This is a genomic window from Pseudonocardia charpentierae (genome assembly GCF_031845345.1).
In the GTDB taxonomy this organism is placed as follows: Bacteria; Actinomycetota; Actinomycetes; order Mycobacteriales; family Pseudonocardiaceae; genus Pseudonocardia; species Pseudonocardia charpentierae.
This window is the reverse complement of record NZ_JAVREJ010000017.1, coordinates 110,560-151,421: the sequence shown is the minus strand read 5'-3', so window position 1 is coordinate 151,421 and position 40,862 is coordinate 110,560. Positions and strand designations below refer to the sequence as shown.

Annotated in this window: 38 protein-coding genes and 1 pseudogene (1 of these 39 running past the window's edge); 15 read left to right on the top strand and 24 right to left on the bottom strand. The window is 71.5% G+C overall.

From position 1 onward, the window contains the following. The 5 genes from RM445_RS22565 to RM445_RS22545 form a co-directional block, all read right to left on the bottom strand. Positions 1 to 1,095 (bottom strand): sugar phosphate isomerase/epimerase family protein (locus RM445_RS22565; RefSeq protein WP_311558818.1); only part of this gene is annotated, 1,095 nt, incomplete at its 3' end. Next, positions 1,095 to 2,309: a Gfo/Idh/MocA family protein gene (locus RM445_RS22560; protein ID WP_311558817.1), complete on the bottom strand. Its 1,215-nt coding sequence runs from the start codon at positions 2,307 to 2,309 to the stop codon at positions 1,095 to 1,097. The genes RM445_RS22560 and RM445_RS22565, both read right to left, overlap by 1 nt. Further along, positions 2,309 to 3,385, bottom strand: a complete 1,077-nt coding sequence (locus RM445_RS22555) for a substrate-binding domain-containing protein (protein ID WP_311558816.1) — start codon at positions 3,383 to 3,385, stop codon at positions 2,309 to 2,311. The genes RM445_RS22560 and RM445_RS22555 overlap by 1 nt, the downstream gene beginning before the upstream one ends. 45 nt (positions 3,386 to 3,430) lie before the next feature. Beyond that, on the bottom strand, positions 3,431 to 4,363 hold the full coding sequence (locus tag RM445_RS22550; protein WP_311558824.1) for an ABC transporter permease: 933 nt from the start codon (positions 4,361 to 4,363) through the stop codon (positions 3,431 to 3,433). Positions 4,364 to 4,482: 119 nt separating this feature from the next. Further along, positions 4,483 to 6,045, bottom strand: a complete 1,563-nt coding sequence (locus RM445_RS22545; RefSeq protein ID WP_311558815.1) for a sugar ABC transporter ATP-binding protein — start codon at positions 6,043 to 6,045, stop codon at positions 4,483 to 4,485. 172 nt (positions 6,046 to 6,217) lie between these two features. Between RM445_RS22545 and RM445_RS22540 the strand changes: the two genes are divergently transcribed. The 4 genes from RM445_RS22540 to RM445_RS22525 all read left to right on the top strand — a co-directional run bounded on the left by RM445_RS22540 (position 6,218) and on the right by RM445_RS22525 (position 10,674). Then, positions 6,218 to 7,378, top strand: coding sequence for an ROK family protein (locus tag RM445_RS22540; RefSeq protein ID WP_311558814.1), 1,161 nt, complete (start codon positions 6,218 to 6,220; stop codon positions 7,376 to 7,378). A 96-nt stretch (positions 7,379 to 7,474) separates the two neighbouring features. Further along, complete coding sequence (locus RM445_RS22535) at positions 7,475 to 8,365, top strand: sugar phosphate isomerase/epimerase family protein (RefSeq protein WP_311558813.1); 891 nt, start codon at positions 7,475 to 7,477, stop codon at positions 8,363 to 8,365. Continuing rightward, positions 8,362 to 9,366, top strand: coding sequence for a Gfo/Idh/MocA family protein (locus RM445_RS22530; protein WP_311558812.1), 1,005 nt, complete (start codon positions 8,362 to 8,364; stop codon positions 9,364 to 9,366). Before RM445_RS22535 ends, RM445_RS22530 begins: the two co-directional genes overlap by 4 nt. A 102-nt stretch (positions 9,367 to 9,468) precedes the next feature. Beyond that, the gene (locus RM445_RS22525; RefSeq protein WP_311558811.1) at positions 9,469 to 10,674 is read left to right on the top strand and encodes a CynX/NimT family MFS transporter; all 1,206 of its coding nucleotides are present in this window, start codon (positions 9,469 to 9,471) and stop codon (positions 10,672 to 10,674) included. An 83-nt stretch (positions 10,675 to 10,757) separates the two neighbouring features. On the opposite strand, the gene idi is transcribed toward RM445_RS22525, so the two are convergent. The 7 genes from idi to RM445_RS22490 form a co-directional block, all read right to left on the bottom strand. Beyond that, positions 10,758 to 11,342, bottom strand: a complete 585-nt coding sequence (idi, locus tag RM445_RS22520) for an isopentenyl-diphosphate Delta-isomerase (RefSeq protein WP_311558810.1) — start codon at positions 11,340 to 11,342, stop codon at positions 10,758 to 10,760. A gap of 89 nt (positions 11,343 to 11,431) precedes the next feature. Continuing rightward, a complete protein-coding gene (locus RM445_RS22515; RefSeq protein WP_311558809.1) occupies positions 11,432 to 12,517 on the bottom strand; it encodes a hypothetical protein in 1,086 nt (361 codons plus the stop codon). Between the two features lie 149 nt (positions 12,518 to 12,666). After that, positions 12,667 to 12,990, bottom strand: coding sequence for a hypothetical protein (locus tag RM445_RS22510; protein ID WP_311558808.1), 324 nt, complete (start codon positions 12,988 to 12,990; stop codon positions 12,667 to 12,669). A gap of 232 nt (positions 12,991 to 13,222) precedes the next feature. Then, complete coding sequence (locus RM445_RS22505) at positions 13,223 to 13,399, bottom strand: hypothetical protein (RefSeq protein ID WP_311558807.1); 177 nt, start codon at positions 13,397 to 13,399, stop codon at positions 13,223 to 13,225. Between the two features lie 75 nt (positions 13,400 to 13,474). Further along, positions 13,475 to 14,668, bottom strand: a complete 1,194-nt coding sequence (locus tag RM445_RS22500) for a zinc-dependent alcohol dehydrogenase (RefSeq protein ID WP_311558806.1) — start codon at positions 14,666 to 14,668, stop codon at positions 13,475 to 13,477. Positions 14,669 to 14,695: 27 nt separating this feature from the next. Continuing rightward, the gene (locus tag RM445_RS22495; RefSeq protein WP_311558805.1) at positions 14,696 to 15,484 is read right to left on the bottom strand and encodes an SDR family NAD(P)-dependent oxidoreductase; all 789 of its coding nucleotides are present in this window, start codon (positions 15,482 to 15,484) and stop codon (positions 14,696 to 14,698) included. Positions 15,485 to 15,512: 28 nt separating this feature from the next. After that, a complete protein-coding gene (locus tag RM445_RS22490; RefSeq protein WP_311558804.1) occupies positions 15,513 to 15,857 on the bottom strand; it encodes a hypothetical protein in 345 nt (114 codons plus the stop codon). A gap of 59 nt (positions 15,858 to 15,916) precedes the next feature. On the opposite strand from RM445_RS22490, the gene RM445_RS22485 reads away from it, so the two are divergent. The 3 genes from RM445_RS22485 to RM445_RS22475 all read left to right on the top strand — a co-directional run bounded on the left by RM445_RS22485 (position 15,917) and on the right by RM445_RS22475 (position 18,324). After that, a complete protein-coding gene (locus RM445_RS22485; RefSeq protein WP_311558823.1) occupies positions 15,917 to 16,252 on the top strand; it encodes a LysR family transcriptional regulator substrate-binding protein in 336 nt (111 codons plus the stop codon). Between the two features lie 157 nt (positions 16,253 to 16,409). After that, positions 16,410 to 17,462 (top strand): alpha/beta fold hydrolase, encoded by a 1,053-nt coding sequence (locus RM445_RS22480; protein WP_311558803.1) that lies wholly within the window; start codon positions 16,410 to 16,412, stop codon positions 17,460 to 17,462. Positions 17,463 to 17,484: 22 nt separating this feature from the next. After that, the gene (locus RM445_RS22475) at positions 17,485 to 18,324 is read left to right on the top strand and encodes an inositol monophosphatase family protein (protein WP_311558802.1); all 840 of its coding nucleotides are present in this window, start codon (positions 17,485 to 17,487) and stop codon (positions 18,322 to 18,324) included. 56 nt (positions 18,325 to 18,380) lie between these two features. Here RM445_RS22475 and RM445_RS22470 read toward each other — a convergent pair. From RM445_RS22470 to RM445_RS22460, 3 genes and pseudogenes are all read right to left on the bottom strand, one after another. Continuing rightward, a pseudogene (locus RM445_RS22470) lies at positions 18,381 to 18,995 on the bottom strand (cytochrome c oxidase assembly protein); the annotation flags it as partial. A 74-nt stretch (positions 18,996 to 19,069) separates the two neighbouring features. Next, positions 19,070 to 19,540, bottom strand: coding sequence for a DUF2243 domain-containing protein (locus tag RM445_RS22465; protein WP_311558801.1), 471 nt, complete (start codon positions 19,538 to 19,540; stop codon positions 19,070 to 19,072). A gap of 42 nt (positions 19,541 to 19,582) precedes the next feature. Then, complete coding sequence (locus tag RM445_RS22460; RefSeq protein WP_311558800.1) at positions 19,583 to 21,181, bottom strand: glycoside hydrolase family 13 protein; 1,599 nt, start codon at positions 21,179 to 21,181, stop codon at positions 19,583 to 19,585. A 343-nt stretch (positions 21,182 to 21,524) separates the two neighbouring features. Between RM445_RS22460 and aceE the strand changes: the two genes are divergently transcribed. From aceE to glpX, 7 genes are all read left to right on the top strand, one after another. Beyond that, positions 21,525 to 24,209, top strand: coding sequence for a pyruvate dehydrogenase (acetyl-transferring), homodimeric type (gene aceE / locus RM445_RS22455; protein ID WP_397469383.1), 2,685 nt, complete (start codon positions 21,525 to 21,527; stop codon positions 24,207 to 24,209). A 52-nt stretch (positions 24,210 to 24,261) separates the two neighbouring features. Further along, positions 24,262 to 25,578 carry a dihydrolipoyllysine-residue acetyltransferase gene (gene aceF, locus RM445_RS22450; RefSeq protein WP_311558798.1) on the top strand — a complete coding sequence of 439 codons (1,317 nt, stop codon included), beginning with the start codon at positions 24,262 to 24,264 and terminating at the stop codon, positions 25,576 to 25,578. Between the two features lie 62 nt (positions 25,579 to 25,640). Further along, positions 25,641 to 27,515: a dihydrolipoyl dehydrogenase gene (gene lpdA, locus RM445_RS22440; RefSeq protein WP_397469382.1), complete on the top strand. Its 1,875-nt coding sequence runs from the start codon at positions 25,641 to 25,643 to the stop codon at positions 27,513 to 27,515. A gap of 49 nt (positions 27,516 to 27,564) precedes the next feature. Continuing rightward, positions 27,565 to 28,749 carry an acetyl-CoA C-acetyltransferase gene (locus RM445_RS22435; protein WP_311558797.1) on the top strand — a complete coding sequence of 395 codons (1,185 nt, stop codon included), beginning with the start codon at positions 27,565 to 27,567 and terminating at the stop codon, positions 28,747 to 28,749. 61 nt (positions 28,750 to 28,810) lie between these two features. Further along, complete coding sequence (locus RM445_RS22430) at positions 28,811 to 29,536, top strand: beta-ketoacyl-ACP reductase (protein WP_311555503.1); 726 nt, start codon at positions 28,811 to 28,813, stop codon at positions 29,534 to 29,536. A gap of 69 nt (positions 29,537 to 29,605) precedes the next feature. Beyond that, positions 29,606 to 30,541 (top strand): IclR family transcriptional regulator, encoded by a 936-nt coding sequence (locus tag RM445_RS22425; protein WP_311558796.1) that lies wholly within the window; start codon positions 29,606 to 29,608, stop codon positions 30,539 to 30,541. After that, entirely contained in the window at positions 30,538 to 31,557 is a 1,020-nt protein-coding gene (gene glpX / locus RM445_RS22420; protein WP_311558795.1) for a class II fructose-bisphosphatase, read from the top strand. Before RM445_RS22425 ends, glpX begins: the two co-directional genes overlap by 4 nt. Before the next feature lie 61 nt (positions 31,558 to 31,618). Here glpX and RM445_RS22415 read toward each other — a convergent pair whose 3' ends face one another. The 7 genes from RM445_RS22415 to RM445_RS22385 all read right to left on the bottom strand — a co-directional run bounded on the left by RM445_RS22415 (position 31,619) and on the right by RM445_RS22385 (position 37,955). Further along, complete coding sequence (locus RM445_RS22415; RefSeq protein ID WP_311558794.1) at positions 31,619 to 31,891, bottom strand: HPr family phosphocarrier protein; 273 nt, start codon at positions 31,889 to 31,891, stop codon at positions 31,619 to 31,621. Between the two features lie 76 nt (positions 31,892 to 31,967). Then, positions 31,968 to 33,449, bottom strand: a complete 1,482-nt coding sequence (locus RM445_RS22410; RefSeq protein WP_311558793.1) for a PTS fructose transporter subunit IIC — start codon at positions 33,447 to 33,449, stop codon at positions 31,968 to 31,970. 2 nt (positions 33,450 to 33,451) lie between these two features. Beyond that, positions 33,452 to 33,898, bottom strand: a complete 447-nt coding sequence (locus tag RM445_RS22405) for a PTS sugar transporter subunit IIA (RefSeq protein ID WP_311558792.1) — start codon at positions 33,896 to 33,898, stop codon at positions 33,452 to 33,454. A gap of 65 nt (positions 33,899 to 33,963) precedes the next feature. Next, a complete protein-coding gene (gene pfkB, locus RM445_RS22400) occupies positions 33,964 to 34,899 on the bottom strand; it encodes a 1-phosphofructokinase (protein ID WP_311558791.1) in 936 nt (311 codons plus the stop codon). Positions 34,900 to 34,908: 9 nt separating this feature from the next. Beyond that, positions 34,909 to 36,591: a phosphoenolpyruvate--protein phosphotransferase gene (ptsP, locus tag RM445_RS22395; RefSeq protein ID WP_311558790.1), complete on the bottom strand. Its 1,683-nt coding sequence runs from the start codon at positions 36,589 to 36,591 to the stop codon at positions 34,909 to 34,911. A gap of 97 nt (positions 36,592 to 36,688) precedes the next feature. After that, positions 36,689 to 37,210 carry an RpiB/LacA/LacB family sugar-phosphate isomerase gene (locus RM445_RS22390; protein ID WP_311558789.1) on the bottom strand — a complete coding sequence of 174 codons (522 nt, stop codon included), beginning with the start codon at positions 37,208 to 37,210 and terminating at the stop codon, positions 36,689 to 36,691. Positions 37,211 to 37,214: 4 nt separating this feature from the next. Next, positions 37,215 to 37,955 carry a phosphoglyceromutase gene (locus tag RM445_RS22385; RefSeq protein ID WP_311558788.1) on the bottom strand — a complete coding sequence of 247 codons (741 nt, stop codon included), beginning with the start codon at positions 37,953 to 37,955 and terminating at the stop codon, positions 37,215 to 37,217. A gap of 327 nt (positions 37,956 to 38,282) precedes the next feature. Between RM445_RS22385 and eno the strand changes: the two genes are divergently transcribed. Further along, positions 38,283 to 39,569 (top strand): phosphopyruvate hydratase, encoded by a 1,287-nt coding sequence (gene eno / locus RM445_RS22380; RefSeq protein WP_311558787.1) that lies wholly within the window; start codon positions 38,283 to 38,285, stop codon positions 39,567 to 39,569. A 79-nt stretch (positions 39,570 to 39,648) separates the two neighbouring features. Here eno and tpiA read toward each other — a convergent pair whose 3' ends face one another. Together tpiA and RM445_RS22370 are read right to left on the bottom strand one after the other, a co-directional pair. After that, entirely contained in the window at positions 39,649 to 40,419 is a 771-nt protein-coding gene (tpiA, locus tag RM445_RS22375; protein ID WP_311558786.1) for a triose-phosphate isomerase, read from the bottom strand. Further along, positions 40,416 to 40,862: the end of a phosphoglycerate kinase gene (locus RM445_RS22370; protein ID WP_311558785.1), read on the bottom strand. 783 nt of this gene lie beyond the right edge of the window; 447 of the gene's 1,230 nt are visible here — the last part of the coding sequence; the start codon falls outside the window, past its right edge; its stop codon occupies positions 40,416 to 40,418. The genes tpiA and RM445_RS22370 overlap by 4 nt, the downstream gene beginning before the upstream one ends.

Below are 40,862 nucleotides of genomic sequence, written 5' to 3'. Positions count from 1 at the left end.
GCGGAAGGCGTGGACGACGGCCGCCATGTCCTCGTCGCCGTGGCCTGCGGCCTCCGTCGTCCGGAACGCCTCCTCCACCGCGTCGACGACGTCGCTGCGAACCCCCGCACTGCGGACCGCCGCGGCGGGCGGGTCGAACGCCGTCCGCCGGACGAACGCCAGCGCATCGGGGGCGCCGACCAGCCGGTCCATCCCGGCGTCCTCCCACTCGACGGAGATCGGGCCGTCGTACCCGATCGTGTTGAGCATCCGGAAGCACGCCTCCCACGGCACGTCGCCGTGCCCCGTCGAGACGAAGTCCCAGCCCCGGCGCGGATCGGCCCACGGCAGGTGCGAGCCCATGCGGCCGTTGCGGCCGTTGCCGACCTGACGCTTCGCGTCCTTGCAGTCGACGTGGTAGATCCGGTCGCGGAAGTCCCACAGGAATCCGACGGGGTCGAGGTCCTGCCACACGAAGTGGCTCGGGTCCCAGTTCAGCCCGAACGCCTCCCGCCGGCCGACGGCCTCCAGCGCCCGCACGGCCGTCCAGTAGTCGTAGGCGATCTCGCTCGGGTGCACCTCGTGCGCGAACCGGACGCCGACCTCGTCGAACACGTCGAGGATCGGGTTCCACCGGTCGGCGAAGTCGCGGTAGCCGTCGTCGATCATCGACTCGGGCACCGGCGGGAACATCGCCACCGTCTTCCAGATCTTCGACCCGGTGAAGCCGACGACCGTGTCCACGCCCAGCGCCGCAGCGGCGCGGGCCGTCACCTGCATGGCCTCGGCCGCGCGCTGCCGCACACCCTCGGGCTCGCCGTCGCCCCACACGCGCGCGGGCAGGATTCCCTGGTGACGCTCGTCGATCGGGTCGTCGCAGACCGCCTGGCCGGTGAGGTGGTTGGAGATCGCGAAGACCTGCAGACCGTGCTTCTCCAGGATGTCGCGGCGGCCGCGGACGTAGGCGTCGTCCTCCACCGCAGCCCACGGGTCGAAGTGGTCGCCCCAGCAGGCGATCTCCAGCCCGTCGTAGCCCCACTCCCCCGCGAGCCGTGCGACCTCCTCGAACGGCAGGTCGGCCCACTGGCCGGTGAACAAGGTGATCGGTCGCGCCATTACTCCTCCGCCACTTTCTGCCAGCTTCCGGACGACGCCGACTTCTCCACGGCGTCGAGCACGAGCTGCACCCGCAACCCGTCCGCGAACGACGGCACCGGGTCGCGGCCCTCCCCGATGTCCCGGACCAGGTCGACGACCTGGTGGGTGAACGCGTGCTCGTAACCGAGCAGGTGCCCCGGTGGCCACCACGCCCCGACGTACGGGTGGGTCGGCTCCGTGACGAGGATGCGGCGGAACCCGGCGGTGTCGGGGTCCCCTCCGTCATCGGCACTGCGGCCGTCGTAGAACTCCAGCTCGTTCATCCGCTCCTGGTCGAACGCGAGCGACCCGCGGCTGCCGTTGAGCTCGATCCGCAGCGCGTTCTTGCGCCCCGTCGCGAAGCGGGTGGCCTCGAACGACGCCACCGCGCCCTCGGCGAAGCGGCCCAGGAACAGGGCCGCGTCGTCGACGTCCACGGTCCCCTTCTCGGCGGTCCCCGAGGCGGCGAGCCCGCTCGACGCTGCGGGCCCCTCGATCTTGGCAGGCAGGGGCCGTTCCCGGATGAAGGTCTCGGTCAGCGCCGAGACCCCGGTGAGCACGTCACCGGTGAGGTACTGCGCCATGTCGACGATGTGCGCGCCGATGTCGCCGAGGGCCCCCGACCCCGCCGCGCTCCGCTGCAGCCGCCACACCAGCGGGAACTCGGGATCGACGATCCAGTCCTGCATGTACTGCGCGCGGACGTGCCGGATCTCGCCGATCCGGCCCTGCTCGACGAGCCGCCGGGCCAGCGCCACCGCCGGAACGCGCCGGTAGCTGTAGCCGACCATGCTGCGCACGCCCTGGGTCGCCGCCTTCTCCGCAGCGGCGACCATCGCGCGCGCCTCGTCGACGGTGTTCGCCAGCGGCTTCTCGCACAGCACGTGCTTGCCGGCCTCCAACGCCGCGATCGCGATCTCGGCATGCGTGTCGCCGGGCGAGCAGACGTCGACCAGCGCCACGTCGTCGCGGGTGAGCAGAGCACGCCAGTCGGTCTCGACCGACCGCCACCCCAGCTTCTCCGCCGCGGCGCCGGCCTTCGCCGCGTCGCGGCCGCAGAGCACGGTCAGGTCCGGCTGGAGCGGGAGGTCGAAGAACCGCCCGGCCGTCCGCCACGCCTGGGAGTGCGCCGCGCCCATGAAGGCGTAGCCGACCATGCCGACGCCCAGCTGGATCCCCCGGGGAGTGCTCATCAGGACTCGAAGCCCAGCGGCAGGTACTGCGCCACGTTCTCCTTGGTCACCGTGGCCGACGCCAGCGTGATCGACGCGGGCACCTCCTGCTCCACCAGATCGCTCATCCCGCGGCCCTGTGCGATGAGACGGGCCAGGGCCACCGCGGAGCCCGCCATCGTCGGCGGGTAGGTCACGGTCGCCTTGAGCACGGTGTTGTCGGCCTGGATGGCGCGCATCGCGTTGGCCGACCCGGCGCCGCCGACCATGAAGAACTCGCTCCGGCCGGCCTGCTGGATCGCGGCGAGCACGCCGATGCCCTGGTCGTCGTCGTGGTTCCACACGGCGTCGAGGCGGGGCGCGGCCTGCAGCAGGTTCGCGGTCACGCGCTGCCCGCCCTGCGCCGTGAAGTCGGCGGCCTGGCGCGGTCCGACCGAGAACCCGTACGTCGCCAGCGCGTCCTTGAACCCGCGGCTGCGCTCCTGGGTGAGCGGCAGACTGTCGATGCCGGCGATCTCCCCGATGATCGGGTTCGCGACGTTGCGCTGCTTGAGCTGGGTGCCGATGTAGTTGCCGGCACTGACGCCCATGCCGTAGTTGTCGCCGCCGATCCACGTCCGGTAGGCCAGGGGCGAGTCGAAGACCCGGTCCAGGTTGACCACCGGGATCCCGGCCTGCATCGCCTTGGTGCCCTGCGACGTCAGCTGGCTGCCGTCGTTGGGCAGGATCACCAACGCGTTGACCTTCTGGTTGATCAGGGTGTCGATCGCGGCGATCTGCTGGGTGATGTCGTTGGTGGGGTTCACCGGCGCGAACGTCACGTCAGGGAACTTGCCGGCCTGGGCCTGGGCGTCCGCCGCGATCGCGGCGATCCAGCCGTGGTCGGCCGCGGGCGCGGAGAAGCCGATCGTGACCGGCCGGCCCGGCGCAGCCGGGGCCGCACCGCCGGCGGTGGGACCTCCGGCCGCCGGTGCCGCAGCGGGTGGCGGCGTGTTGCTCGTGCACGCCGCCAGCGCGGCACCGGCGCCGACCGCGACCGCTCCGGCGAGGAAGCCGCGGCGGCCGAGGGAGCGGACGGGTTCGGGGAGATCGGGCATCGTCGCCCTCCTTGTACTCGGGGGTCAGGTGGAGTCGGGGGGTGTTTACGTGTCCGCGCGGCGGGCGCGGCTCTGGAACAGCACGGCAGCCACGATGATCAGGCCCTTGGCGATGTTCTGGACCTCGGTCGCCAGGTTGTTGAGGATGAACAGGTTGGTGATCGTGGTGAACACGAGCACGCCGAGGATGGAGCCGATCAGCGTGCCGCGGCCGCCGGTCAGCAGGGTCCCGCCGATGATCACCGCGGCGATCGCGTCGAGCTCGTAGAGCGTGCCGTGCGTGCTGGACCCCGTCGTCGTCAGCGACGCGATCATGATCGCCGCGATCCCGCAGCAGAGTCCGGAGATCACGTAGAGCAGCAGGGTGTGCCGTCGCACGTGCAGGCCGGCGAGCCGGGCCGCCTCCGGGTTGCCGCCGATCGCGAAGGTCCGCCGCCCGAACGTCGTGCGGTTGAGCAGGACCCAGCCGACCGCGACCACGGCCGCGAAGATGTAGACCAGCAGCGGGATGCCGAGCACCCGGGTGGTCGCGATCGCCGCGATGGTCGGGTCGGTGACGATCTGGCTGCGCTTGCCCGAGATCCGCTCGGCGAGCCCCTGCGCGGAGATGAGCATCGCCAGCGTCGCGATGAACGGGACGATGCGGCCGTAGGCGATGAGGGTCCCGCTGACGAGCCCGCACCCGGCGCCGACCGCGAGCGCGCAGAACACCATGACCACAGGTCCGTAGGCCTGGGTCGCCAGTGTCGTCGCCCAGACCGACGCCAGCGCCATGACCTTGCCGACCGACAGGTCGATGCCCCCGCCGATGATCACGACCGTGACCCCGACGGTGATCACACCAATGATCGAGGCCGAGGTCAGGATCGTGAGCAGGTTGCTCGTCGTCGCGAACGTATCGGCGGTCGAGACCCCGATGACAACGAGCACGACGAGCACGGCGACGAGGCCGAGGTTGCGCCCCGCGCCGGTGTCCAGGGCGCGGGCGAGGGCGGACGGGCGGTCCGCCCGCGCCGCCGCCGTCTCCACGCGGCCCTGCTCGGCGGCGGGTGGCACCGGCGGGGTCACCACCGTCTCCGCCCCCCTGTCGTTGCCGGTCACAGGTGACTCCCTTCCCGGTCTCGGCCCTCCATGACGAGGTCGAGCACCCGCCCCTCGTCCAGCTCGGTCGCCGGCGCCTCGCGCACGACCTGCCCCTCCCGCACGACCAGCACGCGGTCGGCCAGGCCGAGCACCTCCGGCACCTCGCTCGACACCATGAGTACGGCCACCCCGCGTGCCGCGAGCCTGCGGATCAGTGCGTAGATCTCGCTGCGCGCCCCGACGTCGACGCCCCGGGTGGGTTCGTCGAGCAGCAGCACGGAGCACTCCTCCAGCAGCCAGCGCGCGAGCACCACCTTCTGCTGGTTGCCGCCCGACAGCGTGCGTACCGGGCGCGTCGGGTCGGGCGGGCGCACGTCGAGCTGCGCCGTGACCTCGGCGGCGGCCGCGAGCTCCGCCCCACCCTGCAGGAAACCGGCCCGGGCGAAGCGGCCCAAGGCCGGGAGCGAGACGTTGCGGTACACCGGCTCGTTCATGAGGAGGCCCTGGCTCTTGCGCTCCTCGGGCGCCAGCCCCATCCCGGCCCGCACCGCCGCAGGCACCGACCCACCCGGCAGCTTCTTCCCCCGGACCCGGACGGTGCCCGTGGTCGGGCGACGCGCCCCGTAGACCGTCTCGAGGATCTCCGACCGCCCCGAACCCACCAGCCCGGCCAGTCCGACGACCTCGCCGGCGCGCACGGTGAACGACACGTCGGCGAACTCGCCGCGCCGGCCGAGGCCGTCGACCTCGAGGACCACGTCTCCGGTGGGCGTCGGCCCGCGGTCGGGGAAGACGTACTCGATGGCCCGGCCGGTCATCAGGCGGATGACCTCGGCCGTCGGGGTCTGCGGTGCGGGGAGGTTGCGGGCGACGGTCCGGCCGTCCTTGAGGACCGTGACCCGGTCGCCGATGCGGCGGATCTCCTCGAGGCGGTGCGAGATGTAGACGACCGCGACGCCGTCCGCCGTCAGCTCGCGGACCACGCGGAACAGGTTGTCGACCTCGTCGGCGTCGAGCACCGCCGACGGCTCGTCCATGACGATCAGCCGCGCGTCGCGGGACAGCGCCCGCGCCATGCTGACGATCTGCTGGCCCGCCGCCGACAACCGGCCCAGCTCGCGCCGGGGCGGGATCTCGGGGTGGCCCAGCCGCCGCAGGAGCGCCCGCGCCGCGTTCTCCGCGGACCGCGGGCTGCTGAACCCGAACCTGCCCGGCTCGTGGCCCAGGACGATGTTCTCCGCCACCGACAGCCCGGGCACGAGGTCGAGCTCCTGGTGGATCGTGGCGATGCCGGCCGCGTCGGCGTCGTGCGGCGAGCCGAACACGATCGGGCTGCCTGCCCAGCGGATCTCACCCGAGTCCGGGCGGTGCGCGCCGGCGAGGACCTTGATCAAAGTCGACTTGCCCGCTCCGTTCTGGCCGAGCAGGCAGTGCACCTCGCCCGCCGCGACGTCGAGGTCGACCTCGTCGAGGGCGCGGACACCGGGGAACTCCTTGACGATGCCGCGCATCTGCAGCAGCGGCGTCGGGAGATCGGACACCGTCGGGTCCAGCTCGGAGCGCTCGGGCTCGGCCATGCCTCCACCTCGTCGTGCGGGAACGTGCACGAAACCTAGGAGTGTTGACCAGTGCCGTACAACAACCGAATAATGACTTTTCGTGTCATTTGACAGTCGAAATACGGAGCCGTCGCCGCTGCCCCAGTTGCGGTTGAGCGCACCCGTCCTCTCGGCTCGCCTCGACGGTCCGGTGACCCTCAGCACGCTGGCCCGACTCGTCGCGTCCGGTGCCGCGGTCAGCAAGGCGGACCTCGTGCAGGCGGCCGGCCTCGCCCGCACGACGGTGAGCAGCGGCGTCGACGAACTGCTCGACCGCGGCGTGCTCCGGGTCGTCGGCACGCGTCCGACCCCGGGACGCGGCCGCCCCGCGGACCGGCTCGCGCTGTCCCCGCGCGGCGGGCACGTGCTGGTGGCCGACCTCGGTGCGCACGGTGCGCACCTGGCCGTCGTCGACCTCAGCCAGACGCTGCGCGCCCACGTGCACATCGACATCGACGTCGCCGAAGGACCCGACGCGGTGCTCGCCGCCGTCGAGTCGCAGCTGCGTGCACTGCAGGCGCGAGCATCGGGCGGCGCTCCGGCGCGGGCGGTGGTGATCGGAGTGCCGGGACCCGTCGACGGCCAGCACGGCGTACCGGTACGCCCGCCGATCATGCCCGGCTGGCACGCCTACCCCGTCGCCGCGCGCCTGCGCCGCACGTTCGGCTGCCCGGTCCTGCTGGAGAACGACGTCAACCTGCGCGCTCTCGGCGAGGCGCGTGCGCTGCCCGCGGACCAGGTACCGCTGCTGTTCGTGAAGGTCGGCACCGGGATCGGCGGCGGGCTGATCACGAGCGCCGGGGAGCTGCACCACGGCGTCGACGGTGCGGCGGGCGACATCGGGCACATCCGGGTGCGCGGCGGCTCGGACGTGCGGTGCGTGTGCGGCAACGTCGGGTGCATCGAGGCTCTGGCGTCGGCCGGCGCGATCGCCCGTCGACTCGGCGCCGAGGGCGCCGCGGAAGCGAGCGTCGCCGAGGTCCGTGCTCTCGTGGCCCGCGGCGACCCGACGGTGCTCCGGCTGGTCCGGGAGGCGGCCGAGCTGATCGGCGAGGTCGTGGCCACGCTCGTGCACTTCTACAACCCCGCGCGGGTGACCATCGGCGGATCGGTCGCGGCGGCGAGCGACGACCTCCTCGCAGGGATCCGCAGCGTCGTCTACCAGCGGGCGCTACCGCTCGCGACGCGCAACCTCGTGCTGGCCAACAGCGTGCTGGGCGAGTTCGCGGGGGTCGCGGGAGCCGCCGTGCTGGGGATCGAGCGCGTGCTCTCGGCGGGTGGGATCGGCACTCTGATGGAGGCCGGCGGTTGAGGCCCCGCTCCGCTTGACGTCGCCTGCGACGGCCAGCAGGCTCGGCCCGCGACGCTCGGCCGACGGAGGGCCGGCGCAGGTGCGGGAGGAGACCCGGTGGCACGTCAACCGGAACAGCGGATCGCCGGAGCGCCGATCTCGTGGGGTGTCTGCGAGGTCCCCGGCTGGGGGCACCAGCTCTCCCCCCAGCGGGTGCTGACGGAGATGCGCGAGGTCGGTCTCTCGGCCACGGAGGTCGGCCCCGACGGTTTCCTGCCCGCCGATCCGGCGAAGCTCGCCGGCACGCTCGCCGAGCACGACCTGCAGGCCGTCGGCGGGTTCGTCCCGGTGGTGCTGCACGTGCCCGGACACGACCCGGCACCGGCGGTCGACCGGGTGCTCGACGGGTTCGTCGGCGCGGGGGCGAAGACGCTCGTGCTCTCCGCCGACAGCGGGCTGACCGGCTACGACTCGCGTCCCGTCCTGGACGACGAGGGCTGGGCGACGCTGCTGGGAAACCTGGACCGGCTGGCTTCGCTCGCCGCGGACCGCGGGATCCAGGCCGTGCTGCACCCGCACGTCGGGACCATGGTCGAGAACCCCGACGACGTGCGACGAGTGCTCGACGGCTCCGGCATCGCCCTGTGCCTGGACACGGGACACCTGCTGATCGGCGGCACGGACCCGGCGGAGCTGACCCGCCAGGTGCCCGATCGGATCGCGCACACGCACATGAAGGACGTCGACAACCGCTTCGCGCGGCGCGTGCAGGACGGCGAGCTGACCTACACCGAGGCTGTCCGCGAGGGCATGTACCGGCCGCTGGGGTCGGGCGACGTCGACGTCGCGGCGATCGTGGGCTACCTGGAGGGCCACGGTTACGACGGCTGGTACGTCCTGGAGCAGGACACGATCCTGCCCGGCGACCCGTCGGGCGAGGGTCCGGTGGGCGACGTCCGCACGAGCGTCGAGTACCTGCGCGGGTTGTTCGCGAAGGGCGGGGCGTGACGGAGCCGCTCCGGGTCGGCATCCTCGGCGCGGCCCGGATCACCGAGCTCTCGCTGATCGGACCGGCGCGGACCACCGGCGACCGGCTCGTGGCCGTCGCCGCCCGCGACCGGTCGCGCGCCGCGGCGTTCGCGGCACGGCACGGCGTCGAGCGGGTCGCCGACTCCTACGCGGCGCTGCTGGACGACCCCGAGATCGAGGTCGTCTACAACCCGCTCGCGAACGCGCTGCACGGGCCGTGGAACCAGGCGGCCGTGCAGGCGGGGAAACACGTGCTGACCGAGAAGCCGTCGGCGAGCAACGCCGAGGAGGCCCGCGAGGTCCGCGACGTGGCCGAGAAAGCCGGCAAGACGGTCATGGAAGGCTTCCACTACCCGTACCACCCCCTGCACGCCCGGCTGCTGGAGCTGGCCACGTCCGGGGAGCTGGGCGAGGTGCGCGCCGTCGAGGTCCACATGGTCATGCCGCCGCCGGGTGACGACGACCCCCGCTGGCAGCTCGACCTCGCGGGCGGCGGGCTGATGGACGTCGGCTGCTACGCGGTCCACGCGCTGCGGATGCTGAGCGGCGCGCTCGGTGGCGCGCCCCGGTTGCTCGGTGCCCGGGCCGGGGAGCGCGACCCCGGCGTCGACGCCTGGCTCGACGCCGACCTCGAACTCCCCGGCGGGATCCCGGCGACGCTGCGGAGCGGGATGAACGGGGCGGAGTACGACTTCAGCTACCGGCTGACGGGGTCGCGCGGGGAGGCGTACGCGCCGGAGTTCGTCCGTCCGCACCTAGGCGACACGCTCGAGGTGACCGGCCCGGACGGGACCCGGGTCGAGGAGCTGGGGCGCCGCTCGTCGTACACCTACCAGCTCGAGGCGCTGGCCGCGCACTTGCGCGACGGCTCCCCCGTGCTGACGGACGCGGACGACGCGGTCGCCAACATGGAGCTGGTGGACGAGGTGTACCGCGCGGCCGGCCTCGCCCCCCGCCCGCGCACCGCCCCGGTCACCTGACCCCCGCGAGTCCTGCGTTCCGGCACGCGAGTCTTGCGATCCGGCACACCCAGCCGGCGTCTCGATACGGACGGACCGACGGCGTTCGGGTATGACTGAGCGGTGACAGGACAGCATCTCGGTTCCGACGGGCAGGGCACGGCGACCGTGGGGCTGCCCTCGGTGTTGCTGGCGCTGTCCGTGGTCCTCGTCGCGATCAACCTGCGGCCCGCCGTCGCCGGGGTCGGGCCGGTGCTGCCCGAGCTGCGTGCCGGCCTGCCGCTCTCGGGCGCCGGTGCAGCCGTGCTGACCACCCTGCCGGTGGTGTGCTTTGGCCTGCTCGCGACTGTCGCTCCGCGGCTGGCGCGCCGGTTCGGCATCGAGCCCGTGCTGGCCGGGGTGATGGCGGCGCTGGCGGCGGCAGCTCTCGTCCGGGTGCTGGACGGACCACCGGTGCTGTTCCTCGGCACGGTCGTGGCCGGCGGCGCGATCGCGATCGGCAACGTCCTGCTGCCCCCGCTGATCAAGCGCGACTTCCCCGACCGTAGCGGTCTGATGATGGGCGTCTACACCATGGCCGTCAGCGGGGCCGCCGCTGTGGCGGCCGGGCTCGCGGTGCCGCTGGCCGATGCGACGGACCTGGGGTGGCGGGGCGCGCTGGGGGCATGGGCAGTGCCCGCAGCCGTCGCTGCGCTCGTGTGGGTGCCGCGGATGCGCGGCCACACACGTCCACCCGCGTCGCCTGCAGCGGGGCGTTCGCTGGTGCGCGACCCGCTGGCGTGGCAGCTGACCGTCTTCTTCGGCCTCCAGTCGCTGTCGTTCTACGCGATGTTGGGCTGGCTGCCGTCGATGTACCGCGACTTCGGCGCCACACCCGCCGTCGCAGGTTTCCTGTTGTCGTTCTCCGGACTCGTGCAGATCCCCGTGTCGCTCGTCCTGCCGGCACTGGCCAACCGGGCCACCCGTCAGGTCGGGTACGCCATCGGCGCCACCGCAGTGATCGGCATCGGGCTGCTGGGGGTGCTGCTGGCACCGATGGCGGCGCCGTACCTGTGGGTCGGGCTGATCGGCGCCGGTCAAGGCGCCTGCTTCGCGCTGGGCCTCAACCTGTTCGTGCTACGGACCGAGCGGGTGGCCGACACGGCGCGGGTGTCAGCGATGGCCCAGAGCATCGGCTACACGCTGTGCGCCTTCGGGCCGCTGCTCGTCGGGCTCCTGCACGACGCCACCGGCTCGTGGACGGGCCCACTGGTGCTGCTGCTGGCGCTGATCGTGCCGCAGGCGGTGTCCGGGGCGCTCGCGGGGCGGAACCGCACGGTACGGGGCTGAACGACGTACTCGAACGCAAGACTCGTGTACACCAGCGCAAGACTCGCGTGCACGAACGCGCAACTCGCGCGTGGTGGGCCGAGCTACGCGGTGCGGCGCCGCGGCAGGCCGGGGAGGGCGGTGTCGAGCAGGGGGTCGAGCAGGGGGGCCTGCAGGCGCGCCCAGGGTGACAGCACGCTGTCCGGAGCCTCGGCGGCGGCGAGGAACGCGTCCCAGTCCCACCACACCCACTCGGCCACCTCATCGGGCGCCGGCTCCGGATCGCCCTCGAGCCGACAGACGTAGACGGGGCACAACTCGTTCTCCTCGACGGCGCCGTCGGAGGCGCGGTAGGAGAAGTCCGGCAGCAGCAACGTCAGGTCGCGGGCTTCGACGCCCAACTCGTCGCACAGGCGGCGGTGCACCGCGGCGGCGATGTCCTCGCCGGGTGCCGGGTGGCCGCAGCACGTGCCGGTCCACACCAGCGGGAAAGCGCGCTTGTCCGGCGCGCGGCGGGTGACCAGCAGGCGACCGGCGGCGTCGAAGCCGTAGCAGGAGAACGCGAGGTGGCGCGGCGTGGTGGGGCCGTGGACGGTCGCCTTGTCGGCGACACCGACGGGCCGACCCTCGTCGTCGACGAGCACCACCTCTTCGCGGACGGATTCCTCGCGGAGGTTGCTGGTGGTCACCGGCGGTCCTTTCAGGAGTGCGGGGGATCAAGACCAGCGTCCCAGACGGACCCCGGCCCGGCGCGCCGAAGGCGTACCCCGGTCGCCTGTCACTCGAAGTCGGCCACGCCCTCCGCGTCCTCGGTGGCGTCGTCCTCGCTCGCGTCGTCGCGTTCCTCGGCGTCGTCCCGGTCGGCGACGGTGTCCTCGTCGACCTCGTCGACCTCGTCGACCTCGTCGACCTCGTCGACCTCGTCGACCTCGTCGTTCCGCTCGTCCCCGTGCGCACCGGTCCTGGGACCGTCGTCCTCGTCCGAATCCCGGTCCGTCTCGAACCACGACCATTCGGGCCGGTCGTCGTCGTCAGCCGTCTCGAACCACGACCACCCCGACCGGTGGTCGTCGTGGTCATGCGCGCCGTGCCCGTCCTCGCGGTCGTGGTCGTGCTCGTGGTCGGCACGGTCACGCTCGCGGTGGTCCCGGTCGTCATGGTCCCGATGGGAGTGATGGTCCCGATGGGAGTGATCGTGCCGGGCGACGTGGTGCTCGACCTCGCTGTCCGGAGCACGGTGCCGTCCGCCGGACCGGCGCCCCTCACCCCGGTCCTCGTCCGCGCAGGCCAGGTCCAGCAACGCGGCCGCGTCGGCCGGTCGCGGGGTCGGTACCCGGAGCCGCCCGACATCCGCACGGTGCCGTGCGGGCCGATCCTCTCGGTGTTCGATGGCGCTGGCGACCTGTTCCGCGAGCGTCTGCTCCTTCGAACGGGACGCCCACCCCGTCGACCCCGTCGATCCCTGGCGCATCCGCGGCGGCGCCGCAGGGTGCGGACGCGCCGACCGCGGTGGCGTGATCCGCGGGACGGTGACGGCCGGCGCCGGGACGAGCTGCGGTAGGGCGATCGCCGGTGGCGGAACCTGCACTGCGGGAACCTGCGGCACCGGAACGGAGGGTGCCGGAACGACGGTTTCGGGCAGCGGGCCCGCCTGCGGTCCGGGGCCGAGCGCTTCGGCAGGTTGGTCCGACACCGCCTGGTCGCCCGAGGTGAGCACGACGGTCACCGCCGCGCCGCACGCCAGCAGCCCCGCCAGTGCGGCGCCGATCCGCGCGTCCCACAGCCGGCCCGGTGCCACGTCCGGACCGAGCAGGTCCCGGACCGGCCACTGGGACGGCCGCAGTCCGCGACGATGGCTCGCCATTTCACCACTCCGCGCGTCCACCGTCGGCGACCCTCTGTCCTCCGACTCTCACGCGGCGTAACGACAGGCACGACATCGCGTTGCGAAACTCCTGATATCACCCGACAGAGGGGCGACAGGGGGCGACGAGCGGGCTGTCCTCGGATATGTCAGAAGCTGGATCCGAGGCGGACGGTCGCCTGCAGGTGCGCCCCGGCGACGGACGCTCCCGTCACGGGTCCCGCGTGCGACCGGAACCGTGCAGCCTCTTCTTCGCGGGGAGCCGGGATCACCGGCTCGAGCGCCGACGCCGCGCGTTCCGGTGCGTCGGGATGCGGGCGGGGCGCAGGCACCGACGAGTTCGACTGGGCGCCGAGCGCCAGAACGGCTCCGACGGTCGCGGCGACGACGCCGGCCGACCGCGGTAGGAGCGAGGGCCGGCGCACCGGCTCGACGAGACGGTGGCGGCCACGGGGGACGTCGGCGCTGCTCACGAATCCGAGATACCCGCTCTGTCGGCAGTGATCCATCCGGGCACCCATCCGATCGGGTGATGTCGCGCAACCTGACGAACCCTGCTGCGTCTTGTCACTTCCGGTGGTTCGCACCTCCCGACGGAGGGACTCGCGCAGGCACTCGGGGCACCTGAGACGGGTGAGCGGGTCACGGGTGGGGTCGCGTACCCACCCGTGACCCGCTCGAGGTCACCTCAGCCGAGCGAGGGCGCTACTCGACGCCGTCGTCCTGCGGGCCACCCGTCCCGGCCAGGTCGGCCGGATCCGTGGTGCCCTGCGGGTCGTCCTCGACCGTCAGGTTGCCCGCGGGCTCGTCGGTCGATCCCGCAGCAGCGGCGTCGCTCGCCGCGTCGTCGGGGTCGGTCCGGTCGGATATCTGCTCTGACATCCTGCCCTCCTCCTGCGGCCCCACGTCGGACCGCTTCGATGCGGGATTCCCGGCACTCGCCTTCCTAACCCGGAGCTATCCCAACTTCGGCTGGATCAGCGTCTTGATCATGCCGTCCTGCTTCTTCTGGAACGTCGCGTAGGCCTCCGGTGCGGCGGCCAGCGGCAGCCGGTGGGTGGCGAAGTCATCGACGCCCAGAGGGTCGGCGTCGGTGAGCAGCGGCAGGATGTCGGGCGCCCACCGGTGCACGTTCGCCTGCCCCATCCGCAACTGCACCTGCTTGTCGAACAACTGGAACAGCGGCAGGGGGTCCGCCGAGCCGCCGTAGACGCCCGACAAGGAGATCGTGCCGCCTCGCCGCACCATGTCGATCGCCGAGTAGAGCGCGTTCAGCCGGTCGACGCCCGCGTGGCGCATGAGCGGGTTGGCCACGACGTCGGGCAGCAGGCCCACGAGCTGGTGGGCCGCCTTCCCCACCGGCGAGCCGTGCGCCTCCATGCCGACCGCGTCGATCACGGCGTCGGGGCCACGACCACCGGTCAGCCCGCGGACGACGTCGCCGAGGTCCTTGCCGTGCTGGCGCAGGTCGATCGTCTGGACGTCGTTCTTCCGCGCACGCTCCAGGCGCTCGGGCACGAGGTCGATGCCGATCACCGTCTCGACGCCGAGGTGCTTCGCGATGCGCGTGGCCATGTCGCCGATCGGCCCGAGGCCCAGCACGGCCAGGGAGCCGCCGGGCCGGACACCCGCGTACTGCACGGCCTGCCAAGCGGTGGGCAGCACGTCCGACAGGTAGACGAACCGGTCGTCCGGCGGCCCGTCCGGCACCTTGATCGGCAGTGTGTTGCCGAACGGCACCCGCAGGTACTCGGCCTGTCCACCCGGGACCTGCCCGTAGAGCTTGGTGTAGCCGAACAGCGAGGCGCCGGTGCCGTACTCGTGCACCTGCGTCGTCTCGCACTGGCTGTGCAGCCCCTGGCCGCACATGAAACAGGTGCCGCACGAGACGTTGAACGGCACGACCACGCGGTCGCCGACCTTGAGCTCGGTGACACCGGACCCGACCTCGGCGACGACGCCCATCGGCTCGTGGCCGAGGATGTCGCCCTCGCCGAGGAAAGGCCCGAACAACTCGTAGAGGTGCAGGTCCGACCCGCAGATGCCGGTCGAGGTGACCTCGACGATCACATCCGTCGGGTCCTGGATCGTCGGGTCGGGCACGGTGTCGACGCGGACGTCCCGCTTGCCGTGCCAGGTGAGTGCTCTCATCGAAGTTCCCCTTACTCGTGCCCAGGACTATTCGGCGGAGCCGGGCTCGGCCATCTGCCGGTGCATGGCACCCTTGACCGAGTCCGGCAGCACCTTGGCCGCCATCCCCTGCGCCTTGGTGCCGAGCCCGCCGGCGACGATCTTCTTGTCGCCCTTCATGAGCGCCTCGAAGCCCTGCTTCGCGACCTGCTCGGGGCTGTCCTTGCTCGACGCCCCCACCTTGGTGTCGTCCATGTCGGCGCGGTGGAAGAAGTTGGTCTCGGTCGGGCCGGGCATCAACGAGGTGATCGTGACCCCGCTGTCCTTGAGTTCCTCCTGCAAGGCCTCCGCGAACGACTGCAGGAACGACTTGGACGCGTTGTAGACGGACTGGAAGCTGCCCGGCATCGTCGAGGCGATCGACGAGGTGATCAGCACCCGGCCCTCGCCGCGGCCGTTCATGTCGCGCAGCACGAGCTTCGCGAGGCGCACGGTGGAGCTGATGTTGGTGTCGATGATCTCCTGCTCGTCGGCGATGTCGGTGTCGAGGAACGCCCCGCCCTGCCCGACACCGGCGTTGAGCGCGGCGGCGGCCAGCGGGCGGCCGGTCGCGGACACCGCGGACCACACCGCGTTCACACCGTGCTCGTCGCGCAGGTCCGCCTGCACCTCGTGCACCGTCGCGCCGGCACTGCGCAATTGCTGCGCGGCGGCGGCGAGGCCGGCGTCCTCCGCGTTGACGATCAGATCGAAGCCGTTGTCGGCGAACTGGCGCGCCAGCTCCAAACCGATGCCGCTGGAGGCACCGGTGACGAGGGCGAGTGAGCGGTCGGTCATGCAGGCGGCATACCCACCGATCGGGCGACTACGCCTTGGCCGCCGGCCGGGCCAGGAGCACGGTCGCCAGCAGCGCGGCCACCGCACCGCCCGCGACGACTGCGGCCATCGGCAGCGCCGTACCCTCCCCGCCCGCCGCGAGCAGCGGGGTGACCAGCACACCGCCCGCGAACATCAACGCACCCAGGACGGCCGAAGCCGATCCGGCCGCGGACGACCGCTCGATGCCGAGCACGGTCGCGTTGGCGGACACCAGGCCGCGGCTGGCGACCACGACGAACAGCGGCACGAGCACGGCGACCAGCCCGGCACCGGCGGCGACGGTCACCAGCAGCAGCACCGCCGCGACGGTCGAGCCGAGCAGCCCGACCACGAGGATCCGGTGGACCGGGTACCGCCTGACGAGCCGGGCGTTCAGCAGCCGAGGTCGGTCTGGCCGAGCTGGTCGACGGCGCCGACTTCGTCGAGATGCGGGCCGAGTCGGGCCTGCGCACCCAGGTCGACGCGGCCTTCACCCGAGCCGGCGTGCACCGCGGCGTCGCCTTCGCCCTCGACACGTCGGATGCGGTGGTGCGCTACGTCGGGCTGGGTCTGGGCGTGGCTGTCGTGCCGGCGTCCACCGCCGCGGGACAGGTCGGAAACGGGGACGTCGCCGCGGTGCCCCTCGACGACCCCGGGGCCCGCCACCCGGTGAGCCTGGTCCACCGCCGTCCCGAGCCCTCCGCTCCCGCCGCCCGCGCCTTCCTCGCCCTCCTCCCCCACCTGTGACGCACCCGAGCGATCCGCGAGTCCGTCACTTCGACAGCGCGAGTCCGTCACTTCCACAGCGCGAGTCCGTCACTTCGGCCGGGCGTGATGCCACATTCGCGCTGAAGAACACACGGACTCGCGCTGATGAACACACGGACTCGCGCACACTGGAGGCGTGACCACGTTCGATCCCGCGAAGGCGACGCTGGAGGCCCTCGACGCTGCGCGGCGGCGCAGGGGGCGGGCGCTGGCGGCGGCCGGGCTGGGCCCACGCACCACGGCGTCGACGGTCGTCGACGTGGCACCCGGGGTGCGCCTGCACACCTACGCCGGCGACGGGAACCCCGTCCTGCTGGTGCCGGCGCCGATCAAGCGGTCGTACCTCTGGGATCTCGAGCCACAGGTCAGCGTCGTGGAGCACGCGCGGCGTCGCGGCCTGCGTCCGTTCCTCGTGGAATGGGCCGACCAGCCCGCCGACGCCGACGCCGGCCTCGCTCACTACGCCGACACGCTGCTGGTGGCCTGCCTGGACACCGTGACCGAGCAGACCGGTTCAGCGACGGCCGCCGTGGCGGGCCACTCACTGGGCGGCACCCTCGCGGCGGTCCTCGCCGCCCGCCGGCCGGAGCGGGTGTCCGCGCTCGCCGTGCTCGAGGCACCGCTGCAGTTCGGCGCCCTCGCCGGGCGGTTCGCGCCGTTCATCGCCGCCACATCCCCTGCGGTGGTGGACCATCTCGCCCGGGGCGGGGTACCCGGCGCCTTCCTCGACGTGGTGAGCGCGGCGGCGTCGCCCCGAGAGTTCGCCGCCGAGCCGCGCATCGACCTGCTGCGCAGCCTGAGGGACCCCGCGGCGCTGCGCACGCACCTGCGCGTGTTGCGCTGGGCGTCCGACGAGTTCCGCATGCCCGGCGCCCTGTTCCGCGACGTCGTCGAGCAGCTGTACCGCGACGACGCCTTCGCCCGCGGCACGCTGGAGATCGCCGGCGAACGGGTCGGTCCCGCCACGCTGACCGCACCGTTGACCACGGTCTTCGCCCCGCGCAGCGCGGTCATCCCGCCGTCGTCGGTCGTGCCCGTGCACGAGGCGGCCGCGTCGGCGGACAAGCTGCTGCTGCACTACACCGGCGAGGTGGGTGTGGCGCTGCAACACGTCGGCGTGCTGGTGGGGCGCGCGGCGCACCGTGACCTGTGGCCGCGCATCCTGGACCGGCTGGGTGCCACGGGCTGACGCCGTGTGCCAGGGTGGGCGCGTGGCTGCTCCCGGCTCGCCGAACCACCTCCACACGGCGCACGACCTGGCCGTCCGCCTCGCCCGGCAGGCAGGCGAGCTGCAGGTACGCGAGCGGGCGGGCATCACCGCGCACACGGTCAAGGCCCACGCCAACGACCTCGTGTCGCACGTCGACCTCGCCAGCGAGGCCCTGATCGTCGAGGGTCTGCGCGCCGCCTTCCCGGACGACGGCGTGCTCGGTGAGGAGGGTGGCGGCGTGACCGGTAGGAGCGGGCGGCGCTGGATCGTCGACCCGCTCGACGGCACCCGCAACTACCTGGCGGCAGCAGGCCCCTGGTCGGTGTGCATCGCGCTCCAGGACGGCCCCACCGACGACGACCTCGCCCTGGCCGTCGTGCACGACCCCGTCGTCGGCGAGACCTTCAGTGCGATCTCGGGCGAGGGCGCGTTCCTGGACGGCGTGGCGGTCACCGCCTCGGACCGCACCCGGCTCGGCGAGGCGATCGCCGGCCTCAGCTTCGACCCGTCCGCCGCGACGAAGCAGCTCATGGTGGGCGTCATCGGTGCACTGCTGCCGGAGGTCGGCGACATCCGCCGCATCCCCTCCGCGCTGGATCTCGCCTACCTCGCCTGCGGCCGCTTCGACTGCGCGGTGCTGGCCGGGACCAAGATCTGGGACGTCGCCGCCGGGATGTTGCTGGCCCGCGAAGCGGGCGTCGTCCTCGGCGGCATCGACGGCCACCCCTCCCCGGCCCTGATCCTCGCCGCGGCGCCCGGACTGTGGGAGGCGTTCTCGACCAGCAATGCGGCTGAGCACGCGCTCGGCGCCGCTGCTGCGCTGCGCGGTACCGGTTCCTGAGACAGCAGCCGCCGCGCCCGTGCCCGGGCTCGGCGCTGCCCGGCCAACCACTCGCGGCCGAGCAGGACGAACAAGGCGACGTGCACCGGCGCCGCGCCGTAGTACATGAGCAGTCCCGCCGCCTCGGCTTGTGCCACCGGTACGCCCGGCGGCGGTGCGGCGTAGAGCAGCTTCGCGAGCACGTCGTGCGCGGCCACGGCCGCCACGAGTACGCCGACCCGCACGACGAGCCCGGGCCGGTGCGGGGCCGGGTCCGGGCCGATCAGCGCGAAGGCGAACAGGTATCCGGCCAGCAGCATGTGCACCTGCAGCAGCAGCGGTGACACCTCGGAGAGCAGCGCGGTCCGGTACATCAACCACAGGCCCCCGACATCGAGCAGTGCGGCGACGGCCGGGTGGGTGAGCACGGCCAACGGCCGGCGGCGGAGCAGCCGGCCCAGAGTGCGGGCGTGTTCGCGTGGCAGGGCGCGCAGCGCGAGCGTGATCGGCGCGGCCGTCACCAGCAGCAGCGGGGCGACCATCCCCAGCAGCAGGTGCCCCACCACGTGCAGCCGCAGGTCGTGCGCGCCGCCGAGGGACCACACGGCGACGCCGGCCACCGCGGTCCCGATCCCCAGCAGCCACCGCACCGTGCGCCCCGCAGGCCACCCGACCCCACGGGAGGCCGCCACGTAGACGACAGCGGCCGCCACCAGCAGGGCCGCCAACAGCTCCGCCTCGACCAGCGCGACCGGGCCGTGGTGGGTCACGCCGGCTGCCGTGCCGCCCGGCCGGTCGTGGCGATCAGCCCCAATCCGGCGAGCAGGAGCCCGGACGCGATCACGATCCACGCGACGTCGTACGGCACGAGGTCGACGCCGTAGCGGATCTGGTGCAGCCCGAACAGCTTGTGCTGCACCAGGCCGTCGTAGAGCTGGAAGAACCCGGCTCCGGCCAGCCAGCCTGCGAGGAACCGCCGTCCCCAGAAGGCGTGATCCCGCCTCAGGTCGGCGACGAGGAACAGGGCCGCGACGGTCGCGAACCAGCTGAACGCGTGGAACAGCCCGTCGGAGACGAGCCCGACGTCCGAGGTCGAGCGGTCGTAGAAGTGGTGCCAGTGCAGCAGCTGGTGGAACACGGTCTCGTCGATGAAGGCCACGGTGCCCAGGCCCAGCAGGACGCCGGCCGCGAGGGTGCGGCCGGCTCGCGAAGCCTGGTCGGTGGTCGGTGCGGTCACGGCGGCGACGTACCCGAAACCTCCCGGATCAGGCCTTCCGCATCAGACCGCGTACCAGGCCGACGTCGCACCCGGCAGCCGGCCGTCCGGCTCCAGCGGGTCGCTCGAGAGCAGCAACGCCCCGTCGCGCACCGCGTCCGGAGGCGGCGCGGGCTCGCCGCCCACATTCACCACGCAGACGAAGCCCGGGTCGCGGCGGAACGCGAGCAGCTCGCCGTCCGTGTCGATCCACGACATCGTGCCGTCGCCCAGCTCGGGCCGGTCGCGGCGCAGCTCGAGCGCAGAGCGGTAGAGCGCCAGCATCGACGCCGGGTCGCCCTGCTGCTTCTCGACGGTCAGCGCGGCCCAGTCGGCCGGTTGCGGCAGCCACGGCTGGCCGGAGCCGGGCCCGAAGCCGAACGGAGGCGCCTCGCCCGACCACGGGATCGGCACCCGGCACCCGTCGCGAAAACCGTCTTCCCCCTGGGTGCGCCCGAACGCTGGGTCCTGCCGCAACTCCGGCGGAAGGTCGACGACCTCGGGGAGGCCGAGCTCCTCGCCCTGGTACACGTACGCCCCACCGGGCAGGGCGAGGGTCAGCAGCGTCGCAGCCCGGGCGCGGTGATTTCCGAGGTCTCCTCCGCCGTAGCGGGTGACGTGGCGGACGACGTCGTGGTTCGAGAGCACCCACGTCGCCGGCGCGCCCACCGCACTCAGTGCGTCGATGCTGTCGTCGATGGCGGTGCGCAGCGACTTGGCATCCCACCCCGCGAGCAGATAGGTGAAGTTGAACGCGGTGTGCAGCTCGTCGCCGCGCAGGTAGCGGGCGAGCTGCTCGGGTGTCTGCACCCAGACCTCGCCGACGAACACCCGGTCGCCGGCGTAGGCGTCGGTCACCCGTCGCCAGCCCCGGTACACCTCGTGCACCTCGTCGCGGTCCCAGTGCGGGTGCCCTTCGACGGCCGGGCCACCGGTCGCCCAGTTGCCCTCCAGGTCCGGCATCTCCGGGTCCTTCGCCAGGCCGTGCGCGACGTCGATGCGGAACCCGTCGATGCCCCGGTCCAACCAGAACCGCAGGATGGACTCGAACTCGGCGACCACCTCGGGATTCGTCCAGTCGAGGTCGGGCTGCTTCGAGTCGAAGAGGTGCAGGTACCACTGGCCGTCGGCCGCCCGCGTCCACGCCGCGCCGCCGAAGTTGCTGATCCAGTCGTTCGGCGGGATCTCCCCGTGCTCACCGCGTCCGTCCCGGAACATGTACCGGGCCCGCTCGGGACTGCCCGGGGGCGCATCGAGGGCCGCCCGGAACCACTCGTGCTCGTCCGAGGTGTGGTTGGGCACGAGGTCGACGATCACCTTCAGCCCCAGGGCGTGCGCCTCGGTCAGCAGCGCGTCCGCGTCGGCCAGCGTCCCGAAGATCGGCTCGACGTCGCGGTAGTCGCTCACGTCGTAGCCCGCGTCGGCCATCGGAGACGGGTAGAACGGGCTGATCCACACCGCGTCGACGCCCAGTTCGCGCAGGTACGGCAGGCGCGCGCGGATTCCGGGCAGATCACCGATCCCGTCGCCGTCGGAGTCGGCGAAGCTGCGCGGATAGATCTGGTAGATCACGGCCGAGCGCCACCAAGGCGCGTCGACGGGCTGCCCCGGCTCGTCTCCCACCGGGCCATCAGATCACGCCGGCACGGACCGGACAACGGGTGGAACGGCGTTTGGACGCAACCGTTTGCGTAGTAATTCCCGATGCTGAGTCGGTTCGTCTCGTTCGGGGGCGGAAGGGTAGGCCAGACCCTTCTCCCCGAGACGTTGCTCACAAGCGATCGGTCTGGCAGCCTGCGGAGCGGCACATCGGACGGTGCACACCGGTCCCCCTCGGCACCCGCCGGAACGGGCCCGCAGGGAGCGGACGGGCGGCGGCCGCAGTGCCAGCGAACCGCCTTCCACAGTGCTAGAGAAGACCCAGCTCGACAGCGGCCTGCAAAGACGTGCAATGCAAGGAGCGCAGATGCCCGAGGACCAGGACCCCCAGGAGACCCAGGAGTGGCGGGAGGCGCTCGACTCCGTCGTGGAGTTCGACGGGGTCGAGCGGGCGGCGTTCCTGCTGCAGCAGGTGCAGGACGAGGCCCGGCGGCACGCCGTTCCGGTGCCGTTCTCGGCGACCACCGCCTACGTCAACACCATCCCGGTGGACAAGCAGCCCGAGCACCCCGGCGACTTCGAGCTCGAGCACAGCATCCGCTCGTTGAACCGGTGGAACGCGGTCGCGACGGTGCTGCGGGCCAACAAGGAGAGCTCCGAGCTGGGCGGTCACATCGCCTCGTTCCAGTCGTCGGCGACGCTCTACGACACCGGCTTCAACCACTTCTGGAACGCACCCCACGAGGGCCACGGCGGCGACCTGCTGTTTGTCCAGGGTCACGTGGCGCCCGGCATCTACGCCCGCGCGTTCCTGGAGGGCCGGCTCACCGAGCAGCAGCTCCTCGGCTTCCGCCAGGAGGTGGCGGGTGGGGGCCTGTCGTCCTATCCCCATCCCTGGTTGATGCCCGACTTCTGGCAGTTCCCGACGGTGTCGATGGGCCTGGGCCCGCTGATGGCGATCTACCAGGCCCGGTTCCTCAAGTACCTCAACGCCCGCGGGCTGGCCGACACGGCGAACCGGCACGTGTGGGCGTTCCTCGGCGACGGCGAGATGGACGAGCCCGAGTCACTGGGCGCGATCGCGCTGGCCAGCCGGGAGAAGCTGGACAACCTGATCTTCGTCGTGAACTGCAACCTGCAGCGGCTCGACGGGCCGGTGCGGGGCAACGGAAAGATCATCCAGGAGCTGGAGGGTAGCTTCCGCGGCGCCGGGTGGAACGTCATCAAGGTCGTCTGGGGCTCGGGTTGGGACCCGCTGCTGGCCGCGGACAAGACGGGGCTGCTGCTCAAGCGCATGGAGGAGTGCGTCGACGGCGAGTACCAGGACTTCAAGTCCAAGAACGGCGCGTACGTCCGCGAGCACTTCTTCGGCAAGTACCCCGAGCTGCTCGACCTGGTCAAGGACATGACCGACGACGAGATCTGGGCACTGAGCCGCGGCGGGCACGATCCGTCGAAGGTCTACGCGGCGTACAAGGCCGCCGTGGACCACGTCGATCAACCGACGGTCATCCTGGCCAAGACGGTCAAGGGGTACGGGATGGGTGAGGCCGGCGAGGGCCTCAACATCAGCCACCAGCAGAAGAAGATGGGCGAGAACGTCCTGCGGGCGTTCCGCGACCGGTTCGGGATCGTGGACCTGCCCGACGAGCAGGTGGCCGAGGTGCCGTTCCTGCCAATCAAGGAGGGCAGCCCCGAGCAGGCCTACCTGCGCGAGCGGCGCCAGGCGCTCGGTGGGGCGCTGCCGGTGCGGCGGGAACACTCGACCGAGACCCTGACCGTCCCGGACCTGTCTGCCTTCGACGCGCAGCTCAAGCCCACCGGCAGCCGCACGATCTCCACGACGATGGCGTTCGTCCGGATCCTGACGACGCTGTTGCGCGACAAGCAGATCGGCAAGCGGGTGGTGCCGATCGTGCCGGACGAGTCGCGCACGTTCGGCATGGAGGGCCTGTTCCGCCAGTTCGGGATCTGGTCGCAGGTGGGGCAGCTGTACCGGCCCGAGGACGCGAACCAGCTCATGTACTACAAGGAGGACAAGTCCGGCCAGATGCTGCAGGAGGGCATCAACGAGGCCGGCGCCATGTCGTCCTGGATCGCGGCCGCCACCAGCTACTCGGTGTCCGACACCCCCATGATCCCGTTCTACGTCTACTACTCGATGTTCGGTTTCCAGCGCATCGGCGACCTCGCCTGGGCCGCCGGCGACAGCCGGGCCCGCGGGTTCCTGTTGGGCGGTACGGCGGGGCGGACGACGCTGAACGGCGAGGGCCTGCAGCACGAAGACGGCCACAGCCACCTGATCTCGGCGACCATCCCGAACTGCATCTCCTACGACCCCACCTACGCCCACGAGGTGGCGGTGATCATCCAGGACGGGCTCCGTCGGATGTTCACCGATCAGGAAGACGTCTTCTACTACCTCACCATCATGAACGAGAACTACGAGCACCCCGGGATGCCCGAAGACCGGCGCGACGAGGTGATCGAGGGGATCAAGCGCGGCATGTACCTGCTGCGCTCCACGGGTGAGGCCGGAGGAACGGGCCCGCGGGTGCAGCTGCTGGGCAGCGGCACCATCCTGCGCGAGGTCGAGGCGGCGGCGGACCTGCTGGCGAGCGAGCACGGCGTCACCGCGGACATCTGGAGCTGCCCGAGCTTCACCGAGCTGGGCCGCGACACCGTGGCCGTGGACCGGTGGAACCTCTTGCACCCCGGCGACACGGCCCGCACCTCCTGGGTCACGGAGAAGCTGTCGGAGCGCCCGGCCGGTCCCGTCGTCGCGGCGACGGACTACATGCGCGCGTTCGCCGAGCAGATCCGTCCGTCGGTGCCCGCGGACCGCCGCTACGTCGTCCTGGGTACGGACGGTTTCGGCCGCTCCGACTACCGCAAGGCGCTGCGTCGGCACTTCGAGGTCGACCGCCAGCACGTGGTCGTCGCCACGCTCGCCGCGCTGGCCGCCGACGGTGTGGTCCCGGCGAGCGCGGTCACGGACGCGATCGCCCGCTACGACATCGACCCGGACAAGCTCGACCCGGCTCGCGCCTGACTCCGCGCACCGGTCCGCCCGCACATTCTCGACAGGTCCGAGAGGAAGCTCAATGTCCACGGCAACTGCAGGTGCGACCGAGGTCAAGGTTCCCGACATCGGCGACTTCGCCGCCGTGCCGATCATCGAGGTGCATGTCGCGCCCGGTGACAAGGTCAACGCCGAGGACCCGTTGCTCACCCTGGAGTCCGACAAGGCGACGTTGGACGTCCCCGCGCCGTCGGCGGGCACCGTGGGCGAGGTGCTGGTGAAGGTCGGCGACGAGGTCAGCGAGGGCACGCCGATCCTGCTGTTCAGCTCAGGGGAAGGCGCGAGTACGACTCCGCCGTCGCTGGTCGAGCAGCAGGAACCGGCGTCCGGTCCGGCGGCGGCGAAGCCGGTCGCGGCGGCGGTCGGGGCACCGCTGGCCGCGCCGCCCGCGGTGGCCGGCGCTGATGGTGGCCAGGCGCCGGCCGGGGCACACGCCGGTCCGAGTGTGCGCCGGATGGCCCGCGAGCTCGGGATCGACCTGTCGAAGATCGACGCGTCGGGTTCGAAGGGTCGGATCACCAAGGACGACCTGCTGGGCTTCCTGAAGGGCCCGGCGTCGCCCGCTCCGGCGGCGGCTCCGGCGGCGGCGCAAGGCAGCGGGATCCCGGAGGTCCCGGCGCAGGACTTCTCCAAGTTCGGGCCGGTGGAGATCCAGGCGTTGCCGCGGATCAAGAAGGTGTCGGGTCCGTTCCTGCACCGGTCGTGGCTCAATGTCCCGCACGTCACGCACAACGACGACGCCGACATCACCGAGCTCGACGCCTACCGCAAGCAGCTCGACACCGCCGCGAAGGGCGACCGCAACCCTTATCGGGTCACGTTGTTGGCGTTCCTGGTCAAGGCCGTGGTCGGGGCGTTGAAGAAGCACCCGGAGTTCAACTCGAGTCTGAGCCCGGAGAAGGACTCGATCATCCTCAAGCAGTACTACAACATCGGGATCGCCGTGGACACCCCCGGCGGGCTGGTGGTTCCGGTGGTGAAGGACGCCGACCGCAAGGGCATCGTGGACCTGAGCCGGGAGTTCATGGAGATCTCGGCGAAGGCCCGCGACGGGAAACTCGGCCCTGCCGACATGGCGGGTGGCACGTTCACCATCTCCAGCCTGGGCGGGATCGGCGGCACCAGTTTCACCCCGATCGTCAACGCCCCCGAGGTCGCGATCCTGGGCGTGGTGCGCTCGGCGATGAAACCGGTGTGGAACGGCACCGAGTTCGTGCCGCGCAACATGCTGCCGCTGTCGGTGTCCTATGACCACCGCGTCATCGACGGCGCGCTGGCCGCCCGGTTCACCCGACACCTGTGCTACCTGCTCGAGGACGACCGACGCCTCCTGCTCTGACCGTCCCCTCGCCATTCACCACCCGCCACCCCTCCCCTCTTCACTCCTGGAAGGAGTGCGGCATGGCCTCGCAGGAGATCAAGGTTCCCGACATCGGCGACTTCACCGACGTCCCGATCATCGAGATCCTCGTCAACCCGGGCGACACGGTGGCGGTGGACGACCCGCTGCTCACCCTGGAGTCGGACAAGGCCACCCTCGACGTCCCGTCGCCCGTGGCCGGAACCGTCACCGAGCTCAAGGTCTCGGTCGGTGACAGCGTCTCCGAGGGCACGGTGGTCGCCACCTTCGAGGTCGCGGGGGCGGCCGGAGAAGCCCCCAAGGAGCGGCTGACCAGCGAGGCGGCGGACACCGCCGGGGGCGGCTCCCCCGAGACGGCGACCGGGCCTCGGGAGGAGCTGACCGCACCGGCGGGCTACGGCTCGTCGGCGGGCCCGCCGACGCACCAGAGCAACGGCACGGCTCCGGTCGGCGCCCCGGCCCCCTACACCGGGACCAAGGGTGATGTGCACGCCGAGGTGCTGGTGCTCGGCGCCGGGCCGGGTGGCTACACCGCGGCGTTTAGGGCGGCGGACCTGGGCAAGAAGGTCGTGATGGTCGACTCCCGCGGCCCGCTGGGCGGGGTCTGCCTCAACGTCGGCTGCATCCCGTCGAAGGCACTGCTGCACGCGGCCAAGGTGATCGCCGAAACCAAGGAGATGAGCCACGCCGGGCTGTCGTTCACCCCGCCCACGATCGACCTGGACGTGCTGCGCGGCTGGAAAGACGGGGTGGTCACCCGGCTCACCGGCGGGCTGACCGGGCTGGCCAAACAACGCAAGGTCCAGACCCTGGTCGGCACCGGCACCTTCACCTCACCCAACATGCTCTCGGTCGCCGGCCCCGACGGATCCACCACCACCGTGTCGTTCGATTCCGCGATCATCGCCGCCGGGTCGGAGCCGGTCGCGCTGCCGTTCATCCCGCACGACGACCCCCGCGTCATCGACTCCACCGGCGCCCTGGACCTCGACACCATCCCCGAGCGGCTCCTCGTGCTGGGCGGCGGGATCATCGGGCTGGAGATGGCCACCGTCTACTCCGAACTCGGCTCCAAAATCAGCGTGGTCGAGTTGATGGACCAACTGATCCCCGGCGCCGACAAGGACCTGGTCACCCCGCTCACCAAGCGGATCGCCCAGTCGTATGAGGCGATCTGGCTGGGCACCAAGGTCACCGCCGTCGAAGCCGGCCCCGACGGGCTGACCGTCACCTTCGACTCCACCGCCAGCAAGGACAAGGCCAAAGCCCCGGACACCGCGGTGTTCGACAAGATCCTCGTCGCGGTCGGGCGCCGGCCCAACGGCCGCGTCGTGGGCGCCGACGCGGCCGGGGTGTTCGTCGACGAACGCGGCTTCATCCCGGTCGACAAGCAGCAACGCACCAACGTCGGCCACATCTTCGCCATCGGCGACGTCGTCGGGCAGCCGATGCTCGCCCACAAGGCCACCCACGAAGGCAAGGTCGCCGCGGAGAACACCGCCGGACACACCTCCTACTTCGACGCCACCGTCATCCCCTCGGTGGCCTACACCGACCCCGAGGTCGCCTGGGTCGGGGTCACCGAGAACGAGGCCAAAGCCGCCGGGGTCAAGTACGGCAAGGGCGTGTTCCCCTGGGCCGCGTCCGGCCGCTCCCTGTCCCTCGGGCGGGACGAGGGCCTGACCAAGGTGCTGTTCGACGAAGCCAACGACCGGGTCATCGGCGCCGGGATCGTCGGCCCCAACGCCGGAGACCTCATCGCCGAAGCCGCGCTGGCCATCGAGATCGGCGCCGACGCCGCCGACGTCGGGCTCACCATCCACCCCCACCCCACCCTGTCCGAAACCGTGGCCATGGCCGCCGAAGCGTTCGAAGGCACCATCACGGACCTGTACATGCCCAAGAAGAAGAAGTGATCCCCACGCGGGCACGAGTCAGCAAGACGACAGACACAGGAGGCTGTTCATGCCAGGTTCTGTGATCGTCGGCGGTGCCCGCACCCCGATCGGGAAGCTGTCGGGCGCGCTCAAGGGTTTCACCGCGATGGACCTCGGCGGGTTCGCCATCTCCGCGGCGTTGGAGCGCTCAGGGATCTCCGGTGACCAGGTCGACTACGTGATCATGGGTCATGTGATCCAGGCCGGGGCCGGGCAGATCACCGCCCGCCAGGCCGCGGTCAAGGGCGGGATCCCGATGAATGTGCCCGCCCTGACCATCAACAAGGTGTGCCTGTCGGGGTTGAACGCGATCGCGATGGCCGATCAGCTCATCGGCGCCGGGGAGTTCGACGTCGTCGTGGCCGGCGGTATGGAGTCGATGACCAACGGGCCGTACCTGTTGCCCGGCGCCCGGGGGGGTTACCGCTACGGCGACAACAAGATCGTGGACGCGACCTCGCACGACGCCCTGTACTGCGCGTTCGACCTGCGCGGGATGGGTGACTCCACGGAGTTCTACAGCAAGCAGCGCCAGTTGACCCGCGAGGACCAGGACGCCTACTCCGCCCAGTCCCACGAACGGGCCATCACCGCCCGTAAGAACGGGTTGTTCGACGACGAGATCGTCACCGTGAGCGTGCCGCAGCGCCGTGGTGACCCGATCACGGTCACCGACGACGAGGGTGTCCGCGAGGGCACCACCGCCGCGTCGCTGGCGAAGCTGCGTCCGGCGTTCGCCGCCGACGGCACGGTGACCGCGGGGTCGGCGTCGCAGATCTCCGACGGTGCGGCGGCGGTGGTGGTGATGAGCAGGGCGAAGGCGCAGGAGTTGGGGGCGCCGATCCTGGCCGAGATCGGGGCGCACGGCAACGTCGCCGGCCCGGACGCCTCGCTGCTGTCGCAGCCGGCCAACGCGATCCTCAAGGCCCTCAAGCGCGAGGGGAAGACGGCGGCGGAGGTGGATCTGTTCGAGATCAACGAGGCGTTCGCGGCGGTCGCGTTGCAGTCGATGCGTGATCTGGACATCTCTGATGAGAACGTGAACGTCAACGGTGGCGCGATCTCGATGGGGCATCCGGTCGGCGCGTCGGGTGCCCGGGTCGCGCTGCACCTGGCCCTGGAGCTGGGCCGTCGCGGTGGCGGGCTCGGCGCGGCCGGCCTGTGCGGCGGCGGCGGCCAGGGCGAAGCCCTGCTCCTGCACGTGAACCGCTGACTCGGCGACCCCTGACACCGGCGATCCGAAGAACGAGAAAGGACTGCACAGCATGGCAGACATGACCGGACAGGTAGCCCTCGTGACAGGAGGTGTGCGGGGAATCGGACTGGCGATCAGCGAACGACTCGCCGCACGCGGAGTCACCGTCGCCGCGGGCTACTCCCGCGGCAAAGACGTCGCCGACGCCTTCTGCGAAGCCCACCCCGGCGCCAGCGCGCACCAGGGCAACATCGGCTCCGCCGAAGACTGCGAACGAGTCATCCAAGAAGTCCTCGACACCCACGGCCGCCTCGACATCCTGGTCAACAACGCCGGCATCACCCTGGACAAGACCGTCCGCAAGATGACCGTCGAAGACTGGGACCGGGTCATCCAGGTCAACCTCTCGGGCGCGTTCTACCTCTCCCGAGCCATCCTGCAGCACATGCTCGACCGCGGATCGGGTCGCATCATCAACATCAGCTCGATCATCGGCGAGGCCGGCAACATCGGCCAGGCCAACTACGCCTCCTCCAAAGCCGGCCTGTTCGGCCTGACCATGAGCCTCGCCCAGGAGACCGCCCGCAAGGGCATCACCGTCAACTCCGTCGCCCCCGGCTACATCTCCACCGAAATGGTCCAGGCCGTCCCCAAGGAAGCCCTCGACAAGGTCATCGCCAAGATCCCCGTCGGCCGCCTCGGCGAACCCGACGAGATCGCCCGCGTCGTGGAGTTCCTCGCCGACCCGGAATCGGCCTTCATCACCGGCCAGATCTACTCCGTCAACGGCGGCCAGTACATGTAGTGCCACGGCGGGCGGGGAGGCGTCGCCTCCCCGCCCGCCGTCTGCGACGGTGGCAAGTGAGAGGACGACATGACGGACGACGTCTCGGCCGCAGGCCGAACGGTCATCAGCAAGGCTGCGGTCATTCTGATGACCTACCTGAACGGCGACGTTCACACGTTGACCGAGATCGCCACCGCCACCGGCCTGCCGCTGTCGACCGCACACCGTCTCGTCCGCGAGCTGGCCGCGTGGAAGATCCTCGAGCGGACCGACGACGGCGACTACTGCGTCGGGTTGCCGCTGCGCCTCATCGGAGGTGCGGGTGGCACGGCAACCAGCCTGGAGGAGCGGGCCTGCCTCATGCTCCAGGACCTCTCGCAGGCGCTCGACGCCGACGTGCGGCTCGGGGTACTCGGCGACCGCGACGTCACTTACATCGAGAAGCCCCGCGGACGCCGACCCGTGACGACCTTCAGCCAGGGCGCCACCGCACCGGCCCACGCGACCGCGATGGGCAAGGCGCTGCTGGCCTTCTCCGTACCGGCCCTGGTCGACTCCTACCTGAGCCGCGGCCTGACCGCGTTCACGCCGTTCACGGTGACGGCACCTGACCGGTTCCGCAGGGCACTGGCGATGGCCCGGCTCAGCCGGCTCGCCGTCGCCCGCTGGGAGCTCGAACCCGACCGCAGCGCACTCGCCGTGCCCGTGTTCGGCCCAGGTGGCCGCGTCGTGGCGGCGATCGAGGTACGGGTCGACGACCCGGCCGCCGAGCTGCCCGTCGTCCGGCCTGCGCTGGTCATCGCCGGTCGCAGTCTCTCTCGCGAGCTCGCCGCCACACCGGAGGTCAACGGGCGTGGCCCGGGCCTCCGCCCGCACTCGAACGGGGGGATCCCGCACGGCGCGATGCATGGCGGGGCAATTCAACCGGGAGGACTCCACCCCGGTGCCCGGCCCGTCACGCGCGCGGGCACCGTCGCGAAGCTGCGTCCCGCCGGGACCGCACGGAAGGTGAACGGCCAATGACCGACAGCCCTGCCCCCACGTCCGAGCACGGAGCACCGGCCCGAGCCGGGATCGACCGCAACCTCGCCCTGGAACTCGTCCGTGCAACCGAGGCCGCGGCGCTCGCCGCCTCCCGTCACCTCGGGCGCGGCGACAAGGAGATCGTCGACCAGGCCGCCGTCGACGCCATGCGTCCGGTCCTCAACACGATCTCCATGCGTGGCGTCGTCGTCATCGGGGAGGGTGAGAAGGACGAAGCCCCGATGCTCTACAACGGCGAGGACGTCGGCGACGGCACCGGCCCGGAGGTCGACTTCGCCGTCGACCCCGTCGACGGCACGACGCTGACGGCCAAGAGCCTGCCGAACGCCCTGGCGATCGTCGCGGTGTCCGAGCGCGGCACCATGTTCGACCCGGGCCCGTGCGTCTACATGGAGAAGATCGCCGTCGCCGCCGACCTGGCCGACGTCGTCGACCTCAACGACCCCATCGAGACGACCCTGGCGCACATCGCCAAGGCCCGCGGCGTCCCGGTCCCCGAGCTCACCGTCTGCATCCTGGACCGGCCGCGGCACGAGGCGGACCTCGTCCGCCGAGTGCGCGAGGCCGGCTCACGCATCAAGTTCCTGCTCGACGGCGACGTCGCGGGAGCGATCATGGCCGCCACGCCGGACACCAACGTCGACCTCATGGTCGGCATCGGCGGCACCCCGGAGGGCGTGCTGGCGGCGTGCGCGCTGAAGTGCATGGGCGGCGCCTTCTACGGCCGGCTCTACCCCCGCAACGACGACGAGCGCCGCCTCGCCCTGGACGCCGGCTACGACCTCGACAAGGTCCTGACGCTGGACGACATGGTCCGCAGCGACAACGTCTTCGTTGCGGCCACGGGCGTGACGGACGGCGAGCTGCTGCGTGGCGTGCGCTTCTCCCCGGACCGGGCGACCACGCACTCGCTGTCGATGCGGTCGCTCTCCGGTGCGGTCCGCCTGATCGAGACCCGGCACCGCATCAGCACCTCGAACCTCGTGCCGAGGTAGAGACCCGAGCACGACGAAGGGGGTGTCCGCCGCGGCGGACACCCCCTTCGTCGTGTTGTCGCTATTCCTTGTCGAGGTCTCGCTGAAGGAGGGCCTCGAGCTCGTCCAGCGCGGCCTCGGCACCCTCACCGTCCGCTGCGGTGAGCACGACCTCGTCGCCGCCGCGGACGTCGAGGCCCAGGACGAACAGGACACTGCGCGCGTCGACCGGGTTGCCGCCCGTCTTGGCGATCGTGACCTTCACCGGCTGCTTGGCGGCGGCCTGGGTGAAGATCGTGGCGGGGCGGGCGTGCAGGCCCACCGACGAACCGACCTTGACCTTGCGTTCCGGCACGGGAACTCCTTTCGACGAGGGTGCGGGTGGGCCGCCGGAGCGACGACCCACCCGCGTGGAACCAGATCGGTGACGGTCAGGCGGTTGCGGCAGCCTGCTGGGTGGCCGGGGTTTCGTCCGCGGCCTCTTCGGGCGTGCGACGCAGGCTCTTGAGCGTGATCACCAGAACCGCTGTGACAACCGTACCGATGATGATCGCGACCAGGTAGAGGAACGGGTTGCCGATCAGCGGCACCACGAAGATGCCACCGTGCGGCGCCCGCGACGTCGCCCCGAACGCCATGCTCAGCGCGCCGGTCACCGCGGAGCCTGCCATCAGTGACGGGATCACCCGCAACGGATCGCCCGCGGCGAACGGTATCGCCCCCTCGGTGATGAACGAGGCACCCAGCACCCAGGCCGCCTTGCCGTTCTCCTGTTCGACGTGGGTGAACAGCCGCTTGCGGATCGCCGTCGCCAGCGCCAGGCCGAGCGGCGGGGTCATGCCCGCGGCCATGACGGCGGCCATGATCTGGAAGCTCGCCGGCGTCGCCGCCGCCAGACCCAGTGCGGCGAAGGAGTAGGCGGTCTTGTTGATCGGGCCGCCCATGTCGAACGCCATCATCAGGCCGAGGATGATCCCGAGGAACACCTTGTTCGCGCCCGACAGCCCGTTCAGCCAGTTCGTCAGGCCTGCGGTGAGGGCCGCCAGGGGCGGACCGAGCACCACGAACATCAGCACGCCGACGATCAGCGTCGAGACCAGCGGGATCACGACCACCGGCATGATGCCCCGGACCGACTTCGGCACCTTGATCCTGCGGATCGCCAGCACCACGGCACCGGCCAGCAGACCGGCGACGAGACCGCCGAGGAACCCGGCGGAGACCTGGCCTGCGATGTAACCGCCGACGATGCCCGGCACCAGCGCGGGCCGGTCGCCCATGGCGAAGGCGATGAAGCCGGCCAGGATCGGCACCAGGAAGCTGAACGCCACCCCGCCGATCTCGAACAGCAACCGGGCCCACGACTGCGAACTGCCGGGGTTGAAGCCGTCCTCGATCGGCGGCGCCTCGGTGATGAGGTAGCCGCCGAGCGCGAAGGACAACGCGATCAGCAGGCCGCCCGCGGCGACGAAGGGGATCACGTACGACACGCCGGTCATCAGCCACTGGCGCAGCCTCGTGCCGAACCCGGCACCGGAGTCGACCTTGGTCGCCAGGCCGCCACCCCCGGCCGCGGTCGCCGGAGCCGCATCGCCCGCGGGCGGACCCGCGGCGACCGCAGCGCGCGCCTCGTCCAGCATCTCGGGCGCGCCACCGATGGCCCGCTTCACGCCGGATTGGACAAGGGGCTTACCCGCGAAGCGTTCCCGCCCGCGGACCTCCACGTCCGCAGCGAAGATCACTGCGTCGGCGTCGGCGATGATCTGCGGGTCGAGCGGGTCCGAACCGGCCGAGCCCTGGGTCTCGACGTGCATCTCGTCGCCGGAGTCGGCCGCGGCCTGCTCGAGCGCCTCGGCGGCCATGTACGTGTGCGCGATGCCCGTGGGGCATGACGTCACCGCTACGAACTTCATTCCTAGCTCACCTCCGAACGGATGAACTCCGCGGCCTCCGCCGGGTCCTGCACGGACCGCAGGCGCTCCTTGAACGCGGCGCGGATCAGCCTCCGGGCCAGCGAGGCGAGGATCTTCATGTGCGACGCGTCGCCACCCTCGGGGGCGGCGATCAAGAAGATGATGTCGGCAGGTCCGTCCGGCGCCCCGAAGTCGACGCCGTCGGCCGCCCGGCCGAACGCCAGGCTGGGCTCGGTCACGTGCGCCGACCGGCAGTGCGGGATGCCGATCCCGCCCTCGAGACCGGTCGGCATCTGCGACTCGCGCTTGGCGATGTCGGCGAGGAACCCCTCGATGTCGGTCACCCGGCCCGCCGCCACCAGTCGTTCGGCCAGCTGCCGGGAAGCCGACTGCCGGTCGGCGGCCTTCAGGTCCAGGTCGACCAGGTCAGCGGTGATGACCTCACTCATCCTCGGTTCCTCTCGTCACTCAAACTCGTCAGGGGGATTCGAACGTCTTCAGGGGCCGTGCGGATTCAGCTCAGAGGCCGATCCAGATCGGGGTTGTCCGTCACCACCACCGCGCCCGGGTTCAGGTCGCCCGGGCGGGGCATGACGCTGCCGGGCAGCTGCACCGCCGCGGTGCCGTACGCGATCGCCGTCACCAGTGCGGACCGGCCACGACCACCGCCGGCGAGGAAGCCCGCCAGCGTCGAGTCACCCGCACCCACGGTGCTGCGTACCCGCACCGGTGGCGCCCATCCGTGGAGTACCTCGTCCGCACTCACCAGCAGGGCCCCGTCACCCCCCAGGCTGACGAGCACGGTGCCCACACCGCGCTTGCGGATCTCGGCAGCCGCGTCGACCACGTCGGCGAGCCGGGTGAGCGGGCGGCCGACGAGCTCCGCGAGCTCCTCGGCGTTGGGCTTGATCAGGTCCGGGCCGGCGTCCACCGCGGCGGCGAGTGGTGGCCCGCTCGCGTCGATGCACACCTGGGTGTCGGAAGACCGCAGGGCGGCGACGAGGCGGGCGTAGAAGTCGACACCCAGCCCGCGCGGCAGGCTGCCGGCACCGACCACCCAGCTCGCCCGGGCCGCCAGGTCGACCACGGTCCGCTCGACAGCCGCTGCCTCCTCGGGCGTGAGCTCCGGCCCTGCCTCGTTGAGCTTGGTGGTGGTCCCGTCCGGCTCGGCGACGGTGATGTTGCTACGCACCGTGCCGGCGATCGGCACCTGCACCGTCTGCACGCCGAACGGAGCGAGCAGCGCGGCGAGCTGGGCACCCTCCGGGCCGCCGGAAGGCAGCACCGCGATGGTGGCCGTGTCGCCGGACGCCAGCGCCCGGGAGACGTTGACGCCCTTGCCCCCGGGGTCGACCCGACCACCGGTGGCGCGGTGCACCTCGCCGCGGCGCAGCTCGTCGATCTCGACCGTCCGGTCGAGACTGGGATTCGGCGTGAGAGTGACGATCATGGGTTGTCCCTACAGACCGAGCTCGTCGAGCTGCGGCAGCTCCGCACGTACCGCCGCCTTGGCAGCCTGCGCCTCCCCGGCGTCGAGCGCGACCTGGGCCAGCCGCTTGCAGTCGTCGTAGGAGACGGTGCGCAGCAGCTCACCGACGTCCGCAAGCGCCCGCGACGACATCGACAGGCTGGTGACGCCCAGGCCGACCAGCACCACCGCGAGCACCGGGTCGGACGCGGCCTCGCCGCACACACCGACGGTCTTGCCGCGCTTCTCCCCCGCCTCACCGGTGAACCCGATGAGCTTGAGCAGCGCCGGCTGCCAGGGGTCGTTGAGCGCGGCGAGCGGACCGGCCATCCGGTCGGCCGCCAGCGTGTACTGGGCGAGGTCGTTCGTCCCGATGCTGGCGAACTCGGTGACCCCGAGGATCTGTTCGGCGTTCAGCGCCGCGGCCGGCACCTCGACCATGACGCCCGGCGTCTTGAGTCCGTGCTCCCGGACCTTGCCGGAGAACCACTCCGCCTCGCTGGCCAGCGCGATCATCGGAGCCATCACCCACACGTCGGACGAGCTGCGCTCCGCGGCGCGGGAGATGGCCTGCAGCTGGCGGTCCAGGATCCCCGAGTCCTCGAACGCCACCCGGACGCCGCGCACGCCGAGCGCGGGGTTGGGCTCCTCACCCTGGTCCAGGAAGGCGAGCGGCTTGTCCGCGCCGGCGTCGAGCGTCCGGACCACGACCTTCCTGCCGTCCGGGAAGGCCGCGAAGACGCCTGCGTAGGCCTCCTCCTGCTCGGCGACCGTCGGCTCCTTGGCTGAGTCGAGGAACAGGAACTCGGTGCGGAACAGGCCCACGCCCTCCGCGCCCGCGTCCGCTCCGGCCTTCGCGCTCTTCGGGTCGCCGACGTTGGCGAGCAGCAGGATCCGGCGGCCGTCGGACGTGGCGCCCTCGCCGCTCCACGTCTTCTTCGCACCCCGCCGGGCGGCCATCCGCTTCTCGGCGTCCTGGACCTCGGCGTCGGTCGGCGCGGCGTTCAGCGTGCCCGCTCCTCCGTCGAGCACGACCGTGGTGCCCTCCTTGAGGCTCAGTGCACCCTCGGTGGCGACGACGGCCGGGACGCCCAGCGTCCGGGCGAGGATCGCGGTGTGGCTGGTCGGGCCGCCCTCGGTGGTGACGAAGCCGAGCACCTTCTCGGGATCGACGGTGGCCGTGTCGGCCGGCGCGAGGTCGCGGGCGACGAGGATGAACGGGTGACCCGGGTCCGGGATGCCGGGCATCGGGACGCCGAGCACGGCGGCGACGATCCGGTCGCGGACGTCCTCGATGTCGGCCACGCGCGCACCGATGTAGCCGCCTGCCGCGGCGAGCATGTCGCGGAAGGTGTTGGCGGCCTCGAACACGGCACGGGCGGCCGACAGGTTCCGCTCGACCACGCCCGTGATCGCAAGGTCCATCATTCCCGGGTCGACCGCCATGTACGACGTCGCCTCGAGCACGGCCCGCGTCTCGGCCTTCGCCTTCTCGGCACGTGCGCGCAGCTCGGCCGCAACCGCCTCCATGGCCGGCGAGATCCGGGACCGTTCCGCGTTCTTGTCCGTCACCTGCCCCGGGCCGGCGGACGGCTCCGGTACCGGATCGGGCATCCGCACCAGTGGCCCGACCGCGATACCCGGGCACACTCCGATTCCGTTCAGCAGCGTCACGACGACCTCGGCCTCCCCGACGGGTCCGTACCCGTCCTCCTTGACGTGGATGGTGTCTTCCCGAATCGAGCCCGGCGCACGCCCCGTCTACGGCGTGTCAGTGCGGGCGATGGACGTAGGTCTCGTCGATCTGCACGACCTTGTCGACGCGCGCCTTGTACTTCGGCTCGTCGGCGAGGAAGTCCGTCGTCATCCAGACCCGCACGATCTCCAGCGCGAGGGCCGATCCGATGATCTTGCCACCCAGGCAGAGCACGTTCGTGTCGGAGTGCGAGCGGGCGAGCCCGGCGCAGAACGGGTCCTGGCAGACCGCTGCGAACACCCCCGGCAACTTGTTGGCGATCATCGCGCTGCCGTAGCCGACACCGTCGACGAGGATCGCCCGGTCGACCTCGCCGTCCGACACCGCGCGGGCGGCCGGAAGGACGAAGTCGGGCAGATCGGCGGAGTCGGTGCTGTGCGTGCCGAAGTCGGTGAGCTCGTGGCCGTCCAGGATGGCCTTGATCTCTTCCTTCAACGGATAGCCGGCGTGGTCACTGGCCAGCGCGATTCTGAACCGGCGCGGGGCGACCGCCTCGCGCGCAGCGCGGGGTGGGTGCGTCGTGTCCGGGTCGGTCACAGTTTCATCGGCCCTGGTTCGCGACCGCCGCGGCGGCCTCCTTGGCCGCATCGGGGTCGAGGTACTCCCCGCCTGGTGTGATCGGCTTGAAGTCGTCGTCCAGCTCGTAGCGCAGCGGGATCCCGGTCGGGATGTTCAGCCCCGCGATCGCCTCGTCCGAGATGCCGTCGAGGTGCTTCACCAACGCCCGCAGCGAGTTGCCGTGCGCGGCGAGCAGCACGACCTTGCCCGCCTGCAGGTCCGGGATCACCGAGCCCTCGTAGTACGGCAGGAACCGCGTGACGACGTCGGCCAGGCACTCCGTGGCCGGCAGGTCGGCGCCCAGGTCCGCGTAGCGGGGGTCGCCCTCCTGGGAGAACTCGCTGCCCGGCTCGATCGGCGGCGGCGGCACGTCGTACGACCGCCGCCACAGCATGAACTGCTCCTCGCCGAACTCGGCGAGGGTCTGCTTCTTGTCCTTGCCCTGCAGGGCTCCGTAGTGGCGCTCGTTGAGCCGCCAGTTGCGGACGACGGGGATCCAGTGCCGGTCGCAGGCGTCGAGCGCGAGGTTGGCCGTCGAGATCGCCCGGCGCAGCAGCGACGTGTGCACGATGTCGGGGAGCAGGCCCGCCTCGGCCATCAGCTCTCCACCGCGGCGTGCCTCGGCCTCCCCTGTGGCCGACAGGGGCACATCCACCCAGCCGGTGAAGAGGTTCTTCTGATTCCAGTCGCTCTGTCCGTGGCGCAGCAGCACGAGGGTCGCCATGGCGTCAGCGTGCCAGCGGTTGCACACCGTGTCGCGCGCACTTCTGGTGAACGGGAGCGTCTTCTCACCGGTCGGGTGACGGAGTCGGATGCCGCGATCCGCAGGTCCGCGACCGGCGCCGATGTCGTTGGCACAGATCGACTCCGGGAGATCGACTTCCGTTCACCGGTCGACGTGACACCAGGTCACCGCAGCCACGGGTACGCTCGCCGCTCGCGGTCCCCGGGTCCGGGGACTCCCGGCCGGGATCACCCGTGCCGGGTCGACGGCGAGCAAGCGCGGTCCCGGCGCCACGCCGGTGGACCGCCCCGGCCCCTGGGGGTACACGTGGCGAACATTGAGCAGGTCGGGGCGCGGGAGATCCTCGACTCGCGGGGGAATCCGACGGTCGAGGTGGAGGTCGCGCTCGACGACGGGACGTTGGCCCGGGCGGCGGTGCCGTCGGGGGCCTCGACCGGGGAACACGAGGCGGTCGAGCTGCGTGACGGGGACAAGTCCCGCTACGGCGGCAAAGGCGTGGAAAAGGCGGTGGCGGCGGTGTTGGACGAGATCGCCCCGGAGCTGACCGGGATGGAGGCCACCGACCAGCGGGTGATCGACCAGCGGCTGGTCGATCTCGACGGCACCCCGGGCAAGGGCCGCCTCGGGGCGAACGCCCTGCTGGGCGTGTCGTTGGCGGTGGCGAAGGCGGCCGCGGAATCATCGGGTCTGGAGTTGTTCCGGTATGTGGGCGGCCCGAACGCGCACGTGTTGCCGGTGCCGATGATGAACATCATCAACGGCGGGGCGCACGCGGATTCGTCGGTGGACGTGCAGGAGTTCATGGTCGCCCCGATCGGCGCCGAGAGCTTCAAGGAGGCGTTGCGGTGGGGCGCGGAGGTCTACCACTCCCTCAAGAGCGTGCTCAAGAGCGAAGGTTTGGCCACCGGGCTGGGCGATGAGGGCGGGTTCGCCCCGGACCTGCCCGGCACCACCGCGGCGTTGGATGTGATCGCCCGCGCGGTCGACAAGGCCGGGTTCACGTTGGGCCGCGATGTGGTGTTGGCGTTGGATGTGGCGGCGACGGAGTTCTTCTCCGACGGGGTGTACTCCTATGAGGGCCGCAAACTCTCGTCGGAGGAGTTCGTCGCGGTCTACGCCGAGCTGGTCGACGGCTATCCGCTGGTGTCGATCGAGGACCCGCTGTCCGAAGACGACTGGGAGGGCTGGATCGCGCTGACCTCGCAGATCGGTTCCCGGGTGCAGATCGTCGGGGACGACCTGTTCGTCACCAACCCCGAACGCCTCGAGGAGGGCATCACCCGGGGGGCGGCGAACGCGCTGCTGGTGAAGGTCAACCAGATCGGCACCCTGTCGGAAACCCTGGACGCGGTCACCCTGGCCCACAACTCCGGCTACCGGTGCATGATGTCGCACCGCTCCGGGGAGACCGAGGACACCACCATCGCCGACCTCGCCGTGGCCACCGGGTGCGGGCAGATCAAGACCGGCGCCCCGGCCCGGTCGGAGCGGGTGGCGAAGTACAACCAGCTGCTGCGCATCGAGGAATCCCTCGGCGACGCCGCCCGGTATGCGGGGGATCTGGCGTTCCCCCGCTACACCCCCGCCGGCTGACCCGGCACGGAACGAACGAACGCGGCGTTGGGTAAGTCAGATCTACCCAACGCCGCGTTCGCTCGGACAGGGCCTGCTGTCAGCCGGCGTTCTTGCAGAGCGCCGCGAACCCGTCGGCGTCCAGGCTCGCGCCGCCCACCAGCCCGCCGTCGACGTCCGGCTGCGCCATCAGCTCTCCGACGTTCTTGGCGTTCACCGACCCGCCGTAGAGGATCCGCACGCGCTCCGCGACCGCGGAGTCGTAGAGCTCGCGGAGCCGCCCACGGATCGCCCCGCACACCTCCTGGGCGTCGTCCGGTGTGGCGACCTTGCCGGTGCCGATCGCCCACACCGGTTCGTAGGCGATCACGACCCCGGCGGCGTCGTCCGCCGAGACCCCGTCCAGCGCCGCGTCGACCTGGGCGAGCGTGTGCTCGACCTGGTTGCCGGCCTCCCGGACGTCGAGCCCCTCCCCCACGCACAGGATCGGGGTGAGGCCGTGCCGCAGCGCCGCCGCGACCTTGGCCCCCACCAGCGCGTCGTCCTCGGCATGGTCGGTGCGGCGCTCGGAGTGGCCGACGGCGACGTACCGGCAGCCGACCGAGCACAGCATCGGGCCCGACACGTCGCCGGTGTGGGCGCCCTTGTCGTGCGGCGACAGGTCCTGCCCGCCGACCATGACGAACGGGTCCTCGGTGCTCAGCACGGCCTTCACCGCGGCGAGCAGCGGGGACGGCGGGAGCACCGCGACGTCCACCCGCTGGTGCAGGTCCCCGGGCAGGTTCCCGACGAGCTTGCGGACGAGATCCTCCGCCTCCGGCACCGTCAGGTTCATCTTCCAGTTGCCCGCGATCAGCGGACGGCGGCTCATTTCCGTTCCTCCAGGACTGCGATTCCGGGCAGGACCTTGCCCTCCAGGTACTCCAGCGACGCCCCGCCGCCGGTCGAGATGTGGGAGAACCCGTCCTCGGGCAGGCCGAGCGCGCGCACGGCCGCGGCGGAGTCGCCACCGCCGACCACGCTGAACCCGATGGTCCCGTCCCCCTTGCCCGCCGTCGTGTCGACGATGGCCTGGGCGACGCCGCGGGTGCCCTCGGCGAACGGGGCCAGCTCGAACACGCCCATCGGGCCGTTCCAGAACACGGTCTTCGCGCTGGCGAGCACCTGCGCGAACGCCGCGACGGACTCGGGCCCGATGTCGAGGCCCTTCCACCCGTCGGGGATCTTCTCGACCGGCACCGTGCGGGTGTTGGCCTCGGCCGAGAAGTCGTCAGCGACCACCACGTCGACCGGCAGCACGACCTTGCCGGACTC

What these genes read in the sequence shown, in the direction of transcription:
- RM445_RS22560 (WP_311558817.1), bottom strand. Translation starts at nt 2,309, where the DNA reads ATGAGCACTCCCCGGGGGATCCAGCTGGGCGTCGGCATGGTCGGCTAC.
- RM445_RS22555 (WP_311558816.1), bottom strand. Translation starts at nt 3,385, where the DNA reads ATGCCCGATCTCCCCGAACCCGTCCGCTCCCTCGGCCGCCGCGGCTTC.
- RM445_RS22545 (WP_311558815.1), bottom strand. Translation starts at nt 6,045, where the DNA reads ATGGCCGAGCCCGAGCGCTCCGAGCTGGACCCGACGGTGTCCGATCTC.
- RM445_RS22515 (WP_311558809.1), bottom strand. Translation starts at nt 12,517, where the DNA reads ATGGCGAGCCATCGTCGCGGACTGCGGCCGTCCCAGTGGCCGGTCCGG.
- RM445_RS22505 (WP_311558807.1), bottom strand. Translation starts at nt 13,399, where the DNA reads ATGTCAGAGCAGATATCCGACCGGACCGACCCCGACGACGCGGCGAGC.
- RM445_RS22500 (WP_311558806.1), bottom strand. Translation starts at nt 14,668, where the DNA reads ATGAGAGCACTCACCTGGCACGGCAAGCGGGACGTCCGCGTCGACACC.
- RM445_RS22495 (WP_311558805.1), bottom strand. Translation starts at nt 15,484, where the DNA reads ATGACCGACCGCTCACTCGCCCTCGTCACCGGTGCCTCCAGCGGCATC.
- aceE (WP_397469383.1), top strand. Translation starts at nt 21,525, where the DNA reads ATGCCCGAGGACCAGGACCCCCAGGAGACCCAGGAGTGGCGGGAGGCG.
- aceF (WP_311558798.1), top strand. Translation starts at nt 24,262, where the DNA reads ATGTCCACGGCAACTGCAGGTGCGACCGAGGTCAAGGTTCCCGACATC.
- lpdA (WP_397469382.1), top strand. Translation starts at nt 25,641, where the DNA reads ATGGCCTCGCAGGAGATCAAGGTTCCCGACATCGGCGACTTCACCGAC.
- RM445_RS22435 (WP_311558797.1), top strand. Translation starts at nt 27,565, where the DNA reads ATGCCAGGTTCTGTGATCGTCGGCGGTGCCCGCACCCCGATCGGGAAG.
- RM445_RS22430 (WP_311555503.1), top strand. Translation starts at nt 28,811, where the DNA reads ATGACCGGACAGGTAGCCCTCGTGACAGGAGGTGTGCGGGGAATCGGA.
- RM445_RS22425 (WP_311558796.1), top strand. Translation starts at nt 29,606, where the DNA reads ATGACGGACGACGTCTCGGCCGCAGGCCGAACGGTCATCAGCAAGGCT.
- glpX (WP_311558795.1), top strand. Translation starts at nt 30,538, where the DNA reads ATGACCGACAGCCCTGCCCCCACGTCCGAGCACGGAGCACCGGCCCGA.
- RM445_RS22410 (WP_311558793.1), bottom strand. Translation starts at nt 33,449, where the DNA reads ATGAAGTTCGTAGCGGTGACGTCATGCCCCACGGGCATCGCGCACACG.
- RM445_RS22405 (WP_311558792.1), bottom strand. Translation starts at nt 33,898, where the DNA reads ATGAGTGAGGTCATCACCGCTGACCTGGTCGACCTGGACCTGAAGGCC.
- pfkB (WP_311558791.1), bottom strand. Translation starts at nt 34,899, where the DNA reads ATGATCGTCACTCTCACGCCGAATCCCAGTCTCGACCGGACGGTCGAG.
- RM445_RS22385 (WP_311558788.1), bottom strand. Translation starts at nt 37,955, where the DNA reads ATGGCGACCCTCGTGCTGCTGCGCCACGGACAGAGCGACTGGAATCAG.
- tpiA (WP_311558786.1), bottom strand. Translation starts at nt 40,419, where the DNA reads ATGAGCCGCCGTCCGCTGATCGCGGGCAACTGGAAGATGAACCTGACG.